The following is a 55100-nucleotide window of genomic DNA, read 5'->3' on the forward strand; positions in this document are numbered from 1 at the left end:
GACATCGACGCCGGGAACATCTCGCGGGTCTGCGGGTGCAACAGGAACAGCGTGGAGTAGAAGAAGAGCGGAACCTGTCCGCCGTGTCTGGTGACCGTGTGCCAGCTCGATCGAAGTCTCGCTACGTCCACGTCAGTGTGCGGGGCCGGCCGGGTTCGGCGCGGGGGAAGTCCGTCTGCCGCTGGAACTCATCGCTTTCCCTTTCTCGACGGAGCGTGCACGAATCCGTGCCCGCTGTGACGGTCCCCGAGCATGCGCAGGAGCCTATGCGCCGGTGCATATTGCAATCAAGACCTTGCGATTCGGGAGCGCAGTAGATCGGCCAGCTCGTGTGGCAACCGGACGGTGACGGTGAGCGCCGAATGGCGTAGTACGCCGACGGGCTCGATTCCGGGCACGGGTTCGCGGAACCTGACGCAGACGCCCGGCCCGGTACCGGTTCCGAACGTCAGGCCGCGGTCGGCCGCCGAGAGGCGCACCCCCACCGCCTTGATCGCCGAGTAGGGCCCGGTGACGGCAACGTCCTCGATGTTCGCCAGCGCCGTCGTCACCGTCCACGGGCCGAACCGAACACACAGCCGGTGAGTCCCGACACTCACGAAGCTGTTGCCGGGACGGATCCCGAGCAGTGCCAGTGGCAGGCGAAAACCGCGCTGAAAAGCGAAATTGTGGTGCTCGTTCATGACATTCGACCTTGCTCGACGTTTGAACCCGGGTGCCGCGGGGCAATCACCCGCCGCCCTACGGGAGACGGGATGAACTGGTGTACAGCGATGAGTTGACCGCGAGTGCGCGCGGCCTGAAGCGGTACGTGGAACTGGTGGCGGACGAACTGCGGATGCCGCCCGCGTTCTGCGTGGACGTCGACGACTACCGGGCGACCGTCTACTTCGCCTTGGAGGAGCGGGTTCCGCGTTATCCGGACCGCGACCTGGCGTTGTTGTGGGACGAGGAGAACGGCTGGGCGATCGGTGTCGAGTCCGGCTGCGGCGAGGACATCATCGTGCTCGCGTACCTGGGTGGCGACATCGTGCCCGCGCCGTCGCTGGTGGCGCGGTTCGTGGACGATCTCATGCACGAGCGCTACCCCGGTCAGCTCGAGCCGCCTGCGCTGCGCCGCGCCGGAACCGATGACGACCTCGACGAGCGGCTGGCCGCGTTCCACCGGCCGAACTGAACGTTCAGCGCCACCAACGGCGTCGCGGACGTTCGGTGGCCGCGTAGGTGGCGGCGGTGACCGCACCGTAGGCCAGGTGCGGGATCGCGTCGCTCAGCCATGCCTCGGTACCCCAGCTCCGTGGATCGGTGATGCCGAGCGCGGTCATCGGCGCGGCGGTGCCGACCATCGCGGCCAGGCCCGTCACCACGCCGCCGGTCGTCGTCGAGGGCCGCCAGCCGAGACCCCGGGCCGCGCCGTAGGCCGCCCCGATCGCCGTGCCGGTGAGGATGCCCATCAGCGCGCCGACTCCCGAGACGCGGTTGCTCCGGCTCTCCTCGTCGCCGGGCACGGTGACACCGGTGCGCCTGGCGAGCTCGTTCACCGTCTGTTCCGGGGTGCTGCTCGGCGGACGGGCCCGCAGCACCATGTCGAGATACGTCGTCGCGTTGAGTGCCGTGGTGCCCGCGGCTCCGGCCGCCGCGCCACGCAGGACGGATTTCAGCATGCTCGGTGGATACCCCGTCGGCGGCGGGCAAACCTGCGGCCGCGGCGGGGCTACTCGTCCGTGCGCCGGGTTTCGCGGTCGCCGAGCAGCCTCCGGCCGGACGCGGGCACGAGCGTGATCACGATCCCGGAGACGGCCATCCGCAGCGGCAGCCAGCTACCGAGCTCCCCGGCGTGCCGCAGATGCCACACGAGCGCACCGCCGAAGCCGAACAACAGGATCATGCCGAACATGCGCGCCGTCCAGTGCCGGCGGGCGAGCACGATGCCGAGTGCTCCGACGAGTGCCTGCAGGCAGTGCTGTGCGGCGCTGCCGGGAAAGACCTGCATGACTCCCAGCGCCAGATTCGCCGCGCCCACCACCAGTGCGAGTGCCTGGGTTCGGCTGAACACGCATTCGGAATAGCCGCCACGGGTGGGAACTACACGCGGATCGCCCGCATGATCCGGGAAACGAGTCCGGTGAGCCGTTCGGCCGCGGCGGTCCACGACTCGCCGACCGGGCCGGCGGTCAGCACCACGGTGATGAACCGGTCGCCGGCTCCGAGCAGCCCGGTCGTGTGCAGCACGCGGTCCCACCGGCAGCAGGACCAGCCTTGCTTGGCCGCCCACCGGGTCCGTCCCGCCGCGTAGGGGACGCCGAAGTACTGGTCGAACCCGTCCGCGCCGAAGTTGGTGGTCGTGCGCAGGGCGCCCAGAACCGGTTCGCGTATCCGCCCGGGTGCCTCGTCGAGCAGGTACCGGTAGATCCGCACGACGTCCTCGGCGGTGAGGATCGTGTCGCCCCAGCGGTTCGGGCTCCCGGGGGGCCGCGTGGCGGCGAGGCCGAGCCGATCCGCCCACCGGGTCACGATCGCGGTGCCGCCGTAGGCCACCCAGAACTCGCCCGCGATCGCGTCATGACTCTGCGCGAGCATCACCCTTACGCGGTCCGCCGGCTCGCCGCCCTCCAGCGCTTCGAAGGCGATCAGCAGCTTGACCAGCGAGGCGGACGTGAACTCGGCGTCCGGGCGGTGACTGAGCGCGAGCCGCTCCTCCGTCCGGTCGTACACGGCGACGCCGAGCGCCGTGAAGCCCTCCGCCGGTGGCATGGCCGGGTCCTCGGGCGAGCGCGGCGGCGGCTCGGACGGGCCGGTGGGCTCCGGTGCCGCCGATGCGGCCGGGCCGGCCGGTGCCGCGGCACCGTCGGCGAGGGCGGGCGACGCCGGTCCCGGCGTGACGATCAGGCCGCTGATCCCGATGGCGATCGCCACGACGGCGAACACGGTCAGCGCTGCCAGCACCGGCGTCCTCGGAGTCCGCATACCGGCAGTTGGCCGCCGGCCAGGCGAGCGCTGCAGAATGGGCGGCCGGATGTGCAATGGATCTCTTCGCGGTCCGGATTCGGGGACGCGGGCGGCGGGACCGGACAAGCGGGGGTGTGAGAGGAATAGCCGGTCATCAGGCCGGTGAGGACGAGGCGTGCGAGGAGGCGGCCGGCGGCGACCGGCCCGACCTGGCCGCCGGTGACCCGCAGGTCGTCTTCGCCAGGCTGTTCGACGCCCATGCCCGCGCTCTGCGCGCGTATCTCGCCGGCCGCGTCGGCACGCAGGTAGCGGAGGACCTGGTCGGGGAGACCTTCCTGCTCGCGCTGCGCAGGCGGGCGACGTACGACCCGGCTCGCGCGCCGGTGCGTGGCTGGCTCTACGGGATCGCCACCAACGTCCTGCGCAACCATGTCCGGCACGAGGTGCGCGGTTACCGCGCGACGGCGCGGGCGCACGGTGGCCGCGCCGACGACGTCACCGACGGCCACGACACCAGGGTCGCCGAGCGGGTGGACGCACAGCACCGGACGCGTGCGCTGGCGAGCGCGCTGACCAGGCTGAACAAGATCGATCGGGACGTGCTGCTGCTCACCTCGTGGGCGGGGCTCGAGCCCGCGGAGGTGGCCGAGGCGCTGGACATGCCGGCCAGCACGGTGCGGTCCAGGCTGCACCGCGTCCGGCGCAGACTGCGGAACACGGTGCTCGCGCGGCACGAGGAGGAACGCGATGCGGGATGAACTCGACGCCGAACTGGACGAGGCCCTCGATCTGCTGCACCGGGAACAGCGCACGGCAGGCGGCTCGCTCGAACGCGCTCGGGCGCGGCTGCTCGCCGCCGCGCGGGACGAGCGGGTGGACGGCCCGGTGCCGCTGCCGCGCAGGCGCGGGACTCCGCGGCGGTGGCTGCCCGCCGTCGCCGCGGCGGCCGCGTTGCTGCTGCTCGGCGTGCTCGTGCCACAGGCCGGTTCGTGGTGGAACACGCCTTCGCCCCCACCGGTCGCCGACCGGCCGGAGCAGTCGGCGCGGGAGGTACTCGACCGGGCGGCCGACGCGGCGGCGGCCACCGGCGACCCGGCCGTTCCGCCGGGCAGCTATCGCCACGTGGTCGAGCACGCATGGGTCGCCGGCCACGGGACCGACGACGGTGAGGGGTACTCGTACCTACAGGAGTGGCGGAACGAGAAGTGGGTCCCGGCCGATGTCCGTGACCTGTGGCAGCTGCAGTCGGAGGCGATCGGGAAGCCCGAGCTGATCGCAGGCACGGAGCCACGTGAGGACATTCCGGCTACGGAGCCCGCGGTCTCGGACGTCTGGCAGCGCGTCTGCGGCGAGGTTCACGGCACATACCTGCCGTGTGGGAAGGCCGGGAAAGCGGACGTGCCCGCCTTGTACTCCACCGCTCCCCGCGACGAGGCCGCGCTGCTCGACTACCTGAGCAAGCGGGAGGCGCCGAGCGGCTCCGTCCCGGAGGGTGCCGAGCCCGCCGACCCCTGGGAGTCCGCAGCGGCCATCCTCCGGGACGGGCTGGCGCCCGCCGATCTGCGGGCCGCGCTGTTCCGCACCCTGGCCGGCCTGCCCGGGCTGCGGGTGACCGACCGGCACGCCCACGTGGACGGGCGGAGCGGGATCGCCGTCGGGCTGGAGGACGCGAAGCGCGTCCGCGAGCTGATCGTCGATCCGGCGACCGGGGAGTTCATCGCCACCCGCACCAGGGCAGGCCGGCTGCCCGCGCGACCGTGGCTGAACGAGGGCACGGTGCTCGAACTCAGGGCGGTGAGCACCGAGGTGATCACGATGTCGGGCCAGACCATGTCCGTGTCGCCGCCGCGGACCGAGACGAGCGCGCCGCCGCTGGCGACTACTCCGGGGGTGTCACCTCGGTAGCCGGGTCGCCGTCCACGGCGGCGCCGAGTTGCGGCACCAGCCGGTCCAGCAGGTACGGCAGGCTCAGTACCGACACGAACGACGTGGCGTGGCCGTAGGCGCTGTTCTCGTCGATGACGACCTCGCGCCTCTGCTGAGCGACGCGCATGTTCTGGTACACGCCGTCCTGGCGCAGCTTCGCGCCGCCGTCGCCGAGGATCCAGACGATCGCGTCGGTGTCGAGCAGGTCCGCACGCTCGCGGCTGATGTTGGCGCCGAACTTGTTGCCGACCACCCGGTCGATGTCGCCGGGCAGCCGGAAGCCGAGCGAGGTGAGCGTGCGCGAGCGGGGGTCCTCGCTGCCGTAGACCCAGTAGCCGTCGTAGCTCGTGGCCACGAGCGCGCTCTTGTCCGCGAACTCCGGGTGTTCCTCGCGGGCCGAGGCGAACCGTGCCTCGACTCCTGCGACGAGCCGGTCGGCCTCGCCGGACCTGCCGACGGCCTTGCCGACCGTGCGGGTCAGCTCCTGCCAGGGGATGCCGTAGTCGGAGTACTGCTTCGGCTGCGCGAGGGTGGGCGCGATCTGCGTGAGCTTGTCGTGCTCCTCCTTGGTCAGCGCGGAGTACAGGCCGATGATGAGGTCGGGCTGCGCGGCGGCGACCTTCTCGAACTGGACGCCACCGGTGTTGTCGAGCACCTCGGGCGCGGCTGCGTCGCCGAGCTCGTCCTGCGCCCATGGCCCGATCGCGCCGGGGTGGTCGCCGACGTAGTTGGTGGTGGCCACCGGGACGATACCGAGGGCGAGCAGTGCGTCCTGCTCGGTGAGCCCGACCGTGACGACCCGCTGCGGTTCCCGCTCGATCGTCGTGGCGCCGTACTTGTGCTCGATCGTCACCGGGAACTCGCCACCGGAGGGGCCGCTCGGCGAGTTCGCCGGTCCGGGGTCACCGCCGGCACAGGAGGTGAGCAGCAGGGCGGCGGAGAGGGCGCCGGCGGCGAGCGCGCGGCGGCGGGGACGGACGTTGTGCATGAGGCTAGGCTTGCCTAACCAATCGGACGAGTCAAGCCGGAGGGTCCGTGAGCTCGGGTACCCGGTCGCCGTAGCGGGCCATCAGCTCGGCGTTGCGCTCGTCGCCGCCTGGCACGTTGGAGCTGGTCCACAGCGGGAGCTTGACGCCCCGTGCGAGGGCGAGGTCGTCGAGCTCGGCGAGCACCAGTGACCACAGGTACGAGCAGAGGATCGTGGACACCGCGCCGGTCCGCGGCTCGCCGGCCGGGTAGGCCACGTCACCGGGCGGCACGCCCGTGTCGAGGACGATCGAGGCGTGCTCGGCCAACCGGGTGCCCATCCGGTCCGTCGCGGCGGCCGACGCGGGCAGCGAGGTCACCGCGAGCACGGGCACGTTCCGCGCCAGCGCCTCCTGGGCGATCTCCACGGGGTAGGGATTGCGCCCGCTCGTGGAGAACACCACCATCACGTCGGGCGGGACCGGGCCGGCCGCCGCCACGACGGCGCGGCCCCGGCCGCTCTCCCGCTCGGCCACGGAGCTGCGCCGCGCGCCGGCCAGCGGCAGGATCGCCGGGTCCCACAGCGGCCGCACCGCGGCGAGCCCGCCTGCCCGGTAGAAGGTCTCGCACACCATCGCGAGCGAGTGCCCGGCCCCCGCGGCGTACACCAGGCCGCCGCCTTCGACGGCGTCCAGCACCAGCGACGCCGCGCCCGCGATCGCCTCGTGCCTGCCGTCGATGTCGTCGAGCAACGCCCGCACGTCGTCCCGCATCCCCGCTCCTCCCATTTGTCCAGACCAATCCTAGCGGCTCACCTGCCGCCGTGGCTCGACGCGGGGATACCGTGAGCGGCGTCCGATGTGTCAGAGTTGGCCGGTGGCCGCCGAGCAGCGGAGCGCGAGGGAGCGTGCCGTCGAGCAGTGCAATGCGCTCGACGGGCTTCTGCGTGAGCGCGACGGGCTGCTCACCGTCCTCGACCGCGTCGTCGCGCTGCACGGCACCGCCCGCCTCATCCGGGACACCGTCGGTACCGACTCCGGGTTCGTCGCCGATCTCGACGGGCCGGGCAGGGCGGTCATCCGCTGGCTCTCCGGCACCCGGACCCACGAGCTGCAGAACCTGATCGTGCCGGCAGGCCAGGGTATCGGCGGCCGCGTGCTGGCCCTCGGCAGGCCGGTGCGGGTCAGCGACTACGTCAGCTCCCCGGCCATCACCCACCAGTTCGACGCGCAGGTGCGCGGCGAGGGGCTGGGCGCCATGCTCGCGGTCCCCATCATCAGCAGGTACGGCGAGCGGGAACAGACCGTCGCGATCGCGTACGCCGCGATGCGGCAGGCCGCCGACTTCGGTGACGACGCCGTGCGCAGGCTGGAGGGCATCGCCGACAAGGCGGCCACCGCCCTGCACATCGCGGGCGTCGCCGAGGCGTCGCGGGAGGACGCGGTCACGGCCGAGCGGCAGCGCATGCAGAGCGCGCTGCACGACTCCGTCGGCGCGCTGCTGTTCTCGATCGGCGTGCAGGTCCGCGACCTCCACGAGGCGATCCAGGACAACCCGGCGCTCGACTCGCGGCTGCGGCGCCTCGAATCCGACGTCTCCGCAGCCTCCAGCGCACTGCGGGAGTCGCTGCTCGCGCTCGCCGAGTCGACACCGGAGCGCGCGCTGCCCGTCGAGTGCGCCGAGCACACCCGCTCGTTCGAGGCGCGCTGCGGCGTGCCCGCCCGGTTCGTCCAGCTGGCGCAGGTGCCGCCGCTGGACGCCGAACGAACCGCGCTGCTGATCGCCGTGGTCCGCGAGGGCCTGCTCAACGTGGAGAAACACGCGCGGGCGTTCTCGGTGGTGGTCAGCCTCGGCCCGTGCGACGGCGGCGTGCAGGCGGTGGTCGCCGACGACGGCACGGGCGAGCCGGGCGAGACCTGGCCGAGCACCGGCATGGGCGTGCGCACGCTCGCCGAGCGCGCCGCCCGGCTGGGTGGCCGGGTGAGCCTCGTCCGGGACGAGGACGGCGGCTGCACACTGCGTGCGTGGCTGCCGGACGTCGAGAGCCAGCCATGACCGCCACCGTGATGGTGGTCGACGACCACCCGGTGGTGCGCGACGGCGTCACGTTGCTGCTGCGCTCCGACCAGTCGCTGCGGATCGTGGGCTCGGCGGAGTCCGGGCGGGCCGCGATCGAGCGCGCCGCCCAGTGGCGGCCGGACATCGTGCTGCTCGACCTGCGGCTGCCGGACATGCTCGCCCCCGAGGTGATCACCGGCCTGCGGCAGGCGCACCCGACCGCCCGGATCGTGGTGTTCACCGCCCACGGCGACCACCAGGGCGTGGTCGCCGCGCTCGAGGCCGGTGCCAGTGGATGCCTGCTCAAGGATGTCGCGGGCACCGATCTCGTCTCCGCGCTGCGCCGGGTGCTGCGCGGGGAGCGCGTGGTCGATCCGCGCATCCTGCCGGACGCCGGGCAGCGCTCCGACGCGCTCGCCCGCAGCGGCCTGACCCGCAGGGAGTACGAGGTGCTGCGGCTCGCGGCGCAGGGCCGGACCAACCCGGAGATCGCCGAGGCGACCGGGCTGACCCGCAACACGGTCAAGACGTACCTCCAGTCGGCGTTGCACAAGCTCGGCGCCCGCAACCGCGTCGAGGCGATCGGCAAGGCGAGCGAGGCCGGCCTGCTCTGATTCCTGCTGGTGAACCTCCGGGTTCGCGCTACCTCTCCAAGTGGGGGTGTCCCCCTCGGCGGCGGCGACTCAAGATAGCCGCCACTGGCAGTGACGCCAGTCACACGACCGAGGGAGGTTGAGTGCGCACCGTTGGCCCATCCAGGGACACGCTGTGTTGACCGTCCGGAACCTCCAGGTGCGTTACGGGCGCTCGGTGGCCGCGCTGCACGGCATCGACCTCGATGTCCCCGACGACGGCGTGCTCGCGGTGCTCGGCAGCAACGGCGCCGGGAAGTCCACCCTGCTGCGCACGATCTCCGGCACGCTGCGGATGCACCGCGGCACGGTGGTCGGCGGCGAGATCCACTACGGCGACCGGCGGATCGACAAGCTCGACCCCGCCTCGATCGTCGGGCTCGGCATCGTCGGCGTGCCCGAGGGCAGGCAGATCTTCGCCCGGATGACCGTCGACGAGAACCTGCGCGCCGGCGCGATGGGTGCCCGCTCCGCGCAGCGGCGGGCGGCGGCGAGGGAACGGGTGCACGAGCTGTTCCCGGTGCTCGCCGAGCGCGCCCGGCAGCGCGCGGGCCTGCTCTCCGGCGGTGAGCAGCAGATGCTGGCGATCGGCAGGGCGCTGATGTCCGGCCCGCGGCTGTTGCTGCTCGACGAGCCCTCGCTCGGCCTGGCGCCGAAGGTGGTCGCGCGGATCGGCGAGATCATCCGCGAGATCCACGCGCAGGGCACCGCGGTGGTGCTGGTCGAGCAGAACGCCGTGATGGCGTTGCAGGTCGCCGATCACGCCGTGGTGCTCGAGGTCGGCACGGTGGCGCTGTCCGGTTCGGCCGCCGGGCTCTCCGAGAGCGAGGAGGTGCAGCGGCTCTATCTCGGCGGGCACGCCGAATCCGACGCCGCCGCGCAGGAGGAGGCCGCCGCGGCCCGCACCCAGCGGGCGGGCAGGCGCGGGCTGTCGAGGTGGGCCGGATGACCCCGCCGGAACTGCGCGTGCAGGGGCTGACGTTGCGCTTCGGCGGTCTGCGCGCGCTCGACGACGTGTCGTTCGACGTGCGGCCGGGCGCACTGCATGCCCTGATCGGGCCGAACGGCGCGGGCAAGTCGAGCTGCTTCAACGTGATCAGCGGTCTCTACCGGGCGAGCGAGGGCCGGGTGACGTTCGGCGACACCGATCTCACCCACATCCGCCCGCACCGGCTGGCCCGGCTCGGCGTCGGCCGGGCGTTTCAGAACGCCGCGCTGTCACCGCACTCGACGGTGCTGGACAACGTGATGCTCGGCCGGTTCGCCCTCACCAGGGGCGGCTTCCTCGAATGCGGGCTGCGGCTGCCGTCGGTCACCCGCCCTGAACGCAGGCACGCGGCGCGGGCGGCCGAGATCTGCGACTTCCTCGGCATCGGTGACGTGCTGCACGCGCCGGTCGGCGGCCTCCCCTACGGCGCCGTCAAGCGCGTCGACATCGCCAGGGCGCTTGCCGTCGAGCCCGCGCTGCTGCTGCTGGACGAGCCCGCGGCCGGGATGAACTCCGCGGAAACGGCGGAGCTGGCGAGCACGATCCGCGAAATCCGCGACGAGCTGGGCATCTCGATCCTCCTGGTGGAGCACGACATGGGGCTGGTGATGGGCATCGCCGACCGGGTCAGCGTGCTCGACTTCGGCAGGCTCATCGCGGACGGGACGCCCGCCGACGTGCAGGCGGACCCCGAGGTCGTCAAGGCCTACCTCGGCACCGACGACAAGGAGAACGTGTAGTGGAGACGTTCGTTCAGCTGCTGGTGAACGGCCTCGGCAAGGGTGCCGTGTTCGCCCTGCTGGCGCTGGGTTTCGTGGTGATCTTCAAGGCCACCGAGGTGGTGAACTTCGCGCACGGCTCGCTCGTGCTCTTCGGCGGCTACCTCGTGGTGGTCACCAGGGAGACGCTCGGCTGGGCCGGCGCCGCCGTCGTGGGCATCGTGAGTGCCGGTGTGCTCGCGCTGCTCGTCGAGCGGCTGCTGCTGTCCAGATCGAAGCTCGCAGACCCGTTCAGCCTCGCCCTGCTGACGATCGGCGTCGACGTGATCGTCACCGAGGAGATCGTGCGCAGGCTCGGCGTCTCGCTGCCGTTCATCGGGGACGCCTGGGACGCCCAGCCGCTCCAGGTCGGCGGCGTGACGATGTTCCGCACGCACCTCGTGGCGCTGCTCGTCGCCACCGTGCTGATCACCGCCTTCTTTCTGGCTTTCCGCTACTCCAACTGGGGAGTGGCGATGCGGGCGCAGGCGGAGAACAAGGAGGCGGCCGCGCTGGTCGGCATCCGCAGTTCTCGCGTGACCTCAACGGCCTGGCTCGTGGCCGGTGTCCTCGCCGGGGTGGCGGTGCTGTTCATCGCCACACAGGACTTCTCCGGCGCCGGGCTCTCCCGGGGAACCCACTCGATCGCGCTGGCCGCGTTCCCGGCCGCGATCATCGGTGGGCTCGACTCCACCGCGGGCGCCATCGTCGGCGGTATCACCGTCGGCCTCGTCGACGCGCTGTCCACGCACTACATCTCGTTCGCCTTCGCCAAGAGCGCGGTGTTCCTCGTGATGCTGGTCGTGCTCGTGGTGCGGCCGTCCGGGCTGTTCGGGACGAGGGAGAGTATCCGTGTCTGAGATCGCGACGGAATCCCCGCCCACGGCGCCGGAGTCGCCGCCGAGCCCGGTGCGACGTCGCGGTCCGATGTGGTGGGTGCGAGGTGCGCTCTGGCTGGCGCTGCTCGTGCTCCTGCTCGTGCTGCCGCTCTACCTGGAGGCGCAGTGGCTGCGTGCGGGGCAGTACATGATGGTCGGTGCGGTCGGCGCGATCGGGCTGACGCTGCTCACCGGCCAGGCCGGGCAGCTTTCGCTGGCGCACGCGTTCTTCCTGCTCGCCGGTGGCACGTCGTACACCGTGCTGTCCGGATCGACGGAGGGCGGGACGCTGGTCGGCTTCGGGCTCGACCCGCTGCTCTCACTGGTCGGCGCCGTCGTGATCACCGCGTTGCTCGGCCTGGCATTCGCGCCGGTGGCCGGACGGCTGCGGGGTATCTACCTCGGCGTCGCGTCACTGGCGCTGGTCTTCCTGGGGCTCTACTTCGGACAGGCCGCGGAGACGCTCACCGGCGGCACCTCCACCGGGCGCTCGCCGACGCCGTTCTCGTTGTTCGGCTTCGAGTTCTCCAACGAGGGCGACCTGGAGATCCTGAACGTGCCGTTCCGGCAGGCCGAACGGCTGTGGTACCTGTTCCTCGCCCTCACCGCCATCGCGTTCCTGCTGGCCCGCGGCGCCGTGCGCAGCCGGGTCGGCCGGTCGTGGCGGGCCGTACGGGACAACGAGCCCGCGGCCGCGGTGATGGGAGTGAGCGTGCCGAGGGCGAAGGCGGGCGCGTTCGCGGTCTCCTCGGCTTACGCGGGCCTGGCGGGTGTGATGACGGTGCTGTGGTTCGACATCCTCAAGCCCGACGAGAGCGAGTTCGGCACCTACGGCATCAACGTGTCGATCGCGTTCCTGGCGATGGTGATCATCGGCGGGCTCGGGTCGGTCCCCGGCGCGCTGGTCGGTGCCCTCGTGGTGAACGGGCTGCCGCAGGTGCTGGCGTTGTACTCGACCGACCTCGGCTGGTTCACCGGCACCGGTGAGGGCACGTTCACGCCCGTCCTGATCAGTTCGTTCGTCTACGGCGCGGCGATCATCCTCGTCGTGCTGTTCGAGCCCGGGGGACTGGCGGCGATCGGCCGCAGGATCGCGGGTCGCCTGAGCTTCACGCAGCGTGGAAAGGAATGAGGACATGAGGCGATTGATCGCGCTCACCTGCGCGTCGGCACTGGTGCTGGCGGCATGTGGCACCAAGGGCGGCGGTTCCGACGAGAGCGGCGAAGGCGCGGGCGGGGTCACGACCGGCGTCGGCGTCACCGACTCCGAGATCACGCTCGGGGTGATGACCGACCAGACCGGGCCGTTCAAGAACCTCTCGACGGGCATCACGCACGGCAACGAGCTCTGGGTCGAGGACGTCAACGCCGCGGGCGGCGTGTGCGACCGCCAGGTCAAGCTGGAGATCGTCGACCACGGCTACAAGGCCGACACGGCGAAGACGCTGTACCCGCAGATGGAGCCGAAGGTGCTCGGTTTCGTGCAGCTCGTCGGCTCGCCGATCATGGCGGCGCTGGGTGGCGACCTCGAGGCGGACGAGATGACGACCACCCCGGCGTCGTGGTCCTCGGAGCTGCTGGGCAATCCGTACGTGATGATCGTCGGGACCACCTACGACGTCGAGATGATCGACGGGCTCTCCTACCTGCAGGAGGAGGGCATGATCTCCGACGGCGACACGGTCGGGCACATCTACATCGACGGCGAGTACGGCGCGAACGGCCTGCGCGGCGCCCGCTACTACGCCGAGCAGCACGACCTCAAGCTGCGCGAGGTCAAGATCACCTCCAGCGACAACGACCTGACCAACATCGTCACCGGGCTCAAGGGACAGGGCGTCAAGGCGATCCTGCTCACCACCACGCCCACCCAGACCGGATCGGCCGCGGCGGCGAACAAGGCGCTCGGCCTGAACGTGCCGATCCTCGGCAACAACCCGACGTTCGACCCGTTGCTGCACGACAGCCCGGCCGCGGGCGCGCTGGACCAGCTCTACGTCGTGGCGAGCAGCGTGCCGTTCTCGGCGGACATCCCGAAGGCACAGGAGGTCGCGCAGAAGTACAAGGACGCGAACTTCACCGCGCCGCCGAACGCGGGCGTGCCCTACGGCTACGCGGTGGCCGAGGTGTGGGGCACCGTGCTGGAGAAGGCTTGTGAGAACGGCGACCTGACCCGGGCGGGCGTGCACCAGGCGCTGGAGGAGACGACGTCGGCGGAGACCGGCGATCTGGTGGCGGCGCTGGACTTCTCGCAGCCGGGAGCCCCGGCCACCCGCGAGGTGTACGTGGCGCAGCCGGACGCCTCCGTCGAGGGCGGCATGAAGTACGTCAAGCAGCTCTTCGAGGCCGAGGACGCGAAGAACTACAAGGCACCGCACGAAGGCCAGTGACGGTCGCGGTGAAGGCCACCGGGCACGGCAGCCCGGTGGCCTTCACCGCAAGACCATTTTCACCTTATGGAAGGATTCCGTTCTCGTATTGAATGCGCTAGCGGCGACATGTGAGGATTCGGCAATGAGTCAGCGTTCGACACCTCCGTTTCGCGCAGACCACGTAGGCAGCCTTCTTCGGCCGGCCGAGTTACATCAAGCGCGGGAGAAGGCCGCGAAGGGTCTGATCAGTTCCGGCGAGCTGCGAGAGATCGAGGACGACGCGATCCGCGGTGTCGTCGAGATGCAGCGCAAGGCCGGGCTGCGATCGGCCACCGACGGCGAGTTCCGCCGGGCCTCGTGGCACATGGACTTCATCTACCAGCTCGGTGGCGTCTCCAAGAGCGACGAGCGGCTGCACGTGAAGTTCCACAACGCCGCGGGCGACCTCGAATTCAGCCCGCCCGGGCTGCAGGTCGACGGCAAGGTGAACCTGAACAAGACGATCTTCGGTGACGACTTCGCGTACCTACGCTCCATTGTGGACTCGGGCGTCACGCCGAAGCTGACGATTCCCTCCCCCAGCATGGTGTACTACCGGGGCGGCCGAGCCGCGGTCGACGAGACGGTGTACCCCGATCTGGAGGACTTCTTCACCGACCTCTCCGCCGCCTATGCCAACCAGATCAAGGGGATGGGCGCGCTCGGCTGCACCTACCTCCAGCTCGACGACACCAGCCTCGCCTACCTCAACGATCCGAACCAGCGCGAGATGGTCGCCAGGATGGGCGGCGACCCGGAGACGCTGCACCTGCGCAACATCAAGACGATGAACGCCGCGATCGCCGCGAAGCCCGAGGGCATGGCGATCACCACCCACCTGTGCCGCGGCAACTTCCGCTCGTCGTGGGCCGCCGAGGGCAGCTACGACTTCGTCGCCGAGGCGCTGTTCAACGAGCTCGACGTGAACGGCTTCTTCCTGGAGTTCGACGACGAGCGCTCGGGTGGCTTCGAGCCGCTGCGGTTCGTGCCGAAGGACAAGTACGTGGTGCTCGGCCTGGTCACGACCAAGACCGGCGAGCTGGAATCGATGGACATGCTCGAACGGCGCATCGAGCAGGCGTCGAAGTACGTCGACATCGAGCAGCTCTGCCTGTCGCCGCAGTGCGGCTTCTCCTCCACCGAGGAGGGCAACGACCTGACCGAGGAGGAGCAGCGCCGCAAGCTGGAGCGGATCGTGGAGACCGCCGCCAAGGTCTGGGGCTGACCCCACCCGCCCGCTCTTCTGCCATGAAAGACTCGTTACTGGCGAAAAATGCCAGTAACGAGTCTTTTATGGCACTTCGCCGCGTCAGGTGAGGTCGGCGAAACGTTCCACCTCGTCGCGGCGGCCCGCCACCACAAGGATGTCGTCCGGGTGGACGACCGTCTCGGCCGTGGCGTAGGTGAAGCCCTTGCCGGAGCGCTTGATGCCCACCACCGTCACGCCGTACTTGTGCCGCAGCCGGGTGTCACCGAGGGCCTTGCCGATGGCCTCGGCGGGGGCGGTCGTCTTGACGATCGCGTAGTCGTCCTCGAACTCGATGTAGTCCAGCATCCGGCCGGTCACCAGGTGCGCCACCCGCTCGCCCATCTCGTGCTCCGGCAGCACGACGTGATGCGCGCCCACGCGCTCCAGGATCCGGCCGTGCTGGCGGCTGACCGCCTTCGCCCAGATGTTCGGGATCGCCAGCTCGGAAAGCACGGACGTGGTGAGGATGCTCGCCTCGATGTCGGAGCCGATGCTCACCACGGCCCGCCGGAAGTCGGGCACGCCGAGCTGGCTGAGCGCGTCGACGTCGGTCGTGTCGGCGACGACGGTGTGCGTCAGCTCGTCGGCGAGACGCTGCACGCGTTTGTGGTCGCGGTCGATGCCGAGCACCTCACCGCCCGAACGGGTCAGCTCCCTGGCGAGCGAGCTGCCGAACCTGCCGAGCCCGATCACGACGACGCGATGGCTCCTGTGCCGGTTAGCCAACGATCGGCCTCTCTTCCGGTAGTTCGTAACGTCGGGTGCGCTCGCGCAGCGCCAGCGCAGAGGCGAGCGTGATCGGCCCGAGGCGGCCGAGGAACATGAGCACCGTGAGCACCAGCTCGCCGGTGGCGGGCAGGCCCGCGGTGATGCCCGTCGAAAGGCCCACGGTCGCGAACGCCGACACCGCCTCGAAAAGCACCGCGTCCAGTGTGAACGGCGTCAGCGTCAGCAAGATCAGCGTACCGCTCACCACGGCACCGACACTGAGCAGCGCGACCGTGAGGGCCTGGCGTTGCGTGCTCGCGGTGAGCCTGCGGCCCATCACGTGCACTGTGGGCTCGCCGCGGATCTCGGCGAGGATGACGAAGGCGAGCAGGGCGAACGTGGTGACCTTGATGCCGCCCGCCGTGCCCGCGCTGCCACCGCCGATGAACATCAGGATGTCGTTGACGAGCAGCGTTCCGGGCTCCATCTGGCCGACATCGATGCTGTTGAACCCGGCCGTGCGCGGCATCACCCCGTGGAACAGCCCGGCGAGCAGCTTGCCGCCGATCCCGAGGGCGCCGAGCGTCTCGGGGTTGTTCCATTCGGCCGCGGCGATGGTCACGGCGCCCAGGCCGAGCAGCACGCCGGTGGTCAGCAGGGTGATCTTCGCGTGCAGCGACCAGCGCCGCCGGCCGCGCCTGCGCCGCCAGATCTCGATCCACACCGGGAAGCCGAGGCCGCCGGCGAGCACCGCGACGATCACCGGCAGGCAGATCCACGGATCGGTGGCGAACCGCACGAGGCTGTCCGGGTACAGCGCGAAGCCCGCGTTGTTGAACGCGGAGACGGCGTGGAAGACCCCGTGGTAGACCGCCTCGCCCCAGCCGTAGCCGTACCCGAGCCCGAGCCGCGCGGTCAGCAGGATGCTGGTGGCCAGCTCGAACAGCAGGCTGATCAGCACGACCCCGCCGACCACGCGGCGGACGTCACCGAGGTCGAGTGCCTTGGTCTCGGTCTGCGCGGTCAGTTGCAGCCGCAGCCCGAACCGGCGGACGACCAGCAGGCCGAGCAGCGACGCGATCGTCATGATGCCGAGGCCGCCCACCTGGATCAGCCCGAGGATGACCAGCTCCCCGAACGTCGACCAATGCGTCGGCGTGTCCACCACGACGAGCCCGGTGACGCAGACGGCGGAGGTGGCGGTGAACAGCGCCGAGACGAAGCCCGTCGACTGTCCGGGCGCGGCGGCGGCGGGTAGGAGCAGCAGGACGGTGCCCACGGCGATCGCCGAGGCGAACGCGGTGACGACGATCCGCGCGGGATGGCGCCAGCTCGGAACGAACCGGCGCAGCACGCCCCGGGTCAGCGCAAGCGTCACATCACCGCTCCGTTCGTCCACGGATCTCCGCCGCGCAGCGTATGCCTGACCTGCGGGTTGCGTGCGGGAGATCGACACACTTGAGTGAGTGGGGTGCGGCACAACGCGGAGGTATCCCCGTCGGTCGCCGGCCGGGTCCTGGACGTGCTCGACGCGTTCTCCCCGGACCGGCCCGTGCTGACCCTGTCCGAACTCGCCCGCCGCGCCGGCCTGCCGCTGTCCACGACCCACCGGCTGGTGCGGGAGCTGACCGCGCGGGGTGCGCTGGAGCGCGACGACGACGGCGGCTACCGGGTGGGGCTCTGGCTGTGGGAGGTGGCCTCGCTCGCGCCACACGGCCCCGGCCTGCGGGAGAGCGCGCTGCCGTTCCTGGAGGACCTGTACGAGGCCACCCACCAGAATGTGCAGCTCGCGGTGCTCGACGCCGCCGAGGTGGTCTACCTGGAGCGCATCTCGGGCCGGCACGCGATCCGGATCCAGTCGCGGGTCGGCGGCAGGCTGCCCGTGCACGCGACCGGCGTCGGCCTCGTGCTGCTGGCGTACGCGCCCGCCGCCGTGCAGGAGCAGGTGCTGGCGGCACCGTTGAAGCGCTACTCGGCGAAGACGATCTCCTCCGCCGCCCGGCTGCGCAGGGAACTCGCGGAGGTGCGGCGCAACGGGTACGCGATCAGCGACGGCCAGATCGAGCTGGACGCGCTGTCGGTCGCGGCGCCCGTGTACGGCGGCGACGACACGGTGACGGCCGCGATCTCCATCGTGGTGCCCGCCGAGGGCACGGACCCGCGCACGCTCGTGCCTGCCGTGCGCGCCGCCGCGCGAGGCATCTCCCGCGTCCTCGGCGCTCCGCGCGCCGCCCACGTTCCGGGCGACGTGCACCGCGAGACGTTCTGAGTTCGGCAAAACGCTTCCGGTGAATGGAAGCGAAGGTGGCGCCGCCCGGTCCCGGCATCGCACCCTGTGCGGGCAGTGCGGGCAGTGCGGGCAGTGCGGGCAGTGCGGGCAGAAAGCGGCAGGAACAGGAGGAATCGGTGACGGACACCCAGGTTGGCATCATCGGCGCGGGACCGGCGGGCCTGCTGCTCTCGTACCTGTTGCAGCTGGAGGGCGTCGACGCCGTGCTGCTGGAGACCCGCAGGAGGGAGTACATCGAGAAGCGCGTGCGGGCCGGGGTGTGCGAGCAGCCGACGGTCGAGTTGCTGCGGGAGATCGGTGTCGGCGGCAGGATGGAAGAGGAGGGCATGCCGCACCACGGCCTCTCGCTGCGCTTCGACGGCGAGGACCATCGCATCGCGCTCACCGAGCTCACCGGCCGGTCGATCACCGTGTACGGGCAGCAGGAGATCGTCAAGGACCTCATCGCCGCGCACGTGGACAAGGGCCTGCCGATCGAGTTCGAGGTGTCCGACGTCGCGCTGCACGACCTCGACACCGAGCGGCCGCGCGTCACCTACACCGACGCGGACGGAAACGCGCGGGAGCTGAACTGCGCGGTGATCGCCGGCTGCGACGGCTTCCACGGGGTCAGCAGGCCCTCGATCCCGGCAGGCGGGCTGCGCACCTTCGACCACGAGTACCCGTTCGCCTGGCTCGGCGTGCTGGCGCGGACGCCGCCGTCACACGAGGAGCTGATCTACACCCGGCACGAGCGCGGCTTCGCTCTGCACAGCATGCGTTCGCCCGAGATCACCCGCCTCTACCTGCAGGTCGACCCGCGGGACACGATCGAGAACTGGTCCGACGACCGGATCTGGGCGGAGCTGGAACGGCGCCTGGAGACCACCTCGGCGGACTTCACCCTCCGCGAGGGGCCGGTGCTGGAGAAGAGCATCACCCCGATGCGCAGCTTCGTCGTCGAGCCGATGCAGTACGGCAGGCTTTTCCTCGCCGGAGACGCCGCCCACATCGTGCCGCCGACCGGCGCCAAGGGGATGAACCTCGCGATCGCCGACGTCCGCAACCTCTCCCGCGCCCTCACCGATCTGCTGCGCCGAAACCGGACCGACCGCGCGGAGTCCTACTCGGACACCTGCCTGCAGCGGGTGTGGCGGGCCGAGCACTTCTCCTGGTACATGACGTCGATGCTGCACACCGACCCGCAGGCCGACGAGTTCCAGCACCGGCTGCAACTGTCCCAGCTGCGCTACACCGCGTCGTCCACCGCGGCGGCGACCAGCCTGGCCGAGAACTACGTCGGCCTGCCCTTCGACTGAGCGAACCCAGTCGCCAGGGTCCTCGTGAGTGCGGACGCGAGTTCTAACTCGCGTCCGCACTCACGACCTCAGGCCGGGTGCTCGGTGCGGTCCTCGGTCGCCCATTCCGTGTGGAACGAGCCGTCCCGGTCGACCCTGCGGTAGGTGTGCGCGCCGAAGTAGTCCCGCTGGCCCTGCACCAGCGCGGCGGGCAGGCGCTCGGCGCGCAGCGCGTCGTAGTAGGCCAGCGCGGTGGAGAAGCCGGGGGTCGGGATGCCGAGCCGCACCGCCGTGGAGACCACCGACCGCCAGGCGTCCTGCGCGTCCTCCACAGCCTTGCGGAAGTCGCCACTGGTGAGCAGCGTTGGCAGGGCGGGCTCGGCCTCGTAGGCGGCCCGGATGTCGTCGAGGAACTTGGCGCGGATGATGCAGCCGCCCCGCCAGAGGGAGGCGACCGCGCCGAGGTCGATGTCCCAGCCGTACTCGGCGCTACCCGCCTGGATCTGGTTGAACCCCTGCGCGTAGGCCACGACCTTGGAGGCGTACAGCGCCTGTTCGACGTCGTCGGCGAAGCTCTCCGCGGCCGCGCCCGTCAGGGGTGCGCGGGTCGGGCCGCCGAGCCCTCGCGTGGCTTCCCGCAGGTCTGCGTGGCCGGAGAGCGACCGCGCGAAGGTGGCCTCCGCGATGCCGGTGATCGGAACCCCCAGGTCGAGTCCGATCTGGACGGTCCAGCGCCCGGTGCCCTTCTGCTCGGCCTGGTCGGCGACCACGTCGACGAACGGCTTGCCGGTGGCGGCGTCGGTGTGCGCCAGCACCTCCGCGGTGATCTCGATCAGGTAGGAGTCGAGCCGCCCGGTGTTCCACGTCCGGAACACCTCCGCGATCTGCGCGGGCTCGTAGCCGAGCGCGCCGCGCAGCAGGTCGAACGACTCGGCGATGAGCTGCATGTCCGAGTACTCGATACCGTTGTGCACCATCTTGACGAAGTGCCCGGCGCCGTCCGGCCCGATGTGGGTGCAGCACGGGGTGCCGTCCACCTTGGCGGAGATGTCCTCCAGCAGCGGGCCGAGTGATTCGTAGGACTCCCTGGAGCCGCCGGGCATGATGCTCGGCCCGTGCAGCGCACCCTCCTCGCCACCGGAGACGCCGGTGCCGACGAAGTGCAGCCCCCGCTCGCGCAGCGCGGCCTCCCTGCGCCGGGTGTCGGCGAAATGCGCGTTGCCCGCGTCCACGATCACGTCACCGGGTTCGAGCAGCGGCGCGAACTCCTCGATCACCGCGTCGGTCGGTTCACCGGCCTTCACCATCACGACGATCTGCCTCGGCCGCCTGAGCGCGTCGACGAACTCCCGTGCCGAGTACGCGGGAATGAACGTCCCCTCGGAGCCGAACTGCTCCACCAGCTCGCGGGTGCGCTGCTCGGAGCGGTTGTGCAGGGCGACGGTGTGCCCGTGCCGTGCGAGGTTGCGGGCCAGGTTGCGGCCCATCACCGCCAGCCCGGTCACTCCGATGCTCGCCTTGTCACTCATTCGTGTGCCCTCCAGTCCGCCGCCGTGGCCTGCGGCCACACTATCGAACCGGATAGGGGCACCCCTCGAATTCCGCGACGTGGAACGGTAACGTCAGGTGCCCGTGCGTCACGTGTGATAGGGGTCTCTAGGTGTCGAGCGAGGTCTGCTGATGGCCAGCACCGTCACGTCCCGTCGCAAGCAGCTCGGCAACGAGCTGCGGCACGCGCGTACCTCGGCCGGGCTGACCCAGCAGCAGGTCGCCGACATCCTGGGCTGCACGCAGGGCAAGGTCAACAAGATCGAGTCCGGCGCCGTGGGTGTCAAGCTCGGCGACGTCCGCACGATGCTGGACACCTTCGACGTCGCGGGCGAGGAGGCCGACGCGCTGCTGAACCTGGCAAGGGCCGCGGCGGGGCAGCGCGGGCACTGGTCCGGCTACCGCTCCGTGGTGCCGCACTGGTTCCGGACGTTCACCGACCTGGAACCGGCCGCCGCCGAGATCCTCACCTGGCACGGCGAGCGCATCCCGGGGCCGCTGCAGTCCGAGCACTACATGCTCAAGCAGTTCACCGAGTTCGGCGCCACCGACGTCACCTCGCTCGTGCGCAACCGGCTGGACCGCAAGGCCGTCTTCGACCAGCAGCAGCCGCCGTACTACCGGTTCATCATCAGCGAGTCGGCGCTGAGACGGGCGCCGGGCGGCTCCGCCCCCGCGGTGATGCTCGACCAGCTCGAGCACATGCTGGAACTGGAGCGGCGGGCGCGGGTGTACGTGCACGTACTGCCCTTCGACGCCAAGCTGGCCGCCGTGCCGAACGACTTCACGATCATGCGCTTTCCCGACCGCACCCGGGACTTCGTCTACATCGAGCACTCGGCGGGCGGCATCTACCTCGACGACATCAAGGACTTCCAGCTGTTCGTGGACGCCTGGGACCGGCTGCGGGGTGCCGCGCTGGAACGGCAGGAGACGAGGCAGTTCCTCAAGGAGCTCGCCGAGCGCTACCGCGAGGCGCTCAACGCCTGACCGGCCGCGGGGTCAGGCGCGGCAGAGCGTCCGCAGCGCGAAGGGGTCCTCCAGCAGCACCAAAGGTCTGCTCGGCCGCTGTGCGGTGATCTCCCGGCCGTCGCTGCTCGCCTCGAAGTCGGCAGGCCAGCGCTGGCCCGATCTCCGGGCCGACAGCTTCAGCAGGGCGAGCCCGAAGCGCGCACCCAGGCGGCTCGGCTCGGGGTCGGCCGTGTCGATCGGCGCCGGTTCCACGTCAAGTCGTACGGCCATGTGAGCTCCATCCCCAGGTTGCGCCGGCCGGGCGCGCGGCCGACCCGATTTGCGTCCGGAGTACCCGAACGGATAGTAATAATCCTACTCTCAGATTAATCACGCTGTCGAGTCAGTCGGCTGGATGTCGCACGGATGGCGGCATCGGCAGGCTGGTTCCGACTATGGGGCGCCGAAAGTGTGTCGCTGATGCGCGCACGGTCGCGTCCGCCAAGGACGGCACGGAGGTATTGCCATGGGCGATTATGCTGCGCAAACAGATTACGACCCGGCTACGGCGGCGAGCATGTTCGACGCCGCGGGCTGGCAGAAGTCGTTTGCGAGCGAGCCCAACGGTGGCAACTGTGTCGAGGTCAATCTGGGTGCGGGCAGGGTCGGCGTGCGCGATACGAAGCTGCGCGACAGCCCGGTCTTCGTCTTCGACGCGGGCGAGTGGCAGGCGTTTCTGGTCGCCGTGAAGGCCGGCCAGTTCGACCTGCCGGGGTGATCCCGGACACAGTGCGCCCCGCGTGCGCTGTGGGTTATCTCACCCGGGTGCCCGCCGCGGACGGCGGCACGGGGCGTGCGTACACTTGTCGGCGGACCCCCGCGGCGTCCACCCTGTGAACCTCCCCAGGGCCGGAAGGCAGCAAGGATAAGCAGGCTCTGACGGGTGCGGGGGTCCCCTTTTGTCTCCCGCCCGGGAATCGTCGGGACAGCCCGGTACTCTCGCGGCGTGGCACTCGCGCTGTACCGCAAATACCGTCCGGCCACGTTCGCCGAGGTCGTCGGGCAGGAGCACGTCACCGAGCCCCTGCGCACGGCGCTGGCGGCAGGCCGGATCAACCACGCCTACCTGTTCTCCGGCCCGCGTGGCTGCGGCAAGACCTCCAGCGCACGGATCATGGCGCGCTCGCTGAACTGTGCCGAGGGGCCCACCTCGGACCCGTGCGGCGAGTGCGGGCCCTGCCGCGCGCTCGCCCCGGAGGGCCCGGGCAGCATCGACGTCACCGAGCTCGACGCCGCCAGCCACGGCGGTGTCGACGACGCGCGGGAGCTGCGCGACCGGGCGTTCTACGCGCCCGCCGAGTCGCGGTACCGCGTGTTCATCATCGACGAGGCCCACATGGTCACCACGCAGGGCTTCAACGCCCTGCTCAAGATCGTCGAAGAGCCGCCCGAGCACCTCATCTTCATCTTCGCGACCACCGAGCCGGACAAGGTGCTCACCACCATCCGCTCGCGGACGCACCACTACCCGTTCCGGCTGATCCCGCCGAGCTCGATGCGCGAGCTGCTGGAGCGCAACGTCGAGGCCGAGGGCGTGCCCGTCGAGCCCGCGGTGTATCCGCTGATCATCCGGGCCGGTGGCGGCTCCGCCAGGGACACCCAGTCGCTGCTCGACCAGCTGCTGGCAGGCGCGGGGCCGGAGGGCATCACCTACGAGCGTGCGCTGGCCCTGCTGGGAGTCACCGACGTAGCGCTGATCGACGACATGGTCGACGGGCTGGCCGCGGACGACTCGAAGGCCGTCTTCGGCACGGTCGAGCGGCTGGCCGAGGCCGGGCACGACTCGCGGCGCTTCGCCGCCGACCTGCTCGACCGGTTGCGGGACCTGGTACTGCTGCGGTCGGTGCCGGACGCCGCGACGGCGGGCATGGTGGACGTGCCGGAGGAGCAGCTCAACCGGATGGTGGCGCAGGCGGAGCGCATCGGCCTCGCCACGCTGACGCGCTACGCCGAGATCGTCCACAACGGACTGCTGGAGATGCGCGGCGCGACCGCGCCCCGGCTGCTGCTCGAACTGCTCTGCGCGCGGATGTTGCTGCCCGCGGTTTCCGACAGCGAGGCCGCCCTGCTGCAACGCCTCGAACGGCTGGAACGCCGGGTCACCGCGCAACCCGAGCAGACGGCGCAGACGGCGCAGACGGCGCAGACGGCGCCGAACACCGAGCGTGCCCCGGCGGCTCCGGTGGCTCAGCCCGAGCGTGCTGCCTACGACCGGCCCTCACAACGGCCCGCCGCGGCCGAGTCCGCCAAGCCCGCCGAGCCCGCCGCCGACCGGCCACCGGCGCCACCACGGCCGGAGACCCCTGCGCCCGAGCCCGAGCCGCGGCAGGCCGAACCCGGCCAGGTCGACGCGACCGCGTTGCGCCAGTACTGGCCGCAGTTGCTCGCCACCGTGCGGAAGACGAGCCGCAGCACCGAGGCGATGCTGACCAACGCGACCGTGCACAGCGTCGAAGGCTCCACCGTGGTGCTCACCCACAACGCCGCGCCGCTGGCCCGGCGGCTGTCCGAACCGCACAACGCCGAGCGGATCGCGGCGGCGCTCGGTGAACTGCTCACCGGTGAGTGGCAGGTCCGGTGCGTGCACACGGACGCCGCACAGTCCGCACCGGCGCGGCAGACGTCCGCGGGCCCGCCCGCACCGCAGCGCCCGCCCGCGCCGCAGAGCCCCCCGCCGGCGCAGCGGCCGCCGCAGCGCGAGGAGCAGGCCGCGCAGCCGGAGCAGCAGCAGCGGTCGCGGGAACAGCCTGCGGCCGCGGAGCGGCCGGGCAGGCCCGCGCCGGTCACCACCGAGCCGGATATTCCGCTGCCACCCGAGCCGGACGACGAGGACGAGCCGCCAAGGGACGCGTCGCAGGCGCCGTCACCGGCCCCGGAGCCCGGGGCGAGCGAGGCGGCCGACCCGGACGCCCGGGCGCACAAGTTGCTCTCCGACCACCTCGGTGCCCGCCCCATCGACTGAGCCGCCCCGCCTCGTGAGTGGCTACGCGAGTTCTAACCCGGCTGCGCACTCACGAGGGTGAGGTACCCAGGTAGGCGGTGATGCCCGCGGCGATGGCCTCGGCGTAGCGCTGCCTGCCCGCCGGGGTGGACATCGCCGCCGCCTCCCCGGCGTCGCGCATGTTGCCGCACTCCACGAGCACGGCGGGCCGTTCGGAGAGGTTCAGCCCGGCCAGGTCGTCGCGCGCCGAGAGCCCCTGCTCGCCGAGGTAGTTCGCGGTGGGGAAACCGGCCGCCTCGAAGGTGTCCCGCAGGGTGCGGGCGAGCCGGTTCGCGGGCTCGCCCTGTGCCTCGTTGAGCGGCGGCGCCGCGTACGCGATGTGGAAGCCGCGGGCACCCGCCGCCGTCGAGCCGTCGGCGTGGATCGACACCACCGCGGCGGCGTTCGCCTCGTTGCCGATGGCCGCCCGCTCGTCGACGCACGGTCCGATCCCGACGTCGGCGTCCCGGGTCGGCACCACGCGGACCCCGGCCGCCGTGAGGATGTCCCCGACCCGTCGGGACACGTCGAAGTTGAAGGCGTGCTCGGGGTAGCCCCCTGCGGTGGCGGTGCCCGTGGTGTTGCAGGCCTTCATCCGGCCCCGCCCCGCGGGCACCTGGCGGTTGACGGCCTCCGGATGGCTCGCGTTGCCACCGTTGTGCCCGGCGTCCAGTACGACCACCGGTGCCTGCCGCGGTGTCTCCGGTGCCCCGGGCGTCCGCGCCGGTGGCGGGACCGGCGGCACCGTGACGCTTCGGGGCGCCCCGGCGGTCGTGGCGGTGGTGCTGCCGGTGCTGGAGGCGCTGGTCACCGGGGCCGCGGCATCCCCACCGCCACAGCCGCCCACCAGCAGCACGGCCAGGAACGGAAGCAGGACACGACGATGCCGCACGGCTCACACGGTGCCACATGCGCTGGGGCTACGCTGGAAGGCACGTGCAAGCAAGCTATGAGGATCGGAAGCCGAATATGGTGCAACCCGGCGGTGGAATGCCCGACATGCAGCAGATCCTGCAGCAGGCGCAGCAGATGCAGGAGCAGCTGGCGACGGCGCAGGAGGAGCTGGCCGCGGCCGAGGTGACCGGTACGTCCGGTGGCGGTCTCGTGACCGCGACGGTCACCGGCGGCCTCGAGCTCAAGAACCTCACGATCGATCCGCAGGTCGTCGACCCCGACGACACGGAGACGCTTGCCGACCTCGTCGTCGCCGCCGTGCGCGACGCGACGGGCAACGCGCAGAAGCTCACCGAGGAGAAGCTCGGCCCGCTCGCGGGCGGCCTCGGCGGTGGCATGCCCGACCTGGGCAATCTCGGGCTTCCCGGACAGTAGCTTGTACGAAGGCGTCGTTCAGGACCTCATCGACGAGCTCGGGCGCATGCCCGGGATCGGTCCGAAGAGTGCGCAGCGCATTGCTTTTCATCTGCTGGCCACCGATCCGGCGGACATCGCCCGGTTGCAGGACGTGCTCGGCAAGGTGAAGGAAGGCGTGCAGTTCTGCGAGATCTGCGGCAACGTCTCCGAGCAGGAGAAGTGCCGCATCTGCCGCGACGCCCGCCGCGACTCGGCGTTGCTGTGCGTGGTCGAGGAGCCGAAGGACGTCCTCGCGGTGGAGCGCACCCGGGAGTTCCGCGGTCGCTATCACGTGCTGGGCGGCTCGCTGGACCCGCTGTCCGGCGTCGGGCCCGACCAGCTCCGCATGCGTGAGCTACTCGCCAGGCTCGGCGCGGAGGAGGTGTCCGAGGTGATCATCGCGACCGATCCGAACACCGAGGGCGAGGCGACCGCGACCTACCTGGTGCGGATGCTGCGGGACTTCCCCGGTCTGCGGGTCACCCGCCTCGCCTCCGGCCTGCCGATGGGCGGTGACCTCGAGTTCGCCGACGAGCTCACCCTGGGCCGGGCGCTCTCCGGTCGCCGCGTCCTCTGACAGCCGCAGCCCGCGTGGCGGGGGAGGTGCTGCGGGCCGGGCCGAGGCTCGGCGGTGTCCGGGTGCTGGCGATCGACGGGCCCTCCGGCTCCGGCAAGTCCACGTTCGCCGCCGCCGTGGTCGCCGAACTGCGTTCCCAGGGCGTGTCCACCGCACTCGTCAGCACGGACGACTTCGCCACGTGGGACGACCCGGTCGCGTGGTGGCCGCGCCTTGCCGAAGGCGTGCTCGACCGCCTCGCCCGCGGCGAACCGGGCCGGTATCGCCGGATGGACTGGACCAGCGGGCAACCACGGCCGGGTGACTGGATCCACGTGCCCTTACCGCGCGTGCTCGTGCTGGAGGGCGTCTCCGCCGGCCGCGCGTCGATGCGGCTGCGCCTTTCCTGCCTGTGCTGGCTCCCGGGCCCGGATCCCGCCACGCGCCTCGATCGTGCCGTCAGCAGGGACGGCGAGGCATCGCGGCCACAACTACGTGCCTGGCAGGACTTCGAGCGCGGCTGGTTCGCCGTCGACGGCACCCGGCGACACGCCGACCTCGAACGGGCTTGAACAGGCACTGGGTGCCACCGCACACACCGTGTTGGAAATGAACACGAAGAGTCCCGTTTTCGGATCGTGATCTACAGGATTCGGCGTCAGCTCGGTGACTGACTAGGGTGCGTCCCAACGGATGGGACACGACCACAAAACCTGAGGTGTGTAATGACCAGGACACGATCGATCCGATCGGTGCTGCCGCGACGGTGGTCGCGTGCGGGTATCGCCGGCGGGATAGCCCTCACAATGGTGCTGTCCGCCTGCGGTGGTGACGGCGGTCAGGGCGGCGACGGTGGTGATGGTGGTGGCATCATCATCGGCACCAACGACGACGTGCCCTCCCTTGACCCTGCCGAGTGCTACAGCTACATGTGCGGCACGATCATCGACAACATCGGCGCGACGCTGGTCAGCTACAAGCCCGGCGAGACGGACCCGACTCCGGACCTGGCCGCCTCGGAGCCGGAGGTCAGTGAGGACGGCAGGACATACACCTTCACGCTGCGCGAGGGGGTCAAGTTCCACGACGGCTCGGACCTGACCAGTGAGGACGTGAAGTTCTCGCTCAACCGCGCGAAGTGGATCGCCCACCCGGACGGCGCCAGCTTCCTGCTGGGCGGCATCGAGAGCATCGAGACCCCCGACCCGCAGACCGTGGTGATGACGCTCACGGAGCCGGACATCACCTTCGGCGCCAAGCTTGCCTACAACGTGGCCACCATCGTCCCCTCGGACGGCGCCTACAAGTCGCCGGAAGGCCCGCTGCCGGAGGACACCCCGCAGGAGCAGAAGGACTCGTTCCTCAACCAGGAACTGGTCGCCGCCGGCCCGTACACGCTCGAAGAGTTCCGCCAGAACGAGTCGATCCAGCTCAACAAGTTCGCGGACTACTTCGGTGATGCCGCGAGCAACGACAAGGTCCTGGTCAGGTTCTTCGCCGAGAGTTCCCAGATGCAGGGGGCATTGCAGTCCGGCGACATCGACGTCGCATTCCGCCACCTCACCCCGGAACAGCGGCAGAGCCTGGAGAACAGCCAGGACATCAAGGTCGTCGAGGGCCAGGGCGCCTCGATCAGGTACATGGTGTTCAACATCGACCCGAAGCATCCGACGATCAGCGACGCCAACGTCCGTAAGGCAATGGCAGCCGCGATCGACCGGCAACGCCTTGTCGACAACGTGCTCGCCGGTGGCGCCGACCCGCTGTACTCGATGGTCCCGCCGCTGTTCGAGGACGCCCACGTGCCGGCGTTCCAGGAAGCCTACGAGGGCAGGGAGCCGAGCGAGTTCCTGGACGAGCCGGTCACCGTCGACCTCTGGCACGAGTCGAGCGGTCACTACGGTGACACCGAGACGGCCCTCGCCCAGGAGATCGGCAGGATGCTGGAGGAGAGCGGCATGTTCAAGGTGAACGTGCAGAACGCCGAGTGGGCGCAGTACTCTGACAACAACGCCCCGGCAGCCACCAGCCCGTACCCGTCGTACCTGCTGGGCTGGTACCCGGACTTCCTCGATCCGGACAACTACATCCAGCCGTTCTACTCCTCGCAGGGCTACACGCAGAACTACGACAACCCGAAGATGGACCAGCTCATCGCCGCCGAGCAGACCGCCGAGGACGCCGACGCACCGGAGCGGATGCAGACCTTCAAGGAGATCCAGCAGCTGGCGGCCGAGGACGCGCCGATCATTCCGCTGTACGTCGAGACGCCGTACGCCTTCGCGAGGCAGAACATCCAGGGCCTCGAGGAGACGATGGACTCGTCCCAGGTGTTCCGCTTCTACCTGCTGTCGAAGCAATAGTGGACGTGGTGGCGTAACGCAAAGCGGGACGGACTCGGCGGCCGGCTCGGCCGCCGGGTCCGTCCCGGCTCGCAGGCCCCACGGCGCCCACAAAGGAAGGTCTTCGCAGGCGTGAAACCTGGTTCGTTGAGCCGCTATGTCGTTGTTCGGCTGCTTCTCGCCATTCCGATGGTGCTGATCCTGCTCACCCTTGTCTTCTTGCTGTTGCGGGCGGTTCCTGGTGACCCGGTGACAGCCACACTGGGCGGGCGGGCAACGCCCGCCCAGATCGAGGCGGCTCAGGAGGCGATGGGTCTCAACGACCCGCTGATCGTGCAGTACCTGCAGTACATGGGCGGCGCGCTGACCGGTGACTTCGGTAATCCGGTCACCGACCCGCGCGGCGTGGTCGAGATCGTCGCCGAGACGGCGCCGGCCACGATGGAGCTGGCGCTGGCGGGGATGCTCGTGGCCGTAACGGTCGGCATCCTGGTGGGCGGCCTCGCCGGTCGTCTCCGCGACACCCCGTTCGACATCGGCGGGCGGCTGTTCGGCATCATCGCCTACGCGGCCCCGGTGTTCTGGACCGGTCTGCTCGCGCAACTGTTCTTCGCGGTCAAGCTGGGCTGGCTGCCGAGTAGTGGGCGAGCGGGCGGGTTCGACCAACCGGAGTGGATCACCGGGTTCTACGTCCTCGACTCGCTGCTCACCGGCGACATGGCCGCCCTGCAGAGCACGATCGAGCACCTGATCCTGCCCGCGATCACGCTCGGTCTGCTCGTCGGCGGGATCTTCATCCGGCTGGTGCGGGTCAACATGATGCAGACCCTGCGCTCGGACTACGTGGAGGCGGCCCGGGCAAGAGGGCTGCGCGAGCGAAACGTGCTCTACCGGTACGGGTTCAAGACCGCGTTGATCCCGATCGTGACCATCATGGGGTTGCAGTTCGCGCTGCTGCTGGGCAACGCGGTGCTGACCGAGCGGACGTTCAACTGGCCGGGCCTGGCACAGGCACTGGTCGACTTCATCGGGCAGCGCGACTACGCGGCGGTACAGGGCATCGTCACCTTCATCGCACTGGTGATCGTGGGTGTCTCGTTGATCATCGACATCATCACCGGGCTGGTCGACCCGCGAGTGCGGTACTGAGGAGGGGGTTGCCCACATGAGTACGGAGAACGTGGACGCCGCCGGGCCGGTCCGCCGTGGACCGGCACCCGGTGAGCCGAGAACGGGGTTGCGCGCGCGGCTCTCGCACGCGTGGCAGCCGTTCCGGCGGGCCAGCCGGGTGTCGAGAGTGCTGATCTTCAGCGGCCTCGGTATCGTGGTGTTCTTCCTCTTCGCGGCCTTCCTCGGTCCGCTGCTCTACGAGTACGACGGTACCCAGTACCGCGTCGAGGTGGCGCCCGGCCAGTTCGAACCCATCAGGGCGTTGCAGCCGCCGTCCGGCGAGCACCCGCTCGGCACCACGCGCGACCAGTTCGATGTGCTCGGCAGGATCATCGACGGCGCCAGTCTCGCGTTCGCGGTGATGGCGCTCGCGGTGTCCATCGCGATGATCCTCGGCGTGACCCTCGGGTTGCTCAGCGGTTACCGGGGTGGACCGATCGACCGCGCGCTGGTGACCGCGATGGACGCGGTCTATGCGTTCCCGGCGCTGGTGCTGGCGATCATCACCGCCTTCGCGCTGTCCGCGATCATCAGCCCGGGCGTCATACCCGCGGCCGCCGCCGTGGGCGTGGTCTACATCCCGCAGTATTTCCGGGTGGTCCGTAACCACACGCTCTCGGTGAAGCAGGAACCGTTCGTCGAGGCCGCGCGCTCGATGGGTGCGAAGGAGCGCACGGTGCTCGGGCGGTACGTGTTCTTCAACGTGGTGCAGACGGTGCCGGTGATCCTGACGCTGAATGCCGCGGATTCGATCCTGGTGCTGGCCTCGCTCGGGTTCCTCGGCTACGGCGTGCCGCCACCTACGGCGGAGTGGGGATATGACATCTCGCGCGCCATCACGGATGTGCCTGCTGGTGTCTGGTGGACGGCGCTCTGGCCGGGCCTTGCCATCGTGATCCTGGTGACGGCGCTGACCCTGGTCGGTGAGGGCCTCAACGACGTGATCAACCCACTGCTGCGCAGCAGGGGCAAGACGGGGCCGAAGATCGAGCCCGCCCCGCGCGAGGACACGCCGGCCGATGGCGGCACCGCCGCCGGCGCCGCCGGCGCAGCGGATGCCGGGCAGCAATCCGGGCGACCATCGGTGGCGGTGCGCGGCTTGCGGGTTGGGTACCGGACGCCGGACGGGCCATTGTGGGCGGTCGACGACGTCAGCTTCGACATCTACCCGGGCGAAAGCCTTGGCCTGGTCGGTGAGTCCGGCTGCGGCAAGTCGTCGCTCGGCAGGGCGTTGATGCGGCTGATGCCGCCAGGTGGCGTTGTGCGAGGCCGGGTCGAGGTGGCAGGCGAGGACATGGTCGGCATCTCGGAGTCCCGGCTGCGGAACAAGCGGGGCCAGGATCTCGGGCTCGTCTTCCAGGAGCCGATGACGCGGCTGAACCCGCTGATGAAGATCAGCGACCACTTCATCGAGATGATCCGCACGCACAAGCCGAAGGTTTCGAGGGCGGAGGCCCTCGAGATCGCCCGCACGGCGCTGTCCCAGATGGGTATCCCGCCGACGCGGGTGGAGTCCTACCCGCACGAGTTCTCCGGCGGTATGCGCCAGCGCGCCATGATCGCGCTGTCCATCGCGCTCGAGCCCAAGGTCATCGTGGCCGACGAGCCGACGACGTCGCTGGATGTGATCGTCGAGTCGCAGATCCTGGACATCTTCGGCCGTTTGCGTTCCGAGGAGCAGATCGGGCTGCTGCTGGTCACCCACAACCTCGGCCTTGTCGCGGAGACGTGTGACCGGGTTGCGGTGATGTACGCCGGCAAGATCGTCGAGATCGGGCCGGTGGATCAGATCTTCAACGATCCCAAGCATCCCTACACGCGAGGGCTGCTGGCTTCCACCATCTCGCTGGAGACCACCGAGCTGCACTCCATCGAGGGCTACCCGCCCAGCCTGATCGATCCGCCGCCGGGTTGCCGCTTCGCTCCGCGGTGCCCGTACGTGATGGACCACTGCACCGACGCGGTGCCCCAGCTGGCCGAGACCAATCCGGAGCAGCGCGCTGCCTGTTACCTCTACCCCGGAGCGGGCGCACCGGTCCCGGAAGGCGTGCGCGCGCCGGAAGGCAACCCACAGGAGACGGGAGTCTGATGCGCGAGGACGAGTCCACGGCCGCTGTGTCCGACTCGGGTGGCGACCGTGGCGAGCCACTGCTGTCCGTGCGCGATCTGAAGACCCACTTCGTCAAGGGCGGCAAGCTGTTCGGGCGCGGCGGCGAGACCGTGGTCAAGGCCGTCGACGGCGTCAGCTTCGACGTGCGGGCCGGCGAGGTGTTCGGACTCGTCGGGGAGAGCGGCTCCGGCAAGAGCACGTTGGGACGGTCGATCCTCAAGCTCGTGCAACCGACCTCGGGCGAGGTGCGCTACCGCGGGCGCGACCTCATGCCGTTGCGCGAACGGGAGATGCGCCCGTTGCGCCGCGAGCTCGGTCTGATCTTCCAGGACCCGAACGCCTCGCTGAACCCGGCGATGACGATCGGGCAGGGGGTCGGGCATCCGCTGCACATCCACGAGATGGTCAGCTCGCGCGCCGAAGCGCGCAGGCGAGTGATCGACATGCTCGAGCGGGTGGGCCTGCACCCGGCGGAGAGCTTCCTCGACCGCTACCCGGAGGATCTCTCCGGCGGGCAGAAGCAGCGGCTGGTGATCGCGCGCACGCTGATCACCGAGCCGAAGTTCGTCGTGGCCGACGAGCCGGTTGCCGCGCTCGACATGAGTGTGCGGGCACGGGTGCTCGAGTTGATGCTGGAGCTGAAACGGGACCTCGACCTCACCTACGTGTTCATCACGCACGATCTGGCGACGGCCCGGTTCCTGTGTGACCGCATCGGCATCCTCTACCTCGGCGAGTTCGTCGAGCAGGGACCGTCGGACCTGCTGTTCGACGATCCGCAGCATCCGTACACTCGCTCGCTGCTCTCGGCGATCCCGCTGCCCGATACGCGCAGGCGGGACCGGGTCAAGACGCTGCCGCGCGGCGAGATCCCGGACGCCGCCAGCCCGCCGGCGGGATGCCGGTTCCATCCGCGCTGCCCGGAGGCGTTCGAGGTCTGCGGTTGGGAGGGCCACGACCTCATCGACGCGATCGAGGAGCGCTGGACCAAGGTGGACCGGGAGACGGCGGATCGGGAGTTGGGCCTGCTCGGCAAGCTCAGCGACGCCGAGGTGGCGAGGACGTTCGTGCGGTTTCGGTCGAGCGAACCCGACGAGATCGCCGAGTGGCTGCGTTCGGTCGGTCCGGAACTGCCCGCGAACGTGTTCTCGGCGGTCATCGGGGTGGAGGTGGAACAGCGCGGCGTGATGGTCCGGTTCGGGCCGGGTCCGGAGCCAGGCGTACAGCAGGTCGCAGGCCGGGACGTGGCCTGCCACCTGCACGGTGTCGTGGTGCGCCCGGACGGGGTGCACGTCGGCGATCCGGCGGAGGTCCGGGCCGGGTAGCTGCGACCCGGCGCTGCCACGAGCCGAGCAGCACGCCCGCGACCACCACGACACTCGCGCCGATCTCGACGGCGGTCGGCCGCTCGTCGAGCACGAGGAACGCCAGCGACATGCCCACCACCGGCACCAGCAGCGAGAACGGGGCGACCACACCGGCCGGGTTGCGCCGCATCAGCGTCGTCCAGATGCCCGATCCGGCGATGGTGCCGATCAGCACGATGTAGGCCAGCCCCGCCAGTGCGAGCCAGGCGCCCGGCGTACCGAGCGTCGACAGCGCCTGCCACTGCTCGCCGGGGCCCTCGAAGGCGAGCGACAGCGCGAACATCGGCAGCGGCGGGACCACGGACATCCAGAGTACGAAGTGCAGCGGGTTTTTCTGGCCCGGGTGCGGGTGTCCCGCAGGACTCAGGGCCTTTCGGGAGCAGAGGTTGCCTGCCGCCCAGCTCAACGCACCGAGCACGGTCAGCACCACCGGCAGCAGGGCGGCGTACTCGGCGCGCTGCCACGCGATGGCGCACATACCGGCCACCGCCAGGCTGATCCCGGCGAGCTGGCGGCCCGACGGCCGCTCGCGCAGGAACACCGCGCCGAGCAGCACGGTGAACGGTGCCGAGGCCTGCAGCACCAGCGACGCGAGCCCGGTCGGCATACCGGCGTCCATGCCGACGAACAGGAACGCGAACTGCAGTGTGCCGAAGCCGAGCCCGTACCCGATCAGCCAGCGCACCTTCACCTTCGGCCACGGCACGAACAACACCGCCGGGATCGCGATCACGAGGAAGCGCAGGGCGCCGGCGAACAGGGGCGGGAAGTGCGTGAGCGTTGCGTGGATGGCGAGGAAGTTGCAGCCCCACAGCACGGCGGTGAGCGTGGCGAGCAGGCGATCGCGAGGAGGCATGTGCCCCACTCTGCGCCGGGATATCGTGAAGCACCAGCGAGATTATTTTCAGCGATGTTGTAGATGTGCTTCACTGTCGCCGTGGACATCGGCAGGCTCCGGACGCTGCGCGAGTTCGCCGATCGCGGGAGTGTCACCGCGGCGGCGAAGGCGCTGCACTGCACGACTTCGGCGGTCTCGCAGCAGCTGCGGGCACTGCAGGCGGAGGTCGGTCTCCCGCTGACCGAGCCGGCCGGGCGCGGGCTGCGGCTCACCGACGCCGGGCGTGCGCTGGTGGCCAGGGCCGACGACGTGCTGGCGGCGATCGATCGCGCCGAGGCCGAGCTCGACAGTTACCGCAGTGCACCGCGCGGCCGGGTGCGGCTGGCGGTCTTCCCTTCCGCCGCGCTGATGCTGCTGCCGGGGCTGCTGCACCGCTTCGCGGCGCATGAGGGGCTGGATGTCGAGGTGCGGGATGTCGACATGACGCCACCGGAGGTGCCCGGCCTGATGGCCGACTTCGACGTCGTGGTGACGCATCGCGACGAGCACGCGCCGCCGTTCGACTCCGGCCGGCTGGAGGTGGTGCACCTGCTCCGGGAGCCACTCGACGTCGCGTTGCCACCCGGGCATCCGCTGGGTGAGCGCGAACGGGTGGAGCTGGCCGACCTGGCCGCGGAACGGTGGATCGGCGTCGACGTCGGCTTTCCGGTCGACGACGTGCTGATCTCGCTGGCCGTGCGGACCGGAGTGCGCCCGCAGGTCGTGCACCGGATCAACGACTTCCGGATCACCGAGTCGCTCGTCGCGGCCGGGCACGGGATCGCACTGCTGCCCCGGTACACAATGGACACCGTTGGCGAGCGGCGGCTGCTGCGCAGGCCGCTGGCCGGCATCCGTGCCGCGCGGCACATCGAGGCGGTGCTGCGCCTCGGCGCAGCGGCCCGCCCGGCCGTGGCGGCGGTGCTCGGCGCGCTGCGAGCCGAGGCCGCCGAGGTCGGCCGGGAAACCATGCCGTGAACTGGCAGGGTTGGCCGCCATCGTGGTGGTATGAACGAGAACCTGAAGGGCAAGGTCGCGCTGGTGGCGGGCGGCACGCGGGGTGCGAGCCGGGCGATCGCCGTCGAGCTGGGCCGGTGTGGCGCGACCGTTTACGTCACGGGCCGCACCACGGCCACCCAGCGCTCCGAAGTGGATCGTCCGGAGACGATCGAGGGCACCGCCGAGCTGATCGAGCGCGCGGGCGGCACGGCTGTCGCCGTCCGGGTCGATCACCTGGAACCGGCCGAGGTGCGCGGCCTCGCCGAGCGGATAGACGCCGAGCAGGGCAGGCTCGACGTGCTGGTTGACGGCGTATGGGGCGGTGATCAACACCTGCGGTGGGGCGAGCCGGTGTGGGAGCACTCGCTGGAGGCGAACCTGCGGATGGTGCGCCTTGGCATCGACGCGCACATCGTCACCAGCCACCACCTGCTGCCGTTGCTCGTCCGACGTCCCGGTGGGCTGGTCGTGGAGATGACGGACGGCACGGCCGAGTACAACGCGAAGTTCCGCACCGGCACGTCGCTGGCGTTCTACGTTGCGAAGGCAGCGGCACACCACCTGGCCCTGGCGCAGGCCGAGGAGCTGCGCCCGCACGGCTGCACGGCCGTCGCGCTGACCCCCGGCTGGCTGCGGTCGGAGGCCATGCTGGAGCACTTCGGCGTCACCGAGGAGAACTGGCGGGACGCGCTCGCCGGGGAGCCGCACTTCTGCGTGTCGGAGTCACCGGTGTTCGTCGGCAGGGCCGTGGCCGCGCTGGCCGCCGACCCGGAGCACGGCCGCTTCTCCGGCGAGACGCTGTCCAGCGGTCGGCTCGCACAGGTCTACGACTTCGACGACGTGGACGGCAGCAGGCCGGACGGCTGGCGCTACCTGGTCGAGGTCGCCGACGCGGGCAAGCCCGCCGACGCGACCGGCTACCGCTGACACTCGCGGCTAGCGGTGCCGGTCGGCCATCCGCCGCGCGAGGTCGGCGAACCGGGCCCGCACGGCCGCGGGCCCGACGATCTCGACCTCGGTGCCCAGGCCGAGCAATTGCCCCGCGGCGACCTTCTCGTCTTCCAGGTCGAGGTGCACGTCGGTCCAGCCATCGGCACCGGGTGGCCCGGCCCGGTCGAGCGCCGCGACCGCGGTGTCGCCGACGACGGCGGGCAGCGCGCGCAGCCCCGCCGGGCTCAGCCGGACGTGTACGGGCTCGCGGAGCAGGGACCGCTCGAACCTGGCCGACGAGCGCTGCCACCAGCTCGCCAGGTCGAAGTCGGTGGGCCGGTCGAACCGCTCGCCGAGCTCTGCCACGGAGGCGATGCGGGACACGCGGTAGGTGCGCACCGTGTCCTCGGCGTCACCGGCGCGGGCGACCAGGTACCAGACACCGGCCTTGAGCACGAGGCCGAGCGGGTCGAGCACGCGCTCCACGGGGCCGCTCGCCCGCTCGTAACCCACCCGCAGCCGCCGCTGCTCCCACACCGCACCTGCGACGGCGGCGAGGTGCGCGGTCTCGTCCTCGCGCCGGAACCAGCCGGGCGCGTCGAGGTGGAACCGCTGTGCGAGGTGCTGTGCCTGCTCCCGCAGCGGCCCGGGCAGTGTCGCGGAGACCTTGGCGTGGGCGGCCGACACCGCGGTGCCAAGGCCGAGCTCGGCCAGCGCCCTCGGCACCCCCATCGCGAAGATCGCCACGGCCTCCCGGGAGGTCAGCCCGTCCAGCCGGGTGCGCCAGCCTTCGACGAGGCGCACGCCCCCGTGGCGGCCGGGCTCCGTCCACAGCGGAACACCCGCGGCCTGCAGGGCCGCGATGTCGCGGTGCATGGTCCGCTCCGACACGCCGAGTGCCGCCGCCAGCTCGGCGGCGGTCGCGCTACGCCGGCTCTGCAGGGTGAAGAGCAGCGCCACCAGCCGTTCCGCTCGCATGCCGTAGATCTTGCCCTGTGCGGTTGCGGACCAGCGCGGCGACCACGAGGGCGAGCAGCGCGGCGACGCCCAGCGAAACCAGCAGGCTGATACCGGGCTCGCGCACGAACTGCCCGCCGAGGTAGCCCAGCGCCGCCGCGTAGGTCGACCACAGCAGCACGCCGACCGATGACGCCACCAGGAACCCGATCTGCGGGCGGCGCAGGGAGCCCGCGAGCAGGGCGCCCGCCGTGCCGCCCGAGGGCAGCCAGCGCGCGATCACGAGAACGGACACCGGCCGCCGTTCGAGATGGCGGAGGAGCCACCGGACCCCGGCGTCCACGCTGGACCGCCTGCGCACACGGTCCAGTGCGGACGCCCCGCCGTGCCGGCCGAGCGTGTAGAGGACGTGGTCGGAGATCAGGCAGCCGGCGGCCGCGACCAGGATCACCGGCAGCAGGGAGTCACCCCGCGCCGCGGCCGCGACACCGAGGCCGATCAGCGCCACCTCGGTGGGCAGCAGCGGCACCACGGCGATGCCGAACAGGGCGAGCAGCGAAACCGTCGAGACGTCCACGTACGACGCAACGTCCGGCGAACTGAGAACCCCTCAGCGTGCGCGCCCGGCTCGTGAGTGCGCACACGAGTTAGAACTCGGGTACGCACTCACGAGCCACGTGCTCAGCGGTGGGCGCGGTTCACGGCCGAGATGACCGCACGCAGCGAAGCGGTGACGATCGAAGGGTCGATGCCGACGCCCCAGTACACCTTGTCGCCGATGGCGCACNCCACGTGCTCAGCGGTGGGCGCGGTTCACGGCCGAGATGACCGCACGCAGCGAAGCGGTGACGATCGAAGGGTCGATGCCGACGCCCCAGTACACCTTGTCGCCGATGGCGCACTCGATGTACGAGGCGGCCTTGGCGTCGTCGCCCGGCGTGAGCGTGTGCTCGCTGTAGTCCATCAGCCGCAGGTCGAAGCCCACCGTGCTGAGCGCGTCGAAGAACGAGGCGATCGGGCCGTTGCCCCGCCCGGTGATCTCCTGCTCCTCGCCTTCCAGCCGCACGGTCGCCGAGATCTCGTACTCGCCGCCGCCGTTGTCGGTGACGTGCTGGCGGAGGAGCTCCAGCGGCGTCCGCGGTTCGAGGTACTCGGCGGAGAACGCCTGCCACATCGTGTCCGGGTCGACCTCGCCGCCCGCGGAGTCGGTGTGCCGCTGGATGGTCTGCGAGAACTCGATCTGCAGCCGCCGCGGCAGGTCGAGCTGGTGCTCGCTCTTCATGATGTAGGCGATGCCGCCCTTGCCGGACTGCGAGTTGACCCGGATCACGGCCTCGTACGTACGGCCGACGTCCTTCGGGTCGATCGGCAGGTACGGGACCTCCCACGGGTACTCGTCGAAGGGCACGTTCGCCTTCTCGGCCAGCACCCGCAGCGCGTCGAAGCCCTTGTTGATCGCGTCCTGGTGGCTGCCGGAGAACGCGGTGAACACCAGGTCACCGCCCCACGGGCTGCGTTCGTGCACCGGCAGCTGGTTGCAGTACTCGACCGTACGCTTGATCTCGTCCATGTCGGAGAAGTCGATCTGCGGGTCGATGCCCTGGCTGAACAGGTTCATCCCCAGCGCGACCAGGTCGACGTTGCCGGTGCGCTCCCCGTTGCCGAACAGGCAGCCCTCGATCCGGTCGGCGCCGGCCTGGTAGCCGAGCTCGGCGGCGGCGACGCCGGTGCCGCGGTCGTTGTGCGGGTGCAGCGACAGGATCACCGAGTCGCGGCGGGAGAGGTTGCGGTGCATCCACTCGATGGAGTCCGCGTAGATGTTCGGTGTCGCCATCTCCACTGTCGCCGGCAGGTTGAGGATCACCGGCCGCTCCGGGGTCGGCTGCCAGATGCCGGTGACGGCGTCGCATACCTCGGCTGCGTAGGACAGCTCGGTGCCGGTGTAGGACTCCGGCGAGTACTGGAACCGGAAGTCGGTGTCGGAGTACTTCTCCGCGTACTCGAGCAGCAGCTCGGCGGCCTGCATGGCGATCTTCTTGATGCCTTCGCGCTCCTCGCGGAAGACCACCCGGCGCTGCAGGATCGACGTCGAGTTGTAGACGTGCACGATGGCCTGCGGGGCGCCCTCGAGCGAGGCGAACGTGCGCTCGATCAGCTCGGGACGGCACTGGGTCAGCACCTGGATGCGCACGTCGTCCGGGATCGCGTCCTCTTCGATGATCTCGCGGACGAAGTCGAAGTCGGTCTGGCTCGCCGCCGGGAAGCCGACCTCGATCTCCTTGTAGCCCATACGCACCAGCAGTTCGAAGAACTTGCGCTTACGGGCGGGCGACATGGGGTCGATCAGCGCCTGGTTGCCGTCCCGCAGGTCGACGGCGCACCACAGGGGTGCCCGCTCGATCCGCTTGTCCGGCCAGGTCCGGTCGGGCAGGTTGATGTCCTCGACCAGCTGGTACCAGGGCCGGTAACGGTGCACCGGCATCGACGAGCCGCGCTGCGGGTTCCACACGGGCTGCCCCTCGGGGGCGGGCCGGGACGGCGTATTGACGCGGATGGACGGGCTTACCTCTGACTCGGACGTGCTCATGATTCCTTCGGCTCCTGCTCGCTGGTCGGGTGGCGGACGACCGGCGGCACCATGAAGCCCCGCGACGGGGAGCCGGTCTGATCAGGCCCCGTCGCGGCAGCGAAGCAGAAGCGCACGTGCCACGCCGCCAGCTTAACCACGGCCGCCGAGGAATGAAAAGCTGGGGCCGTGGCCGAACCGTTATATGGCCGGGCGCGGTGGAGTTACTGACGCGTAGCGTTTGCGTTGCGCACGTGCCAGACTTCGGGACATGGGTGAGCACGCCGAGAGGAACGACAAGGACGAGCGCGCCACGCAGGCGATACCGCCCGTCCACTCCTCCCCGACCGCTGCGGATTCCGGAAACGCTACGGACTCCACGTACAGGGAGCCGCGGCCCAGACGCAGGACGGACTGGGGCAAGGTCAAAGACCAGGTGGTCGGGCTGCTCGCCGGGATCGTCCGGTGGGTCGGCCTGATCTTCGCTCTGATCCTGGTCATGCACGTGATCTTCGTGATCGGCGAGGCCAATCCCGACAACGGCATCGTGTCGTTCGTGGAGAACTGGTCGGACGCGCTTTCGCTCGGCTTCCAGGACCTCTTCACGCCCGAGGACCCGAAGCTGAAGGTGCTGATCAACTTCGGCATCGCCGCGCTGTTCTGGATGGTCGTCTCGTCGATCCTGGCCCGCATCATCCGGCGGGTGGGTGGGACCTCCCTGTAGCGAACAGCGGCTCGCCCCAGTCGCCGGTGAACGCGAACTCCTCCAGGGGCAAGCGTTTGCGTCCAGCGGTTTCGCGGGCGATGCCGCGCTCGTCGCCCAGCACCTCCGGCGCGCCGAGCACGCCGACCGCGATCGCGATCGCCGGCCGGACCCCGGCGGGCACGGTGAACTCGCGGCGCACCGCGTCCGGGTCGAACCCGGCCATCTGATGGGCGACGAGCCCCTCGGCCACGGCCTGCAGTACGAGGTTCTGCCCGGCCAGGCCGAGGCCGTACTCGGCGTAGGGAATCTCGCCCTTCTCGTTCTCGGTGACCGCCAGCCCGATCAGCAGGGCACCGGCCCGGTGCGCCCATGACTGGTTGCGCTCGGTCAGCGTGCCGAGGATGCGGCGGAACGTGTCGTCGCCCCTGAGGCCGGCCAGGTACCGGGCGGGCTGGGTGTTGCCGAACGAGGGCGCCCAGCGCGCCGCCTCGAGCACTGCCCGCAACTGCTCGGGGCTGACCTCGACGGTGTCGTCGAGCGCGCGAGGGCTCCACCGGCGCGCGATCAGGTCGTGAATGGGGACGCTGGTGTCGGCTTCTTTGTCGCTCATCGGACGGCGAGTATACGTGCCGACCAGCGAAGATGATCTTCGGTGGAAAGTGGCCGGGGCCACAACGCAGGGTGTTCGGAAAACAGGCCCCCGGTACCCTGTTGGCGAAAGAAGGGAGCGGGGCCCTTCCGACAACGCTGGGAGATCGCCCTGCCCCGGATGAGGAGGTTCGGGCAAAGTGGCGCTCGTAGTCCAGAAGTACGGTGGTTCGTCGCTGGAGAGCGCTGACCGGATCAAGCGCGTGGCCGAGCGGATCGTGGCCACGAAGAAGGCGGGTAACAACGTCGTCGTGGTGTGCTCCGCGATGGGCGACACCACCGACGAGTTGCTCGATCTTGCGGAGCAGGTGAACCCGGTCCCACCGGAACGTGAGATGGACATGCTGCTCACCGCGGGCGAGCGGATCTCCAACGCGCTTGTTGCGATGGCGATCTCGGCGCAAGGCGCCGAGGCGTGGTCGTTCACCGGTTCGCAGGCGGGTGTGGTGACCACGTCCGTCCACGGCAACGCGCGCATCATCGACGTCTCGCCGAGCCGGGTGACCGAGGCGCTCGAAGAGGGCTACATCGCGCTCGTCGCCGGGTTCCAGGGCGTCGCGCAGGACACCAAGGACATCACCACGCTCGGCCGCGGTGGTTCGGACACCACCGCCGTCGCGCTCGCCGCGGCGCTGAACGCGGACGTCTGCGAGATCTATTCCGATGTGGACGGCGTGTACACGGCGGACCCGAGGATCGTGCCCAACGCGCGCAAGCTCGACACGATCCCGTACGAGGAGATGCTCGAGCTCGCGGCGAGTGGCTCCAAGATCCTGCACCTGCGCTCCGTCGAGTACGCCCGCCGTTATGGCGTGCCGATCCGAGTCCGTTCGTCCTACAGTGACAAGCCGGGCACGACCGTGGCCGGTTCGATTGAGGAGATCCCCGTGGAACAAGCGTTGATCACCGGTGTGGCGCACGACCGGTCCGAGGCCAAGATCACGGTCACCGGGGTGCCCGACCATGCGGGTGCGGCGGCACGTATCTTCCGCACGGTCGCGGACGCGGAGATCGACATCGACATGGTGCTGCAGAACATCTCCAACACCGCGGGGCGCACGGACATCACGTTCACGCTGTCCAAGGCGAACGGGCCGAAGGCGGTCGGCGAGCTGGAGAAGATCAAGGACGAGCTCGGCTTCACGGCGGTCCTCTACGACGACCACGTCGGCAAGGTCTCGCTCGTCGGGGCGGGGATGCGCTCGCATCCGGGCGTCACCGCGGGCTTCTGCGAGGCGCTCGCGAAGGCAGGCGTGAACATCGAGATCATCAACACCTCGGAGATCCGGATCTCGGTGTTGATCCGGGACGCGCAGGTCGACGACGCTGTGCGGGCCATCCATGACGCATTCGAACTCGGCGGCGATGAAGAGGCCGTCGTCTACGCAGGGAGTGGACGCTAGATGGGTACACAGTCACCCACACTTGCCCTGGTCGGTGCGACCGGCGCCGTCGGCACCGTGATGATCGACATCATCAACGGCCGGGAGAGCGTGCCGTGGGGCGAGATCCGGTTGATCGCCTCGGCCCGTTCGGCAGGCAAGAGGATCACGGTGCGCGGCCAGGAGCTGACCGTCGTCGAGCTCACCCCTGAGGCGTTCGACGGGATTGACGTCGCCATGTTCGACGTACCGGACGAGATCTCCGCCGAGTGGGCGCCGGTCGCCGCCGCGCGCGGCGCGGTCGCGGTGGACAACTCCGGCGCGTTCCGGATGGACGACGACGTGCCGCTCGTGGTCCCCGAGGTCAACGCGGCGAGCCTGGCGAACCGCCCCAAGGGCATCATCGCCAACCCGAACTGCACCACGCTCTCGATGATGACCGCCCTTGGCGCCCTGCACCGCGAGTTCCAGCTCACCGAGCTCGTCGTGGCCTCCTACCAGGCGGCCTCAGGCGCGGGCCAGGAGGGCATCGACCGGCTCTACGCCGAGCTGGAGGCCGTGGCAGGCAAGGGGCTCGGTGGGCAGGCGGGCGACGTGCGCAAGGCTCTCGAAGCCGACGGTCTGTCCCTTTCGGACACTCCGTTCGCCGGGACCCCGTTGGCGCTCAACGTGGTCCCGTCGGCCGGCTCGTACAAGGGCGACGGCTGGTTCTCCGAGGAGCTCAAGGTGCGCAACGAGTCGCGCAAGATCCTCGGCGTTCCCGAGCTGAAGGTGTCGGCCACGTGCGTGCGGGTGCCGGTGGTCACCACCCACTCGCTCGCGGTGCATGCGACGTTCGCGCGGGAGGTGACGGTCGAGGCGGCGCACAAGGTGTTCGAGGCGCAGTCCTCGATCGTGCTCGCCGACGATCCGGAGAACGGCGTCTTCCCTTCGCCGGCCGAGGTGGTCGGCGGCGACCCGACGTACGTGGGCCGGGTCCGCCAGGCGCTGGACTTCCCGAACACGCTGGACTTCTTCGTCTGCGGGGACAACCTGCGCAAGGGTGCCGCGCTGAACACCTACGAGGTCGCCGAGCGGCTCGCTCCCGAGTTCACCTGACGACCGGCGCCCTTGGCGTTCACGGTACGTTGCGGTCATGTTGAAGAGAAGCGCACCGGCCGTGCTCGGCGTTCTGCTGCTCGCCGGCTGCAGCGAGGTCAACTCGGCCGTCGATCAGGCGAACGACGCCGCGGACAAGGCGTCGGTCTGCACGAAGGCGCTCGGATTGGCGGACCTCAACCCGAACGTCGATCCGCAGAAGCTGCAGGCCGGCGCCGAGGAGAAGGCGAACAAGCTTCGGGAGCTGGGCCAGCAGGCTGTCGACCAGGATGTCAAGCAGACGCTGCTCAGCATGGCGGACTCCTACGCCGAGCTCGAGCAGAAGCAGGCCGACCAGCTGGGCAACATCAACGAGTGGATCCAGCGCAACACCCAGCAGCTCGACCAGCTACGCCAGGCCTGCACCTAGTTGCCCCAGCCTCTCGCCGCCCTCGTGAGTGCGTAGCAGTGTTCTAACTCGTGTGCGCACTCACGACCCCCTCGGGAGTGGCAGCCGGGCTCGCTGGTTTGCGGCGCAGCAGGAGTGCTGCGCCGGCGAACACCAGGCCGCCGAGCCCGGCCGCGGCGAATCCCCAGCCGGGCGCCGAGTGGTCCATCACGAAGCCGACCACCGGTCCGCCGAGCGCGAGGCCGACCCTGGTCGCCGAGTCCTGCAGGCCCATCGCCTCGCCGCGCACGCCGGGCGGTGCCAGCCTGCTCACCGACTCGGTGGTGGCGGCGAGCGTCGGCGCGCACGCCAGGTTCATCGGGACGAGCGCCAGCGCGAGCAGCCACCACGGCCGGTCGAGCAGGCCCACCGGGACCACCAGGGCCGCCAGCAGCACCATGAGCGTGAGCTGTGACAGCGAGCGCCGCACGGCGCCGTGCACGAGACCGCCCGCCAGCGACGCCACGCACATGGCGGCCACCACGGCACCCGTCCACTCGACCTGGCCGGCGTCCCGCAGCGCGGCCAGCACGGCGATCTCGGTGCCCATCAGCACGAACAGCGCGCCGGTGGCGACGAGCAGGGTCGCCGCGAGCGGCGCGGTGAGCCAGGCCCGGATCGGCGGGCGCATGCCGCGTGGCGTGCTCGCCTCGGCCGTGGTCCGGACGGGCGGGTTCACCAGGTAGAGGGCCGTCGCGAGTCCTCCGAAGGCAATGCCGATTCCGGTCAGCGCCACGGTGGAGGAGAGCTGCGTGCTGACCAGGATTCCCACCGCGGGGCCGATCATGAACGACGTCTCCAGCGAGATGATGTCCATGGAGTACGCCGTGCGCCGCTGCGGCGGAGGGACGAGCGCGGTCAGCACCTGGCGGGCGATCGACCCGGCGGGTACCGCGAGCATCCCGGCCGGCAGCGCGACGAGCACCAGCACCTCGTAGGGCAGGTGCGGGGTGCTCAGCCAGTAGGTGGCCGAGGCGAGGCCGCACGCGGCGACCGCAGGGCGCAGGCCGTGCCGGTCGATGATCCGGCCGATCAGTGGCGCCCCGGCGGCGCTGCCGAGCGTGGTCGCCGTCCCGACGAGTCCGGCCGCGCCGTAACCGCGACCCAGCTCGCTCACCACGTGCAGCGTGAGCGTGATGCCCATCGCCGTCATCGGCAGCCGGGCGAAGAACATCAGCACCATCGAGGCCGGGACGCCGGGGAGGCGCAGCACGCGGAGATAGGGCTGAAGGGACACGGTACCGAGGTAACCGCGAGCTGGTACGTGCGTGCAACTTTATTTCCCTGGCGCGCGGGCGAATATGACAGCTACTATCAAAAGATAGTTACTGTCGAAAGGTGCCTCAGGTGGACGCTTCCTACCCCCGTCGCTGGTGGGCGCTCGGCGCGCTCTCGCTCGGCCTGCTGACCTTCGGGCTGGACGTGACGATCCTCAACGTCGCGCTGCCCACTCTCGCCGTCGACCTGCGGGCGTCGACCAGCCAGCTGCAGTGGTTCGCGAACGCCTACACGCTGGTGCTGGCCGCCGGGCTGCTGCCGGCGGGCCTGCTCGGTGACCGGTTCGGGCAGAAGAAGCTGCTGCTCGGCGCGCTGGCCGTCTTCGGCCTGGCCTCGGTGGGTTGCGCGTATGCCGGCTCGGCGGAGCTGCTGATCGCGGCGCGCGCCGCGCTCGGCATCGGCGGCGCGTTCATGGTGCCGCTGTCGATGTCGGCGCTGACCGTGCTGTTCCCGGCCGCCGAGCGCGGCCGGGCAATCGCGGTGTGGTCGGCGGCGATGGCGATCGGCATCCCGCTCGGCCCGGTCGTCGGAGGCTGGCTGCTGGACAACTTCTGGTGGGGCTCGGTGTTCCTGATCAACGTGCCGCTGATCCTGCTGGCGATGGCGGCGCTCGCGTGGCTGCTGCCGGACATGCCGGGCGCGGCCGGCAGGCGGATCGACGGCCCCGGCATCCTGCTCTCCAGCGCCGGGCTGGCCGCGGTGACCTACGGCCTGGTCGAGGCGGGGGAGCGGGGCTGGGGCGCGCCGGCGGCGCTGGTACCGGCGCTCGGCGGGCTGGCTGTGCTGGCCGGCTTCGGCTTCTGGCTGCGCCGCGCGCCGGAGCCGCTGGTCGACACGGCACTGTTCCGCTCGCGCGGCTTCACCTGGGGCACGTTGCTCGCGACCGTGGCGTCGTTCGCCCTGATGGGCGCGATGTTCCTGTTGCCGCAGTTCTTCCAGGCGGTCGGCGGGACGGACGCGCTGGGTACCGGCCTGCGCCTGCTGCCGATCGTCGGCGGGCTGCTGGTCGGTGTCCAGATCGCCGACCGGCTACGGCCGAAGCTCGGAGCGAAGCTGGTCGTCGCGGCCGGATTCCTGATCATGGCCGCCGGCCTGGTACTGGGCACGGCGACGACGGTGAGCGACGGGTACGGCTTCGTCGCGATCTGGGTGTCGGTGACCGGGCTCGGCCTCGGCTTCGCGCTGCCACCCGCGATGGACGTCGCGATGGGTTCGCTGGCGGCCGGGCGCGCGGGCGTCGGCTCGGGACTGTTGCAGGCGATGCGGCAGGTCGGCGGCACGTTCGGAGTCGCCATTCTTGGCACCGTGCTCAACGCAGGCTACCGCGCGGGCGTGGACGTCGAGGGCCTCCCGGAGCCTGCCGCCGACGCGGTGCGGGATACCGCCGCCGCGGGCGTGCAGGTGGCCGAGGCCACCGGCGCGCCGGGTTTGCTGGCGTCGGTACGCGGTGCGTTCGTGGACGGGATGAGCAGCACCCTGTGGGTGTGCGCGGCGGTCGCCGTACTCGGCGCCGTGCTGGCCCTCGCGTTCCTGCCGCGGCGTCCCGAGGACGTGGCCGAGGCAGAATCGGAGCATGACCACGTCGTCCGATGACCGGCCCGTCGGCCTGCGAGAGCGCAAGAAGGCCAGGACCAGGGCCGCGATCCAGAACCACGCCCTGCGGCTGTTCATGGAACAGGGCTATGCCGCGACCACCGTCGAGCAGATCGCGGAAGCGGCCGAGGTGTCGCAGAGCACGTTCTTCCGGTACTTCCCCACCAAGGAGGAGACCGTGCTCCACGACCGGTTCGACCCGGTCCTGATCGACTCCTTCCTGCGCCAGCCCGCGGACGTGTCCCCGATCGCGGCCTTCCGGGCAGCGCTCGCCGACGTGTTCGAGCGGGTCAACAGCGAGGAGTCCGAACTCGAACGGGCCCGCCAGCAGCTCGTCCTCACCGTTCCCGAGCTGCGGGCGATGCTGATCGACCAGATCGTCGCGGGGATCGAGATGCTCGACGACGCCGTGGCCGAGCGGGTCGGCCGCGGCCGTGGCGACGTCAACGTGCGAGCGTGGTCGGGTGCCGTGATCGGCGTGGTGCTGACCACGTACCTCGCGGCAGTGGCCGAGGGGGCCGACTTCGCCGACCTCGTCGGCTATGTCGACCGTGGCCTGGCACTGCTCGAAGACGGCCTCCCCCTCTGAGGGCTCTGAGAGCCTGCCCTGCTCCGGCGTTGTGCCTGGTCACCGCTCGTGAGTGCGCAGCCGAGTTAGAACACGGCTCCGCACTCACGACCGCATGCCTCACCGGGAAACTCCCGCACTGGATCGCCTTCGCTCGGCCGGTCTTCGGGTCACCGCGCCAATGGTGGCCGTGCTCAAGTGGCTCGCCGAGCGTCCTCACGCCACGGCCGAGCAGATCGCGGCCGGGGTACGGGAAGCACTGGGCTCGGTGTCCACGCAAGCGGTCTGCGACGTGCTGGGCGCCTGTGCGAACGCGAGCCTGGTGAGACGGATCGAACCGGCCAGCCATCCGGCGCGGTTCGAGACACGAACCGGAGACAACCACCACCATCTCGTCTGCCGCGGCTGCGGCCGCACCGAGGACGTCGACTGTGTTCACGGTGCCGCACCCTGTCTGGAGCCCTCCGACACGGCGGGCTTCGCGGTGGATGAGGCGGAAGTCGTCTTCCTGGGGACTCTGCCCTGCCTGTAACCACCACCACGAGGAGGTATCGGCGTGACCAAGCCGACCACCAACAACGTGGGTATCCCGGTCGCCAGTGACAACGATTCACTGACGGTGGGAGCCAAAGGTCCGGTCCTGCTGCAAGACCACTACCTCATCGAGAAGAACGCGCAGTTCAACCGCGAGCGCGTACCGGAGCGCGTGGTGCACGCCAAGGGCGGCGGTGTTCCAGCCGGGCACCCGCACCGAGAGCCTCGTCCGGTTCTCCACGGTGGCCGGTGAGCTCGGCTCCCCGGACACCTGGCGCGACCCGCGCGGCTTCGCGGTGAAGTTCTACACCTCGCAGGGCAACTACGACATCGTCGGCAACAACACCCCGGTGTTCTTCATCCGCGACCCGATCAAGTTCCCGGACTTCATCCGGTCGCAGAAGCGGCGTGCCGACAACCACCTGCGTGACCACGACATGCAGTGGGAACTTCTGGACCCCTGCGCCCGGAGTCGGCGCACCAGGTCACCTGGCTGATGGGCGACCGCGGCATCCCGAAGACCTGGCGCCACATGAACGGCTACGGCTCGCACACCTACCGCTGGGAGAACGCGGGCGGCGAGAAGTTTCTGGGTCAAGTACCACTTCAAGACCGACAGGGCATCGACTCCTGACCCAGGACGAGGCCGACCAGCTCGCGGGCGGCGACGCCGACCACCACATCCGCGACCTGTGGACCGCGATCGAGAAGGGTGAGCACCCGAGCTGGACGCCCTACGTCCAGGTCATGCCGTACGAGGACGCCGCGGACTACCGGTTCAACCCGTTCGGCCTGACCAAGGTGTGGCCGCACGGCGACTACCCGCTGATCAAGGTCGGCCGGTGGGTGCTGGACCGCAACCCGTCGAACTACTTCGCGGAGATCGAGCAGGCCTCCTTCGAGCCCTCGAACCTGGTGCCGGGCATCGGCCCTTCGCCGGACAAGATGCTGCAGGGCCGCCTGTTCGCCTACGCCGACGCGCACCGCTACCGGATCGGCACCAACTACACGCAGCTGCCGGTCAACGCCGCCAGGTCCGAGGTGAGCAGCTACTCCAAGGACGGTGCGATGCGGTACAGGAATCCGGGTGACCCGGTGTACGCGCCGAACACCGCAGGCGGCCCGCACGCCGACGCGGCGCTGGCCTCGGAGACCGCGTCGACCTACGGCGTGGACGACGAGGTGATCCGCTCGGCCTACAAGCCGCATGCCGAGGACGACGACTTCGGCCAGGCTGGCACGCTGGTGCGCGATGTGATGGACGACGCTCAGCGGGAGCGGCTCGCCCAGAACATCATCGGCCACGCCGGCAAGGGCGTTTCCCCGCCCGTGCTGGAGCGGGTCTTCGAGTACTGGCGCAACGTCGACAAGGCGCTCGGCGACAAGGTGGCCGACGCCTTCCAGAAGTAACCACCGCTCCCGCCACGGGCCGCTGCGCGTGTGTGAGGAGTGGTCGTTGCGACAAACGTGGGCGAATTACACCGTTGTCGTCCAGCTGACACGCGTGCACCACAGGGTGATGAAGGTAAACGATCACCGATTACACCTGTGTGAGTTACCCAGCTGTGCCAAAGAGTGAGCAGATCACAGTGTGCGATTTCCCGCCCGGGTTATGTTGATCTTCCGAGGGATCGGCAAGTGGCGCCGGTTCATCAATTGCGGGGCCTTCTTGCGAATTGAATTCGGCACGTAAGGTCCGGAAAACTGCCTGTCCCGGTGATCGGCTGGTGGCCGATCTACACGGTTGGTATTCATTTCCCGTCAGGTCTTACGAGGGCCGGGAGGTAAATGAATGAAAGGCAGGATTGTCCGCACGATCGCGGCACTGGCCGCCGGGGCGATGCTCACGGTGACCGGGTCCGGCGTCGCTGCGGCTGAGGGTGGCAAGGGCGCCTCCAGTACGGAGGCCGCCGGCGCCCAGGTGCTGGAACTGCGGGACGAGCTGACCAGGTCCGCCTACGCCGGCGACGTCGGCGCCACGCAGGACACGCTCGCCAGGCTCGACCCGATGCTGGCCGATCTGGCTGCCGGCGAGCGCTTCTCCATTCAGGCCGAAGCCAAGGAGCAGGCCGGTACGGCACATGAGCAGGCAAAAGAGGTGGCGAGGCTGCTGGCCGACCCGACCGCGACGCCGCGCCAGGCGCCCGACCTGCCGCTGCCGGAGATCCCCGATCTGCCCCCGCCGCTCGACGTGGTCAGCAACCTGCTGAAGAGCGTGCTTTCGGCCGTGACCGGGTTGCTCTCCGGGTTGCTCGGCGGCGGAGTGCCCGCGCTCCCGGTGCCGGAGGTGCCCGAAGTGCCGGAGGTGCCGGCGCCCTGAGCCGGTTCGAAAACCAACTGAATATGAGGGGGGTCGGAATCCGGCGCGGAATCGCTTCCGCGCCGGATTCCGCTATTTCGATTCGACGGCCGCCTTGTGGCTGAGCCCCATCCGGAGTGCCCCGGCGGCCTCTGCGGTGGCCTCGGCAAAACGCCTGCCGATGCCGAGGAAATTGACGTAACCGTGAATGAGATCGCTCTGCCTGCTCAGCGCGACGGGCACTCCCGCGGCGGCCAGCCGGGCGGCGTAGGACTCGCCCTCGTCGCGCAGCGGGTCGAACCCCGCCGTCGCGATGTACGCGGGCGGCAGCCCGGCCAGCCGCGCCGACATCAGCGGCGAGAGCCGTGGGTCCTTCCGGTCCACGCCCTCCGGCGCGTAGTGGTCGAGGAACCACGTCATGTGCTCGTCGGTCAGGAACAGGCCCTCCCCGAACAGCTCCCTGGACCGTCGGCGCACGGTGGCGTCGACGCCGGGGTAGAACAGCAGCTGGAACGCGGGAGCCGGCCCGCCGCGCTGGGTCGTGACCTGCGCGGTGACCGCGGCGAGGTTGCCGCCCGCGCTGTCCCCGCCCACCGCGATCCGGTCCGGATCGGCGCCGAGCTCGGTCGCCTTGGCGTGCGCGTAGTCGAACGCGGTCAGCGCGTCCTCCTGTGCGGCCGGGAACGGGTGCTCGGGGGCGAGCCGGTACTCCACCGAGAGCACGCGGACCCCGGCATGAACGGCGAGGTAGCGCGCCGTGTTGTCGTGGCTCCGGCGACTGCCGACCACCCAGCCGCCGCCGTGGTAGAAGACCAGCAGTCCCGATTCCCCGGGCAGCCCTTGCGGCGTGTAGAGCGTCGCAGGCAGCTCGCCGTGCTCGGCCGGGACGGACACCTCCCTGGTGTGCACCGGCTCGATCGGCTTGCCGCTCACCAGGTGCCGTGAGATGTCGACGCCCGCTCGCGACTCCTCCACGGAGGCGCCCACGAGCGAGGTGCCGGAGAGTTGTTGGAGCCGGAGCAGCAGCTGCGCGTCGAGCGCCAGCTCTTGCCCGTCGATCCGGATCGGCCTGCCCGCGACCAGCCGGCGCAGTGGCCTGGGCAGCGCGTACAGCAGCTGCGCAGCCCCGGCCTGAACCCGGACCTGCAACGGTATCGACATGTCTCCTCCTGTCACCGGTGATCGGTCCTGACGTTACTAACCGGTAGCCCGGCTGCCAACTGTGCCGGGTGTCCCCGCGCACCGAGCTGGCCCTCGACCTAACTGGAAGGTCTAGCCTCGGGAGCGTGACTTCGACAGCTGGGATCAAGGTGCTCGGTATCGGCGGCTCGCTGCGCGACGGTTCACAGTCCGAGCGCGCGCTCCGCATCGCGCTGGCCGGGGCGGCCGAGGCAGGCGCCACCACGTCGGCGGTCACCGGCGGTGGACTCGCGCTGCCGTTCTACGACGCGGGCGACGCGGAGCGCTCGGGCGGCGCCACCGAGCTGATCGAGGCCGTGCGGCACGCCGACGGGCTGATCGTGGTTTCGCCTGGCTACCACGGCGCCATGTCCGGGCTGGTCAAGAACGCACTGGACTATGTCGAGGACCTGCGTTCGGACGTCCGCCCCTATCTCGCCGGCCGCGCGGTGGGTGTGATCGCCGTCGCACACGGCTGGCAGGCCGCGGTGACCACGCTCACGCAGCTCCGCACGATAGCGCACGCGCTGCGCGGCTGGCCGACGCCGCTCGGCGGGGCGGTCAACACGGCCGAGGTGAAGTTCGACGAGTCGGGCGGCGCCTCGGAGGAGAAAGTCGTCGACAACCTGCGGCTGATCGGCCGCCAGGTCACCGAGTTCGGGCAGGCTCAGCGGGCGCTCTAGGTTGTTTCGCCGGGTACCGGTCCGGGTAGTCAGGGTGTGATGTCCGCGACCTGCGGGCAATGTCGTGAATGTCGTGCGAACCTTCGTGGTTGACCGGGCTAGGAGCCCGAACGGGCACCGCCTACCGAGAGGACCCCGGACAATGGCAGATGCGATCTACACAGCCGAAGCGACCGCCCGCGGCGACGGGCGCAACGGCGAGGTGACCTCTTCGGACGGCGTGGTCGACGAGAAGCTCGCCGTGCCGCAGGAGATGGGCGGGCCTGGTGGCTCGTTCACCAACCCGGAGCAGCTGTTCGCCGCGGGGTACGCCGCGTGCTTCCACAGCGCGTTGCAGGCGGCCGCCCGGCAGTCGGAGGTGCAGCTGAAGGACTCCGAGGTCACCGCGAAGGTCGGCATCGGCAAGACCGAGGGCGGCAAGTTCGCGCTTTCGGTGGAGCTGAACTCCGCGCTACCCGGAATGGAGCAGGGACAGGCCGACGAGCTGGTCGCCCAGGCCCACCAGCTGTGCCCGTACTCGAATGCCACTCGCGGCAACATCGTGGTCGAGGTCACCGCCACGACCTGACGGCCCTACCTCAGCACAGAGAGGACGGATCATGGCCAAGTCTCCGATCACCAGCCCGCTCAACGAGAGCGACAAGGAGCACACCGCCAGCGTGCTCCAGTCCACCCTGGTGGACCTGATCGATCTCTCGCTGATCGGCAAGCAGGCACACTGGAACGTCGTCGGCAGGCACTTCCGCAGCGTGCATCTTCAGCTCGACGAGCTGGTCAGCGCCGCGCGCGGCTTCACCGACGACGTCGCCGAGCGCGCCAACGCCATCGGCGTGTCGCCCAACGGCAAGGCGAAGACGGTCGTGGAGAGCACGGGACTGCCCGAGTACCCGGACAACTGGCAGTCGGCCGAGGCGACCATCGAGCGCATCGTGGAGGCGCTCGGCCAGGTCATCAAGCGCCTGCGGGCCGGCATCGACGAGACCGACAAGAGCGACCTGGTCACCCAGGACCTGCTGATCGAGATCGCCCAGGAGCTGGAGAAGCAGCACTGGATGTGGCAGGCGCAGCAGACCTGACGGTGACGGGACGGACCCCCGCACCGCGCGGCAGCCGGTGCGGGGATCTCACGGTGCGCGGACCGCTCGCAGCGCGAAGTGCACCTCGATGGCGGTCTGCCTGATCGTCTCGGCGATCACCAGCGAGCCGTGCCCGGCGTCGTAGCGGTAGAACTCGTACGGCACCTCGCGCGCGGCCAGCCTGGTGAGGTAGTTCTCGATCTGCCGGATGGGGCAGCGCGGATCGTTGTCGCCGGCGAGCACGAGCACGGGCGCCCGCACCGCGTCGACGTAGCTGATCGGCGAGCACTCGTCGTAGACCGCGGGGATGTCGGCCGGCGAGCCGCCGAACAGGGCCCGGTCGAACGAACGGAGCTGCTCCATCTCGTCCTCGTACGCGGCCACGTAGTCGGCGACGGGCACCGCCGCGACGCCGGCCGCCCAGCGGTCCGGCTGGGTGCCGAGGGCGAGCAGGGTGAGGTAGCCGCCCCAGGAGGCGCCGCTCACCACGCACCGGGCCGGGTCCGCGAGGCCGTCGGCGACCACCTGGTCGTAGACGGCGGCGACATCCTCCAACTCGGTCAGCCCTGGGCGTCCCTCGATGGCGTCGCGCCAGGTGGAGCCGTAGCCGGTCGAGCCGCGGTAGTTCACCTCGATCACCGCGAAACCGGCGTCCAGCCACACCGCGCGGTAGGCGGAGAACCGGTCCTCGTCGGCGGCGTGCGGACCGCCGTGGAGCACGAACACGGTCGGCAACGGTCCTTCGGCGCCCGCGGGCTCGGAGACCAGCGCGTGGATCCGGCCGCCGGGGCCATCGGCGAAGACGTCGGTCACCGGTAGTGACGCGGGCGCGCGTTCGCCAGGTGGTTCGAGCAGGATCCGGTCGGTTCCGTCGTGGCTCCTCACGCGGATCGCCGGCGGCCGCGCCGCACTCGACCACGAGTACTCGATGGCGCCGTCGGGCCGCACGCCCGCGCCACCGATCCGGCCGGGTGGCGTCTCCAGCGCGGTCAGCTCACCGGTTCCCAGGTCGTAGCGATACAGCGAGCTGCGCGCCTGGTGGAAGTGCACCACCAGCAGCGCGCTCGCGTCCGGGTACCAGTCACCGGCGACCTCGCCCGGCAGGCCGAGGTCGATCTCGCTCTCGGTGTCCGCCTCGACGTCCCAGATCAGCAGCTCCTCGCGGCCGTGGCGCTCGTGCGAAAGGAGCAGCCTGCAGTCGCCGTGCCGCGGTGAGAACGCCAGTGCCGCGAGGCCCTTGCCCTCGCCGTCCCACTTCTCGGCGACCGTGGCGAAGGTCTCGCAGTCCAGCACGCGCACCGCGGGGTGGCGGGAGTCGCCGTGCTCGGAGTGCGACATGGCGAGCAGCCGCTCGTCCCGCGAGAGTGCCGCGACATCGGCGTCGTGCTCGCTGGCGTAGAAGCGGGTGGTCTCGCCGCCGCGGTGGGCGTATAGCGAGCTGCCGTCGTCGGTGGAAACCCCGGCCGCGACGATGCGGTGGCCGATCTCCAGTCCCGCCGGATACCCGTCCGGCACGCCGGGCACGCCTGCCACGGGCGCGGCCCCTCCGGTGAACGGCTCCCGCACCCAGCGGCCGAACTCGTCGCCGTCGGTGTCGTCGAACCACCAGATCCACTGCCCGTCCGGCGACGACGTGGCGTGCAGGGTGCCGTTCGGGCGGTCGGTGACCTGGCGGTGCGTGTCCGCCGCCCGGTCCCAGGCGTAGATCTCCCAGACGCCGCTGGCGTTGGACACGTAGAGGTTCGCGTCCGGTGCGTCGATCGCCCAGTCGGGCAC

55 protein-coding genes, 1 other RNA gene and 5 pseudogenes (2 of these 61 running past the window's edge) are annotated in these 55100 nt (G+C 70.3%); 40 read left to right on the forward strand and 21 right to left on the reverse strand.

The genetic code is table 11. The features are described 5' to 3' along the window. Both JAP66_RS31935 and JAP66_RS02770 read right to left on the reverse strand, forming a co-directional pair. Window positions 1-131: pseudogene (locus JAP66_RS31935) on the reverse strand (globin domain-containing protein) (its annotated part extends 553 nt beyond the left edge of the window); the annotation flags it as partial. A gap of 156 nt (window positions 132-287) precedes the next feature. Further along, the gene (locus tag JAP66_RS02770; RefSeq protein ID WP_199429893.1) at window positions 288-683 is read right to left on the reverse strand and encodes a hypothetical protein; all 396 of its coding nucleotides are present in this window, start codon (window positions 681-683) and stop codon (window positions 288-290) included. 95 nt (window positions 684-778) lie between these two features. Between JAP66_RS02770 and JAP66_RS02775 the strand changes: the two genes are divergently transcribed. Further along, window positions 779-1177, forward strand: coding sequence for a DUF6292 family protein (locus tag JAP66_RS02775; protein WP_235998664.1), 399 nt, complete (start codon window positions 779-781; stop codon window positions 1175-1177). Between the two features lie 4 nt (window positions 1178-1181). Here the strand turns inward: JAP66_RS02775 and JAP66_RS02780 are convergent, their stop codons facing one another. Genes JAP66_RS02780 through JAP66_RS02790 form a run of 3 tightly spaced genes read right to left on the reverse strand, consistent with a single transcriptional unit; the run spans window position 1182 to window position 2967 of the window. Continuing rightward, window positions 1182-1664 (reverse strand): hypothetical protein, encoded by a 483-nt coding sequence (locus JAP66_RS02780; RefSeq protein ID WP_199429895.1) that lies wholly within the window; start codon window positions 1662-1664, stop codon window positions 1182-1184. 50 nt (window positions 1665-1714) lie between these two features. Beyond that, the gene (locus tag JAP66_RS02785) at window positions 1715-2056 is read right to left on the reverse strand and encodes a hypothetical protein (protein WP_199429897.1); all 342 of its coding nucleotides are present in this window, start codon (window positions 2054-2056) and stop codon (window positions 1715-1717) included. Between the two features lie 29 nt (window positions 2057-2085). After that, the gene (locus JAP66_RS02790; RefSeq protein WP_199429899.1) at window positions 2086-2967 is read right to left on the reverse strand and encodes a serine hydrolase; all 882 of its coding nucleotides are present in this window, start codon (window positions 2965-2967) and stop codon (window positions 2086-2088) included. Between the two features lie 116 nt (window positions 2968-3083). Here JAP66_RS02790 and JAP66_RS02795 point away from each other — a divergent pair, with 116 nt between their 5' ends. Then, a complete protein-coding gene (locus tag JAP66_RS02795; RefSeq protein ID WP_372448931.1) occupies window positions 3084-3707 on the forward strand; it encodes an RNA polymerase sigma factor in 624 nt (207 codons plus the stop codon). After that, complete coding sequence (locus JAP66_RS02800; RefSeq protein ID WP_199429903.1) at window positions 3697-4854, forward strand: CU044_5270 family protein; 1158 nt, start codon at window positions 3697-3699, stop codon at window positions 4852-4854. The genes JAP66_RS02795 and JAP66_RS02800 overlap by 11 nt, the downstream gene beginning before the upstream one ends. Here JAP66_RS02800 and JAP66_RS02805 read toward each other — a convergent pair. Together JAP66_RS02805 and JAP66_RS02810 are read right to left on the reverse strand one after the other, a co-directional pair. Beyond that, window positions 4829-5863 (reverse strand): iron-siderophore ABC transporter substrate-binding protein, encoded by a 1035-nt coding sequence (locus JAP66_RS02805; RefSeq protein ID WP_199429905.1) that lies wholly within the window; start codon window positions 5861-5863, stop codon window positions 4829-4831. The genes JAP66_RS02800 and JAP66_RS02805 overlap by 26 nt on opposite strands. 31 nt (window positions 5864-5894) lie before the next feature. Then, window positions 5895-6614, reverse strand: a complete 720-nt coding sequence (locus JAP66_RS02810; protein ID WP_199429908.1) for an SIS domain-containing protein — start codon at window positions 6612-6614, stop codon at window positions 5895-5897. 103 nt (window positions 6615-6717) lie between these two features. Between JAP66_RS02810 and JAP66_RS02815 the strand changes: the two genes are divergently transcribed. The 8 genes from JAP66_RS02815 to JAP66_RS02850 all read left to right on the forward strand — a co-directional run bounded on the left by JAP66_RS02815 (window position 6718) and on the right by JAP66_RS02850 (window position 14791). Beyond that, window positions 6718-7896 carry a GAF domain-containing sensor histidine kinase gene (locus JAP66_RS02815; protein ID WP_307849411.1) on the forward strand — a complete coding sequence of 393 codons (1179 nt, stop codon included), beginning with the start codon at window positions 6718-6720 and terminating at the stop codon, window positions 7894-7896. Beyond that, window positions 7893-8513 (forward strand): response regulator, encoded by a 621-nt coding sequence (locus JAP66_RS02820; protein ID WP_199429912.1) that lies wholly within the window; start codon window positions 7893-7895, stop codon window positions 8511-8513. The genes JAP66_RS02815 and JAP66_RS02820 overlap by 4 nt, the downstream gene beginning before the upstream one ends. A gap of 154 nt (window positions 8514-8667) precedes the next feature. Beyond that, complete coding sequence (locus tag JAP66_RS02825) at window positions 8668-9480, forward strand: ABC transporter ATP-binding protein (RefSeq protein WP_199429914.1); 813 nt, start codon at window positions 8668-8670, stop codon at window positions 9478-9480. After that, on the forward strand, window positions 9477-10259 hold the full coding sequence (locus JAP66_RS02830) for an ABC transporter ATP-binding protein (RefSeq protein ID WP_199429916.1): 783 nt from the start codon (window positions 9477-9479) through the stop codon (window positions 10257-10259). Before JAP66_RS02825 ends, JAP66_RS02830 begins: the two co-directional genes overlap by 4 nt. Then, the gene (locus JAP66_RS02835; RefSeq protein ID WP_199429918.1) at window positions 10259-11137 is read left to right on the forward strand and encodes a branched-chain amino acid ABC transporter permease; all 879 of its coding nucleotides are present in this window, start codon (window positions 10259-10261) and stop codon (window positions 11135-11137) included. The genes JAP66_RS02830 and JAP66_RS02835 overlap by 1 nt, the downstream gene beginning before the upstream one ends. Further along, on the forward strand, window positions 11130-12287 hold the full coding sequence (locus JAP66_RS02840; protein WP_199429919.1) for a branched-chain amino acid ABC transporter permease: 1158 nt from the start codon (window positions 11130-11132) through the stop codon (window positions 12285-12287). Before JAP66_RS02835 ends, JAP66_RS02840 begins: the two co-directional genes overlap by 8 nt. A 4-nt stretch (window positions 12288-12291) precedes the next feature. Further along, on the forward strand, window positions 12292-13545 hold the full coding sequence (locus JAP66_RS02845) for an ABC transporter substrate-binding protein (RefSeq protein ID WP_199429921.1): 1254 nt from the start codon (window positions 12292-12294) through the stop codon (window positions 13543-13545). A 124-nt stretch (window positions 13546-13669) separates the two neighbouring features. Beyond that, a complete protein-coding gene (locus JAP66_RS02850) occupies window positions 13670-14791 on the forward strand; it encodes a 5-methyltetrahydropteroyltriglutamate--homocysteine S-methyltransferase (protein ID WP_199429923.1) in 1122 nt (373 codons plus the stop codon). Between the two features lie 84 nt (window positions 14792-14875). Here the strand turns inward: JAP66_RS02850 and JAP66_RS02855 are convergent, their stop codons facing one another. Continuing rightward, window positions 14876-15541: a potassium channel family protein gene (locus JAP66_RS02855; protein WP_199429925.1), complete on the reverse strand. Its 666-nt coding sequence runs from the start codon at window positions 15539-15541 to the stop codon at window positions 14876-14878. Beyond that, window positions 15534-16901, reverse strand: a complete 1368-nt coding sequence (locus tag JAP66_RS02860; protein WP_443706202.1) for a TrkH family potassium uptake protein — start codon at window positions 16899-16901, stop codon at window positions 15534-15536. The genes JAP66_RS02855 and JAP66_RS02860 overlap by 8 nt, the downstream gene beginning before the upstream one ends. Window positions 16902-16994: 93 nt before the next feature. Between JAP66_RS02860 and JAP66_RS02865 the strand changes: the two genes are divergently transcribed. Continuing rightward, a complete protein-coding gene (locus JAP66_RS02865) occupies window positions 16995-17792 on the forward strand; it encodes an IclR family transcriptional regulator (RefSeq protein ID WP_199429927.1) in 798 nt (265 codons plus the stop codon). Window positions 17793-17929: 137 nt separating this feature from the next. Then, window positions 17930-19111, forward strand: coding sequence for a 4-hydroxybenzoate 3-monooxygenase (locus tag JAP66_RS02870; RefSeq protein ID WP_199430050.1), 1182 nt, complete (start codon window positions 17930-17932; stop codon window positions 19109-19111). Between the two features lie 68 nt (window positions 19112-19179). On the opposite strand, the gene gnd is transcribed toward JAP66_RS02870, so the two are convergent. Further along, window positions 19180-20619 (reverse strand): NADP-dependent phosphogluconate dehydrogenase, encoded by a 1440-nt coding sequence (gene gnd / locus JAP66_RS02875; RefSeq protein ID WP_199429928.1) that lies wholly within the window; start codon window positions 20617-20619, stop codon window positions 19180-19182. 151 nt (window positions 20620-20770) lie between these two features. Here gnd and JAP66_RS02880 point away from each other — a divergent pair, with 151 nt between their 5' ends. Next, window positions 20771-21628, forward strand: coding sequence for a helix-turn-helix domain-containing protein (locus JAP66_RS02880; protein WP_199429929.1), 858 nt, complete (start codon window positions 20771-20773; stop codon window positions 21626-21628). A gap of 12 nt (window positions 21629-21640) precedes the next feature. Here the strand turns inward: JAP66_RS02880 and JAP66_RS02885 are convergent, their stop codons facing one another. Continuing rightward, the gene (locus JAP66_RS02885; protein WP_199429930.1) at window positions 21641-21880 is read right to left on the reverse strand and encodes a hypothetical protein; all 240 of its coding nucleotides are present in this window, start codon (window positions 21878-21880) and stop codon (window positions 21641-21643) included. Window positions 21881-22115: 235 nt separating this feature from the next. Between JAP66_RS02885 and JAP66_RS02890 the strand changes: the two genes are divergently transcribed. The 3 genes from JAP66_RS02890 (at window position 22116) to JAP66_RS02900 (ending at window position 24611) form a co-directional block, all read left to right on the forward strand. After that, the gene (locus JAP66_RS02890; RefSeq protein WP_199429931.1) at window positions 22116-22367 is read left to right on the forward strand and encodes a DUF397 domain-containing protein; all 252 of its coding nucleotides are present in this window, start codon (window positions 22116-22118) and stop codon (window positions 22365-22367) included. 88 nt (window positions 22368-22455) lie between these two features. Further along, window positions 22456-22552: signal recognition particle sRNA small type (gene ffs, locus JAP66_RS02895), an RNA gene on the forward strand. A gap of 43 nt (window positions 22553-22595) precedes the next feature. Then, window positions 22596-24611, forward strand: coding sequence for a DNA polymerase III subunit gamma and tau (locus JAP66_RS02900; protein ID WP_199429932.1), 2016 nt, complete (start codon window positions 22596-22598; stop codon window positions 24609-24611). Window positions 24612-24660: 49 nt separating this feature from the next. Here the strand turns inward: JAP66_RS02900 and JAP66_RS02905 are convergent, their stop codons facing one another. Further along, window positions 24661-25521, reverse strand: coding sequence for an N-acetylmuramoyl-L-alanine amidase (locus tag JAP66_RS02905; protein WP_307849412.1), 861 nt, complete (start codon window positions 25519-25521; stop codon window positions 24661-24663). A gap of 77 nt (window positions 25522-25598) precedes the next feature. On the opposite strand from JAP66_RS02905, the gene JAP66_RS02910 reads away from it, so the two are divergent. From JAP66_RS02910 to JAP66_RS02940, 7 genes and pseudogenes are all read left to right on the forward strand, one after another. Next, window positions 25599-25958 (forward strand): YbaB/EbfC family nucleoid-associated protein, encoded by a 360-nt coding sequence (locus tag JAP66_RS02910; RefSeq protein ID WP_199429933.1) that lies wholly within the window; start codon window positions 25599-25601, stop codon window positions 25956-25958. 1 nt (window position 25959) lies between these two features. Then, window positions 25960-26556: a recombination mediator RecR gene (gene recR / locus JAP66_RS02915; RefSeq protein ID WP_199429934.1), complete on the forward strand. Its 597-nt coding sequence runs from the start codon at window positions 25960-25962 to the stop codon at window positions 26554-26556. 14 nt (window positions 26557-26570) lie between these two features. Further along, complete coding sequence (locus tag JAP66_RS02920; protein WP_199429935.1) at window positions 26571-27107, forward strand: uridine kinase family protein; 537 nt, start codon at window positions 26571-26573, stop codon at window positions 27105-27107. A gap of 153 nt (window positions 27108-27260) precedes the next feature. Further along, on the forward strand, window positions 27261-28898 hold the full coding sequence (locus JAP66_RS02925; RefSeq protein ID WP_199429936.1) for an ABC transporter substrate-binding protein: 1638 nt from the start codon (window positions 27261-27263) through the stop codon (window positions 28896-28898). Between the two features lie 111 nt (window positions 28899-29009). Further along, window positions 29010-30026, forward strand: a complete 1017-nt coding sequence (locus JAP66_RS02930; RefSeq protein WP_307849413.1) for an ABC transporter permease — start codon at window positions 29010-29012, stop codon at window positions 30024-30026. 16 nt (window positions 30027-30042) lie between these two features. Further along, window positions 30043-32136 (forward strand): dipeptide/oligopeptide/nickel ABC transporter permease/ATP-binding protein, encoded by a 2094-nt coding sequence (locus JAP66_RS02935; RefSeq protein ID WP_199429938.1) that lies wholly within the window; start codon window positions 30043-30045, stop codon window positions 32134-32136. Further along, window positions 32136-33125, forward strand: a pseudogene (locus tag JAP66_RS02940) (ABC transporter ATP-binding protein); the annotation flags it as partial. The gene JAP66_RS02935 and the pseudogene JAP66_RS02940, both read left to right, overlap by 1 nt. 187 nt (window positions 33126-33312) lie before the next feature. Here the strand turns inward: JAP66_RS02940 and JAP66_RS31940 are convergent. Next, complete coding sequence (locus JAP66_RS31940; protein ID WP_235998665.1) at window positions 33313-34380, reverse strand: EamA family transporter; 1068 nt, start codon at window positions 34378-34380, stop codon at window positions 33313-33315. A gap of 81 nt (window positions 34381-34461) precedes the next feature. Between JAP66_RS31940 and JAP66_RS02945 the strand changes: the two genes are divergently transcribed. Continuing rightward, window positions 34462-35379 carry a LysR family transcriptional regulator gene (locus tag JAP66_RS02945; RefSeq protein ID WP_199430052.1) on the forward strand — a complete coding sequence of 306 codons (918 nt, stop codon included), beginning with the start codon at window positions 34462-34464 and terminating at the stop codon, window positions 35377-35379. A gap of 30 nt (window positions 35380-35409) precedes the next feature. After that, entirely contained in the window at window positions 35410-36327 is a 918-nt protein-coding gene (locus JAP66_RS02950; protein WP_199429940.1) for an SDR family oxidoreductase, read from the forward strand. 9 nt (window positions 36328-36336) lie between these two features. Here JAP66_RS02950 and JAP66_RS02955 read toward each other — a convergent pair whose 3' ends face one another. The 4 genes from JAP66_RS02955 to leuA form a co-directional block, all read right to left on the reverse strand. Continuing rightward, on the reverse strand, window positions 36337-37308 hold the full coding sequence (locus JAP66_RS02955) for a helix-turn-helix transcriptional regulator (RefSeq protein WP_199429941.1): 972 nt from the start codon (window positions 37306-37308) through the stop codon (window positions 36337-36339). After that, a complete protein-coding gene (locus tag JAP66_RS02960; RefSeq protein ID WP_199429942.1) occupies window positions 37256-37864 on the reverse strand; it encodes a DedA family protein in 609 nt (202 codons plus the stop codon). The genes JAP66_RS02955 and JAP66_RS02960 overlap by 53 nt, the downstream gene beginning before the upstream one ends. A 104-nt stretch (window positions 37865-37968) precedes the next feature. Then, window positions 37969-38079 carry an alpha-isopropylmalate synthase regulatory domain-containing protein gene (locus tag JAP66_RS32660; protein ID WP_199429943.1) on the reverse strand — a complete coding sequence of 37 codons (111 nt, stop codon included), beginning with the start codon at window positions 38077-38079 and terminating at the stop codon, window positions 37969-37971. A 4-nt stretch (window positions 38080-38083) separates the two neighbouring features. Then, window positions 38084-39874, reverse strand: a complete 1791-nt coding sequence (leuA, locus tag JAP66_RS02970) for a 2-isopropylmalate synthase (RefSeq protein ID WP_199429944.1) — start codon at window positions 39872-39874, stop codon at window positions 38084-38086. A gap of 250 nt (window positions 39875-40124) precedes the next feature. On the opposite strand from leuA, the gene JAP66_RS02975 reads away from it, so the two are divergent. Continuing rightward, the gene (locus tag JAP66_RS02975) at window positions 40125-40577 is read left to right on the forward strand and encodes a hypothetical protein (protein ID WP_199429945.1); all 453 of its coding nucleotides are present in this window, start codon (window positions 40125-40127) and stop codon (window positions 40575-40577) included. On the opposite strand, the gene JAP66_RS02980 is transcribed toward JAP66_RS02975, so the two are convergent. Next, on the reverse strand, window positions 40546-41169 hold the full coding sequence (locus JAP66_RS02980) for a nitroreductase family protein (protein WP_199429946.1): 624 nt from the start codon (window positions 41167-41169) through the stop codon (window positions 40546-40548). The two genes, JAP66_RS02975 and JAP66_RS02980, sit on opposite strands and share 32 nt — an antisense overlap. 178 nt (window positions 41170-41347) lie before the next feature. Here JAP66_RS02980 and JAP66_RS02985 point away from each other — a divergent pair, with 178 nt between their 5' ends. Genes JAP66_RS02985 through JAP66_RS02995 form a run of 3 tightly spaced genes read left to right on the forward strand, consistent with a single transcriptional unit; the run spans window position 41348 to window position 44096 of the window. Then, window positions 41348-42610 carry an aspartate kinase gene (locus JAP66_RS02985; protein ID WP_199429947.1) on the forward strand — a complete coding sequence of 421 codons (1263 nt, stop codon included), beginning with the start codon at window positions 41348-41350 and terminating at the stop codon, window positions 42608-42610. Continuing rightward, window positions 42611-43687: an aspartate-semialdehyde dehydrogenase gene (locus JAP66_RS02990; RefSeq protein WP_199429948.1), complete on the forward strand. Its 1077-nt coding sequence runs from the start codon at window positions 42611-42613 to the stop codon at window positions 43685-43687. It begins immediately after the preceding gene. 37 nt (window positions 43688-43724) lie between these two features. After that, window positions 43725-44096 carry a DUF8711 family protein gene (locus tag JAP66_RS02995; RefSeq protein WP_199429949.1) on the forward strand — a complete coding sequence of 124 codons (372 nt, stop codon included), beginning with the start codon at window positions 43725-43727 and terminating at the stop codon, window positions 44094-44096. Between the two features lie 43 nt (window positions 44097-44139). Here the strand turns inward: JAP66_RS02995 and JAP66_RS03000 are convergent, their stop codons facing one another. Next, the gene (locus tag JAP66_RS03000) at window positions 44140-45351 is read right to left on the reverse strand and encodes an MFS transporter (RefSeq protein ID WP_199429950.1); all 1212 of its coding nucleotides are present in this window, start codon (window positions 45349-45351) and stop codon (window positions 44140-44142) included. Between the two features lie 110 nt (window positions 45352-45461). On the opposite strand from JAP66_RS03000, the gene JAP66_RS03005 reads away from it, so the two are divergent. The 7 genes and pseudogenes from JAP66_RS03005 to JAP66_RS03025 all read left to right on the forward strand — a co-directional run bounded on the left by JAP66_RS03005 (window position 45462) and on the right by JAP66_RS03025 (window position 50407). Next, on the forward strand, window positions 45462-46985 hold the full coding sequence (locus tag JAP66_RS03005) for a DHA2 family efflux MFS transporter permease subunit (protein WP_199429951.1): 1524 nt from the start codon (window positions 45462-45464) through the stop codon (window positions 46983-46985). Next, on the forward strand, window positions 46966-47574 hold the full coding sequence (locus tag JAP66_RS03010; protein WP_199429952.1) for an acyl-CoA-like ligand-binding transcription factor: 609 nt from the start codon (window positions 46966-46968) through the stop codon (window positions 47572-47574). The genes JAP66_RS03005 and JAP66_RS03010 overlap by 20 nt, the downstream gene beginning before the upstream one ends. 94 nt (window positions 47575-47668) lie before the next feature. Next, window positions 47669-48113: pseudogene (locus JAP66_RS03015) on the forward strand (Fur family transcriptional regulator). Between the two features lie 59 nt (window positions 48114-48172). Next, window positions 48173-48584: pseudogene (locus JAP66_RS32665) on the forward strand (catalase). Beyond that, window positions 48584-49143 (forward strand): annotated as a pseudogene (locus tag JAP66_RS32670) (catalase); the annotation flags it as partial. The pseudogenes JAP66_RS32665 and JAP66_RS32670, both read left to right, overlap by 1 nt. 201 nt (window positions 49144-49344) lie before the next feature. Beyond that, window positions 49345-49497, forward strand: coding sequence for a catalase-related domain-containing protein (locus tag JAP66_RS31950; RefSeq protein ID WP_235998734.1), 153 nt, complete (start codon window positions 49345-49347; stop codon window positions 49495-49497). 382 nt (window positions 49498-49879) lie between these two features. After that, window positions 49880-50407 carry a hypothetical protein gene (locus tag JAP66_RS03025; RefSeq protein ID WP_199429953.1) on the forward strand — a complete coding sequence of 176 codons (528 nt, stop codon included), beginning with the start codon at window positions 49880-49882 and terminating at the stop codon, window positions 50405-50407. Window positions 50408-50479: 72 nt separating this feature from the next. Here JAP66_RS03025 and JAP66_RS03030 read toward each other — a convergent pair whose 3' ends face one another. Then, window positions 50480-51547, reverse strand: coding sequence for an alpha/beta hydrolase (locus tag JAP66_RS03030; protein ID WP_199429954.1), 1068 nt, complete (start codon window positions 51545-51547; stop codon window positions 50480-50482). Window positions 51548-51672: 125 nt separating this feature from the next. Here JAP66_RS03030 and JAP66_RS03035 point away from each other — a divergent pair, with 125 nt between their 5' ends. The 3 genes from JAP66_RS03035 to JAP66_RS03045 all read left to right on the forward strand — a co-directional run bounded on the left by JAP66_RS03035 (window position 51673) and on the right by JAP66_RS03045 (window position 53324). Then, a complete protein-coding gene (locus JAP66_RS03035) occupies window positions 51673-52248 on the forward strand; it encodes an NADPH-dependent FMN reductase (protein WP_199429955.1) in 576 nt (191 codons plus the stop codon). A 142-nt stretch (window positions 52249-52390) separates the two neighbouring features. Continuing rightward, complete coding sequence (locus tag JAP66_RS03040) at window positions 52391-52816, forward strand: organic hydroperoxide resistance protein (RefSeq protein WP_199429956.1); 426 nt, start codon at window positions 52391-52393, stop codon at window positions 52814-52816. A 31-nt stretch (window positions 52817-52847) separates the two neighbouring features. Beyond that, window positions 52848-53324: a Dps family protein gene (locus tag JAP66_RS03045; RefSeq protein ID WP_199429957.1), complete on the forward strand. Its 477-nt coding sequence runs from the start codon at window positions 52848-52850 to the stop codon at window positions 53322-53324. Between the two features lie 48 nt (window positions 53325-53372). On the opposite strand, the gene JAP66_RS03050 is transcribed toward JAP66_RS03045, so the two are convergent. Then, window positions 53373-55100, reverse strand: the 3' portion of a protein-coding gene (locus JAP66_RS03050; protein WP_199429958.1) for a prolyl oligopeptidase family serine peptidase. Its footprint extends 114 nt past the window's final position; 1728 of the gene's 1842 nt are visible here — the last part of the coding sequence; its start codon lies off the right edge, out of view; the stop codon is at window positions 53373-53375.

The organism is Qaidamihabitans albus (assembly GCF_016464705.1).
Classification (GTDB): domain Bacteria; phylum Actinomycetota; class Actinomycetes; order Mycobacteriales; family Pseudonocardiaceae; genus Qaidamihabitans; species Qaidamihabitans albus.

Excerpts from the sequence above, each read along its gene's own strand:
- JAP66_RS02820 (WP_199429912.1), top strand. The coding sequence starts at position 7,893 with ATGACCGCCACCGTGATGGTGGTCGACGACCACCCGGTGGTGCGCGAC.
- JAP66_RS02805 (WP_199429905.1), bottom strand. The coding sequence starts at position 5,863 with ATGCACAACGTCCGTCCCCGCCGCCGCGCGCTCGCCGCCGGCGCCCTC.
- JAP66_RS02850 (WP_199429923.1), top strand. The coding sequence starts at position 13,670 with ATGAGTCAGCGTTCGACACCTCCGTTTCGCGCAGACCACGTAGGCAGC.
- JAP66_RS02880 (WP_199429929.1), top strand. The coding sequence starts at position 20,771 with ATGGCCAGCACCGTCACGTCCCGTCGCAAGCAGCTCGGCAACGAGCTG.
- JAP66_RS03040 (WP_199429956.1), top strand. The coding sequence starts at position 52,391 with ATGGCAGATGCGATCTACACAGCCGAAGCGACCGCCCGCGGCGACGGG.
- JAP66_RS02950 (WP_199429940.1), top strand. The coding sequence starts at position 35,410 with ATGAACGAGAACCTGAAGGGCAAGGTCGCGCTGGTGGCGGGCGGCACG.
- JAP66_RS02790 (WP_199429899.1), bottom strand. The coding sequence starts at position 2,967 with ATGCGGACTCCGAGGACGCCGGTGCTGGCAGCGCTGACCGTGTTCGCC.
- JAP66_RS02925 (WP_199429936.1), top strand. The coding sequence starts at position 27,261 with ATGACCAGGACACGATCGATCCGATCGGTGCTGCCGCGACGGTGGTCG.
- gnd (WP_199429928.1), bottom strand. The coding sequence starts at position 20,619 with ATGAGTGACAAGGCGAGCATCGGAGTGACCGGGCTGGCGGTGATGGGC.
- JAP66_RS02910 (WP_199429933.1), top strand. The coding sequence starts at position 25,599 with ATGGTGCAACCCGGCGGTGGAATGCCCGACATGCAGCAGATCCTGCAG.
- JAP66_RS02980 (WP_199429946.1), bottom strand. The coding sequence starts at position 41,169 with ATGAGCGACAAAGAAGCCGACACCAGCGTCCCCATTCACGACCTGATC.
- JAP66_RS03030 (WP_199429954.1), bottom strand. The coding sequence starts at position 51,547 with ATGTCGATACCGTTGCAGGTCCGGGTTCAGGCCGGGGCTGCGCAGCTG.
- JAP66_RS02845 (WP_199429921.1), top strand. The coding sequence starts at position 12,292 with ATGAGGCGATTGATCGCGCTCACCTGCGCGTCGGCACTGGTGCTGGCG.
- JAP66_RS03025 (WP_199429953.1), top strand. The coding sequence starts at position 49,880 with ATGAAAGGCAGGATTGTCCGCACGATCGCGGCACTGGCCGCCGGGGCG.
- JAP66_RS02990 (WP_199429948.1), top strand. The coding sequence starts at position 42,611 with ATGGGTACACAGTCACCCACACTTGCCCTGGTCGGTGCGACCGGCGCC.
- JAP66_RS02770 (WP_199429893.1), bottom strand. The coding sequence starts at position 683 with ATGAACGAGCACCACAATTTCGCTTTTCAGCGCGGTTTTCGCCTGCCA.
- JAP66_RS02780 (WP_199429895.1), bottom strand. The coding sequence starts at position 1,664 with ATGCTGAAATCCGTCCTGCGTGGCGCGGCGGCCGGAGCCGCGGGCACC.
- leuA (WP_199429944.1), bottom strand. The coding sequence starts at position 39,874 with ATGAGCACGTCCGAGTCAGAGGTAAGCCCGTCCATCCGCGTCAATACG.
- JAP66_RS02885 (WP_199429930.1), bottom strand. The coding sequence starts at position 21,880 with ATGGCCGTACGACTTGACGTGGAACCGGCGCCGATCGACACGGCCGAC.
- JAP66_RS31940 (WP_235998665.1), bottom strand. The coding sequence starts at position 34,380 with ATGCCTCCTCGCGATCGCCTGCTCGCCACGCTCACCGCCGTGCTGTGG.
- JAP66_RS02955 (WP_199429941.1), bottom strand. The coding sequence starts at position 37,308 with ATGCGAGCGGAACGGCTGGTGGCGCTGCTCTTCACCCTGCAGAGCCGG.
- JAP66_RS02830 (WP_199429916.1), top strand. The coding sequence starts at position 9,477 with ATGACCCCGCCGGAACTGCGCGTGCAGGGGCTGACGTTGCGCTTCGGC.
- JAP66_RS02995 (WP_199429949.1), top strand. The coding sequence starts at position 43,725 with ATGTTGAAGAGAAGCGCACCGGCCGTGCTCGGCGTTCTGCTGCTCGCC.
- JAP66_RS02935 (WP_199429938.1), top strand. The coding sequence starts at position 30,043 with ATGAGTACGGAGAACGTGGACGCCGCCGGGCCGGTCCGCCGTGGACCG.
- JAP66_RS03045 (WP_199429957.1), top strand. The coding sequence starts at position 52,848 with ATGGCCAAGTCTCCGATCACCAGCCCGCTCAACGAGAGCGACAAGGAG.
- JAP66_RS02810 (WP_199429908.1), bottom strand. The coding sequence starts at position 6,614 with ATGCGGGACGACGTGCGGGCGTTGCTCGACGACATCGACGGCAGGCAC.
- JAP66_RS02890 (WP_199429931.1), top strand. The coding sequence starts at position 22,116 with ATGGGCGATTATGCTGCGCAAACAGATTACGACCCGGCTACGGCGGCG.
- JAP66_RS02975 (WP_199429945.1), top strand. The coding sequence starts at position 40,125 with ATGGGTGAGCACGCCGAGAGGAACGACAAGGACGAGCGCGCCACGCAG.
- JAP66_RS03010 (WP_199429952.1), top strand. The coding sequence starts at position 46,966 with ATGACCACGTCGTCCGATGACCGGCCCGTCGGCCTGCGAGAGCGCAAG.
- JAP66_RS31950 (WP_235998734.1), top strand. The coding sequence starts at position 49,345 with ATGGACGACGCTCAGCGGGAGCGGCTCGCCCAGAACATCATCGGCCAC.
- JAP66_RS02800 (WP_199429903.1), top strand. The coding sequence starts at position 3,697 with ATGCGGGATGAACTCGACGCCGAACTGGACGAGGCCCTCGATCTGCTG.